We start from the raw sequence: 57,671 nt of genomic DNA, 5'->3' as shown, positions 1-57,671 counted from the left end.
CGTACAGACTTCTTCACGTACCGAAAGCTCTGCGAGGTGGGGGCGGCCCTCAACTCGCCGGGGCTTTGCATCAACAAGCTTGATTTTACCCTCCAGAGCCGCGAACTGGCCTCACAGTTTACCATGCACCTGACCAGTTCGTTCGTGATTGGCTTGCTGCTGGGTTTCCCGTACCTATTCTGGGAAATCTGGCGGTTCATCAAACCAGGGCTGTACCCCAATGAGCGGGAAAACTCGCGGGGGGCGGTGTTCTTCGTTTCAATGCTGTTCTTGCTGGGAGCCCTGTTTGGGTACTTTATTGTATCGCCGCTCTCCATCAACTTTCTAGCCTCTTACCAGGTAGACCCCAGCATTGCCAATGAGTTTGACCTGTCGTCGTACATCTCCACGCTGGTAACGCTGGTCTTGTCCTGCGGGCTTATGTTTGAGTTGCCCATGATTGTGTTCTTCCTGTCAAGGGCAGGCATTGTGTCGCCTGAGCTCATGCGCATTTACCGGAAGCACGCCATTGTGGTGATTGCCTTTGTGGCGGCGGTGCTGTCTCCGCCGGATGTGCTGAGCATGACCCTGATGGGCATTCCGCTGCTGCTCCTGTACGAGGTGAGCATCAACATCTCCTGGTGGGTACGCCGCCGCGACCTGGCCAAACTAAATGAACAAGCTACTTCTTAACCTTACTGTACCATGAAAATAGCACTAGGCGGCGACCACGCCGGTTACCAATACAAGGGAATTGTGAAAGAGCAGCTGGAGGCGCTGGGCCATGAGGTAAAGGACTTCGGGCCGTTTTCAGAGGCTTCGGTGGATTACCCAGACTACGTGCACCCGCTTTCCAGCGCAGTAGAGACCCAGGAATACGAGATGGGCATCTTGCTTTGCGGCAGCGGCAACGGCGTGGCCATTACCGCCAACAAGCACGCGGGCATCAGGGCCGCGCTGTGCTGGCAGAGAGAACTGGCCGAGCTGGCCCGCTCGCACAACAACGCCAACGTGCTCTGCATCCCGGCACGCTTCGTGAGCCAGGACGTGGCCCGCGAAATGGTAGAGGCGTTTCTAACCACCCCGTTTGAAGGCGGCCGCCACCAGACTAGGGTAAACAAGATTGCCTGCGCTTAGAGAGCGTTTTAGACCTATATGAAAAAGGTGTTTCGGGGTTACTTTTGGGAAAGTAGCCCCGAAACACCTTTTGTCTTTTTGTACCAATGTTTGTGGCCCGTGCTTTTGACGCACCAGCAGGCGCGTTTCTTGAAAGCTTATAAAATTTGGTTTCCTGCCTGGCGGGTTCCTGGCAGAGACACTCGCAGGCCCTGCGGACCCTACGAGGTCTTTTGAGAAACGCCTTTGCAGTTTGCTACCTCTCCGCACTGCCCCTGTTGGTGGTCTCCTGCGCCATTCGCTTCCGTTGCCAGCGTAATTCACCGCTCACTGCGCCGCCGTTGTTGGTGTTCTCACCAACAACCAGAACTACGCTTCCCCTTCGCAAAGTCCCCCTCTAAAGGAACAAGGGAAATGTTTACACCGGCAGAACACTTCCCACCATAAGCCGCCACTTCTAAACTCCTGACTCAGAACTCAGGACTCAGAACTCTGGACTCGTCCATCAGCGCCCGTTTTCAGGAAAACAAGCCGAAAACGAAGAAGCGGCCTGTACTCACCGAACCAGTTTGTAGAAGGGCCCGGTACCTACTCTATCGTAGCGCTGAAACACCAGTGGCAGTTTGTACTGTAGTTGGGGCATGAGGTTCTGCTGATCCACGATGTAGGAGGGAGGATCTTTGCGGAGGTCCTGCAGGATAGTGAAGAGCGCGTCATAGTGGTTCAGGCGCCCGAAGTTAGGTTGGGCCAAGTCCCACCGCAGGTACGGGGAGCCCAGGCTGTTTTGCTGGTAGTAGTTCACGTCGGGGCCCAGGACCAGTAGCCGTTCGCCGGACACTTGCCGGTACTCAGGGGCATCGCGCACCTGCACCAGCTCGGGCTGAATGCCCAAGTGTTCGTACACCAACCCCAATGGATTGTACCTGACGGCGATAACCCCGGCCACCACCACCAGAAAGAGGATCTCGGCAATCCAGATGCGGTTATCCCATAGGCTGAACAGGAAAATACCGAAGTAGGCCAGCAGGGGCAGCAGCAAGATGAGGCCTTTGGCCGAACCGTCGTGCCCGCTGAAGAGCACCAGCACCACCACAATCAACCAGATCAGCATGAACTGCAGGAAACGCGCCTGGTAGTTAGGCCCTAATGAGATCAGCGGCAGGCTCAGGAAAGACAAGGCCAGCACACCCAGCGGAATGGCCGCCACCAGCAGCACCTGCTGCATGGGCAAACCCACCGTAAACGTAAACTGCCAAGACCACGCCAGGCCCTGCTCCAGAAAAGGCACCAGCGCATTCTGGTACAGGAAATACGTGAGCACCACCGTGAACGGAAACACAAAGCCCGTGAGCATCAACAAAGTGCTCCTAAAGGCCGCCGAGGCAAAGTAAATAATGGCAAAGAAGCCCAGCACCAGAAACCACACCAGCGGCAGGTAAAACAGGGCAGCCACCCCCAGCATAAAGCCCGCCTTGAACAAGCGCCCGGCGTTGGCGGCTTCCTTGGAGATGGCGGTAAGGCTGTACACTGCCAGAATCACAAACGAGTGCCCCAGCAAGAGTGGCGAGAGCACGTCCAGCTCAAAGAAGATACTGCCAAACAGCAGGTACAGCAAGGCCGGCACGTATGACTTAGCCGGGTGCACCTGGTTGCGGTTAAAGATTAAGTTCAGCAGAAACGCCTGCTGCAGGAGCAGGGCCGTAGCCAGCAGGCGGTGCACCAGGTAAGAGCGCGGAGCCACCCAGTCCAGGAACCAGTACACGGCGGCCGCGAGCGGGCCGGTGGTGTCGTAGAGGTCCTGGTACAGCATGAAGCCATTGCCCAGGCGCTCGCCCACCAGCACGTGGTGCAGCTCAGAGAGCGTGGCCGGAAGCCCAAAGAAGAGCAAGGGAAGCCTTATAAGGAGAAACAGCAGCACCAACACCACCCACCTGGACGGAAACAAACTGCGGAAGAATCGTATCAAGCGTATGCACGGCTTAGCCTCCGCTAGGGCCCGCAGGCAAAGAGGAGGACGGATTGTGGGGTAAAAATGTGAAATTAATACGATATTTGTCGAACCATGGAAAGTAAACGCCAACAAAAATTCGCCCGTTTGATTCAAAAAGAGATTGCTGAGATTTTTCAGCGCGATGTCTCGCATTTGTTTCACGGGGCCTATATATCCGTCAGCGGGGTGAAAGTGTCGCCAGATCTGGGCGTGGCCAAGATTCACCTGAGCCTGCTGCTCAACCCCAACGGCCGCGACCTGCTCAATGAGATCAGGGTCAACAGCAAAACCATTCGGCATGAACTGGCCAAGCGCATCAAGAACCAGGTGCGCGTGATCCCGGAGCTGATCTTCTACCTGGACGATACCGCCGAGTACGCCGCCAAGATGGACAAGCTCATCTCTGAGCTAGACATTCCGGCCGAATCGAAGGAAGACCCCACCAACCCGTTCAGCCGCGAAGACGATGATTATTTCTACGACGAGGACATTGACGAAGACGACGAAGATACCGACGGGCGTTAATGCCGCCCCACCCGTTCTCCAAGCGCAAGCCAGCTACTAAACCCACCCATGCAGTACGATCCAATTAAACGCGTTCTGGGCGAGGCGTTCAACAAGACGCCCTTCCTGCGCAAGCTTTTTTATAACCTCCTAGACCTGCTGCTGCTGCGCACGTGGCACATCCACAAAGAGCTGCGGGCCTGGGCCAGAAACAAACGGCAGCAGCCCGTGCAGATTCTGGATGCGGGCTCGGGCTTCGGGCAGTACTCGTATTACATGTCGGGCATCAGCCCCAAGTGGCGCATCCTGGCCGTGGACGTGAAAGACGAGCAGATCACCGACTGCAGCAACTTCTTCCAGAAGATTAAGCGGCACAACGTGATGTTCCGGAAGGAGGACCTGGTCACGTTCCGTGATCCGGAGGCCTTTGACCTGGTGCTGAGCGTGGACGTGATGGAGCACATTCTGGAAGATGTGGAGGTGTTCCGGAACTTCCATGCCTCCATGCGCCCGGGCGGCATGCTGCTCATCTCCACGCCCTCTGACCAGGGCGGCTCAGACGTGCACGGCGATGACGAGAGCTCGTTCATTGAAGAGCACGTGCGCGATGGTTATAACATCCAGGAGATTCAGCAGAAACTCAAGAGCGCCGGGTTCAGCCGCACCGAGGCCCACTACTCGTACGGCACTCCCGGCAAGATCTCCTGGCGCCTGAGCATGAAGTACCCCATCTTAATGTTGGGGGCCAGCAAGCTGTTTTTTGTGGTGTTGCCATTCTACTACCTGGTGGTGTACCCCTTCTGCCTCCTCCTGAACTGGCTGGACGTGAACGGTAAACACGCCACCGGCACCGGCCTCATTGTGAAAGCCTGGAAGTAGGCGGTACAGGGCACGGGCGGCAAGGCAAGTTCTCAGGATAGCACTTAAGCGGGCTCCTGTTTTGGGCAACATTCTGAGAAAAGAGGGCAAAACCAGAACTTCCTCCTTGATTTGGACAATTTCAGGAGAACACTTACCTTCACCCTCCAACACCTGTACCACGTAACTCCAAGGTATAATGCTAGAGGTAGTCAGAACAGATTCAGGCAGCCAGGATTTTGCCGAGCTTGTGTTTCTCCTGGACGCCGACCTTCATGTAAGGGACGGGGACGACCATTCCTTTTTTGCGCAGTTCAACAAGATTGACAGCCTGAAGCACGTGGTAGTGGCCTACCAGGGCATGGTACCGGTAGGGTGCGGCGCCATAAAGGCCTACAGCCCAGACACGGCAGAGGTGAAAAGAATGTTTGTGCTGCCTGAGTTCAGGGGGCAGGGAATAGCCGGCCTGGTCTTGCAGGAACTGGAACGCTGGGCCTCGGAACTGGGCTACTGCCAGCTTATCCTGGAAACGGGCAAGGCCCAGCCAGAGGCCATCAGGCTCTACACCAAGAGCGGCTACACGGTTATCCCCAACTATGGCCAGTACGCCAACATTGAGACAAGCGTGTGCATGACCAAGAAGGTATCGGACGGCAAGCTGCACAAAGAATAGCGGCCCTCCGGAAAGCGTGGGGCCCACTACTATTCCAAAGAAAACAGAACCCTTTTGCCCTAAAACAGTAAAGGTGACCTGGGTAACGGAGAGAGCTCCTGCCCGTCATTCTTTCATTCAACCACTTATTTACCTATTTCCCAAAGATGAACGTTGCCCTCTTTATCGCCCGGCGGTACTTTTTCTCCAAGAAGAAGCGCAACATCATCAACATCATCTCCATTATTGCCATGATTGGCGTGGGGGTGGGCACCATGGCCTTGATTGTGGTGCTGTCGGTGTTCAACGGCCTGGAGGACCTGATCAGGTCTTTGTACGGCAAGTTTGACCCCGAGATAAAGATCACCCCTGCCGAAGGCAAGTCCTTTGAGACCGAGGCCCAGCTGCTGGAAAGGATCAGGAAAACCCCGGGCGTGGCTCTCATTACCGAGGTGATTGAAGACAACGCCCTGCTGCGCTACAACGACCGCCAGATGGTGGTGAAGGTAAAGGGTGTCACCAATAACTTCTTCCAGCAGAACCAGATAGACTCGGCCATTGTAGACGGCGACCACCACCTGGTGCGCGACGGCAAGCAGTTTGCCCTCATAGGCCGGGGTGTGCAGTACCAGCTTTCCATCAGGCCAGAGAACCCGTTTACGCCCCTGCAGTTCCTGTACCCCAAGGCGGGCAAGAAAACCATCATCAACCCAGAGAACGCCTTCCGGCAGTTAGGCATCCAGGCGGGGGGCATTTTCGCCATTGAGCGCCAGTACGACGACCAGTATGTGTTTGTGCCACTCACCTTCGCCGAGGAACTGCTGGGCTACGGCAACAAGCGCACCTCCCTGGAGGTAAAGACCCAGGACTCCAAGGAAATTGACCAGGTAAAGGCCCGGCTGCAGCAACTGCTGGGCCCGGGTTTTAAGGTGCAGAACAGCGAGGAACAGCACGTAAGCCTGCTCAGGGCCGTCAAGATTGAGAAGCTGTTTGTGTTTGTCACCTTCACCTTTGTCCTGCTAATTGCCTCTATCAACATCTTCTTCTCGCTCTCCATGCTGGTGCTGGACAAGCAGAAAGACATTGCCATTCTGGCCTCGCTGGGAACAGACCCCGGCACCATCCGGCGCATTTTCCTTACCGAAGGAGCCATTGTGGCTTTCTCCGGGGCGTTTATTGGCCTGGTGCTGGGCGGCACCGTGTGCTGGATTCAGCAAACGTACGGCCTGGTTTCCATGGGCATGAGCACCTCGGTGGTAGAGGCGTACCCGGTGCTCATGCGTCCCACCGACTTCCTGCTCACGGCGGTGGCCATTATCCTCATCACGCTGCTGGTCTCCATCAGGCCGGCCCGCAAGGCCGCCGCGCTTTCCATCCGGGAAAACATCTGACCTGTTTTGGGGCAGTTTCTCTGAAAAGGGGCCCCAAACAGAATAAGTCAATTCTAAACGCCTCTCATAAACAAAGCTCCGTTTCTATCACTTTTTCTATAAAATAGTCTAAAAACATGGATAAAGGCGCGCCTAAAAAGGGCGGAGTGCTAACTTTTTTGTCTTTTACCTCGGGAAAGAAGAGAATTTGTTGTACTTTCAAGATTGGGAAAGCGAGCCTCTGCCATGAAAGTATTCACCACACAGCCTTTTCAAGCAACTTATTCTCTCTTTGAGCATGAATATCTGGGCTTTCTGTTTGAGTCTTACGTGGTGCAGGTCAACTCCAAGAAACAGCTCACGCTCCAGCACCAGAACATCTCCAGTAAGAACGCCGACGAGTTCGCGGCCCGCCTGGACGAGCGTGACTTTGAGCTCATTGAGCTCACCGACCAGATCCAGCAGGATGCCGTGTTCAAGAAATTCGCGGTAAAGAAAACCACCCTTGCCGATTTCTTCTTCAAGACCTATGACCCCGCCAAAGGCGACAAGCTGTTGCAGGAGAACATTGAGCACTACATCCAGAGCCGCATGGCCCGCATCCTGGACCTGCTGGACGACAAGATGGTGTTTGTGATGGGCAAAGACGGCGAGCCCACCTGGAAGCGCCTGAGCATGGCCACCGAGAAGGCCACCGTGCTGTTCCACTTCCGCCGCAACGACGACAACACACATTACTTCCCCACCATCAAGTACAAAGGCGAGAAGCTGGACTTCCAGTACAAAGACGCCGTGCTGGTCTGCAAAGAGCCCGCCTGGCTGCTCCTGAACGACTGCCTCTACAGCTTTGAGAAACAGGTAGACGGCAAGAAGCTGCAACCTTTCCTCAACAAAAAGTTCATTGTGGTGCCCCGCAACGTGGAGGAAAGCTATTACCGCAAGTTTGTGGCCCCCTTGGTAGAGCAGTTTGATGTGTATGCCAAAGGCTTTGACATTAAGTCTGAGCGCTACCGGCCAGAGCCGCAGCTTCAGTTCTCTGAGCTCGCGGTGGCTGAGCCTTCGCCCGCCTTGTTTGCTACCGCCGGCGAGGACGAGGAGGAAGAGGAGATCAGGAACCCCTCTGAGGGCGACCGGATCATGTTTCAGCTCAGCTTCCGGTACGGCAGCTACACGGTTGGCACCCAGGAGCCCAAGAAAATCAGCGTAAGCGTGGAGAAAACCCCAGAGTCTTATGTGTTCCACCGCCTGCACCGCGACCTGGACCTGGAACTGTTCTTCCAGCGCGAGCTGGCCAGCCGGGGCCTGGAGATCAGGAACGGCAAGGCGGTGATGGACAAGCCCAGGGCCTTTAGCTGGCTCAACACCTACGCCAAAACCCTGGAAGAACTAGGCTTTACCCTGAAACAGAGCCAGTCTGAGAAGAACTATTTCATCGGGGAGACCTCGGTGAGCGTGGGCATCACTGAGACCAACGACTGGTTTGACATTTACGGCACGGTGCGGTTTGGGCCTTACGAGATCCCGTTCATCAAGCTTCGCAACCATATCTTAACCAAGCGCCGCGAGTACCGGCTGCCCAACGGCCAGATTGCCATCATTCCGGAGGAATGGTTTACGCAGTACCTGGAGCTGTTTGCCTTCTCTGAGGGCGAGGACGAGCTGAAGCTGCACAAACACCACCTTTCTTTGGTAAGCGACCTACAGAACGGCAACCTGGCCCACGTGACCATGAGCCACAAGCTGGAGAAGCTGCGCGCGTTTGAGGCCGTGGAAGACCGGCCCCTGCCCGCCGGCTTCAAGGGTGAGCTGCGCCCTTACCAGAAGGCGGGCTACAACTGGCTCCACTTTGTGCAGGACTACCATTTTGGGGGCTGCCTGGCCGATGACATGGGTCTGGGGAAAACCGTGCAGACCCTGGCTTTGTTGCAGCACCGCAAGGAGAACGGAGCGCAAAGCGCCTCCCTGCTGGTAATGCCCACCTCGCTCATCTACAACTGGCTGGCCGAGGCCCAGAAGTTCACGCCCCAGCTGCGCATTCTTACCTACACCGGCACGTACCGCAACAAGAGCATCGCGCAGTTTAAGCATTATGACCTTATTCTCACGAGTTACGGCATTGTGCGCCTAGACCACGAGATCCTGAAGAAGTACCTGTTTGACTACGTGATTCTGGATGAGAGCCAGGCCATCAAGAACCCTAACTCCAACACCTCGGTCAGCATTCGCGAGCTCAAGTCTAAGCACCGGCTCATCTTAACAGGCACGCCCGTAGAGAACAGCACGCTGGACCTTTGGAGCCAGATGTCGTTCATTAACCCGGGCCTGCTGGGCACCCAGAATTTCTTCAAAAAGGAGTTCCTGCGCCCCATTGAGAAGCTGAAGGACGAGCATAAGATCCGGCGCCTGCATGCGCTTATAAAACCGTTTATCCTGCGCCGCCATAAGAGCCAGGTGGCCAAAGAACTGCCTGAGAAGATTGAGCACGTCACCTACTGCAAGATGACCGAAGAGCAGGAGCATGCCTACGAAGAAACCAAGTCGTATTACCGCAACAAGATCCTGAAGAACATTGAGGAGCAGGGCACCGCTAAGTCGCAGTTCATGCTCTTGCAGGGCCTGATGAAGCTCAGGCAGATTGCCAACCACCCGCGCATGGCTGACCCGGCCTCCGAGGCAGAGTCGGGCAAGTTGGGCGAGGTGCTGCGCCTTACCAAAAATGTGGTGAGCGAGGGTCATAAGGTGCTTATTTTCAGCCAGTTCGTAAAGCACCTGGACATTGTGCGCGAGGCGCTGGACGAACGCAAGATCAAGTACGCCTACCTGGACGGCTCCACCAAAGACCGCCAGGCCCAGGTGGCCAATTTCCAGAACGACCCTAAATTACCGGTCTTCCTTATCTCCCTGAAAGCCGGGGGCGTGGGCCTTAACCTCACCGCCGCCGACTACGTGTTCATTCTGGACCCCTGGTGGAACCCCGCCGTAGAGGCCCAGGCCGTAGACCGTGCCCACCGCATTGGCCAGCAGAACACCGTATTCACCTACAAGTTCATCACCAAGAACAGCGTGGAAGAGAAAATCCTGGCCCTGCAGGACAAGAAACTGCAAATGGTCTCTGACCTCATCTCCACCGACGAGGCCGTTATCAAGCGCCTTACCAGGGAAGACATTGAGAACCTGCTGAGCTAAGCAGATTTCGGCGTGTTTTCCCGGAAACCGGCTAAAAACGCCTGGAAAGATTGTGCGCCAGATACAAGGCAGGTAAACCGAGTGGTGGAGACTTGGGAGGAGTTCTGTTTGTTTTGCGGCTGGGTTTAATAGGAAACATAAATGAAAAAGCTATTCTACATTCTTTTCATCTTCTTGTTCTCATGCAGCCAGAAAAGCGACTCACAAAGGAATGAAATAGCTGAACCATCTAATTCCGCTGAAATAAATGCAGTAGTAACACCTGTTAAGCCTATCCAGACTAGAGCTGAGGAGCCTCTATATGACACATGGACCTTTGATAAGGTTGACGGCACAAAACTGGTGTTCAAGGAAGGGCCTATCTTTGACACGGAACTCGTCAACCTGGAATACATCGGACAGATAGACATAGACCAAGAAGCTCCGTTCTTCATCTACTCAGGCCGGAATTGCGATGAATGCGACGCAAACACAGCCATCTATTTTCACTCTCCAAGGCACGGACAACTCAACGTTGGGAACGGGGAAAACAGGTATGGCTACCCTGGCAGGGAAAGAGACTATCAATCGGACTCACTCCTCTATCAAGCCAGAGCTTTTTACGGGGAGGCGCTGAAAGGTGTAAAGGGAATAGTGTGGTACCAGAAAACGCTCATGGAGGACAACTCTTTCCAGAATTCAGTCTTCATAGCCAGAATTGACGGTGAAAGCATTAAAGGGGAAGAGGTAAAAGGCTACGACAGACACCTACAGGAGACCCTTTCCTTGAATATGTCAGGCAAGAACAGGGAGATTAAGGGAAGAGACTACACGAGCGAACCATAAAAGCTACTAAACCCAAGATTGTGCATAATGTCATGTTCCAACCAGAGGCCTTGCACGCTTCATGTACTATACCGCTGGGTGATATTTGTAATACAACATGTTAAGATTATTTCCGCTATTTCTTATTGAATTGCTTTTTTACTCATGCAGCAGTGAGAAAGAGAAATTTGAATACTACAGGTTTGGGAAACAGGTTACCCCTAGTGGCAAATATGTTATATACGATTACGCCAGATTCGGTCCCATGGCTTTCAGTTCAGACATTTCAGCGACAGAAGTATTTAGCATCAGCGAAACCTTTGAAGAAGGCAAAGGGACACGCGTAGATGGAGCAATTGCCGAATGGCTTTCAGACGACACACTTCTCGTATTTAATTTCAGGTCAGAGTTACAGCAGCCTAAAGACACACTACCTATTAAGACAGAACATTATAGAGTCGGGGATTTCATCGTAAAAAGTATCAACTACAAATCTAATTCTGGAGGCCGCGTGATTTCTGATTTTGATTCAGTTTCTATCACCCAGGACTCAATCTGGATTAGACTGGTCTCAGAAGCAAAGGGAAGAAGGATAATCTCTTTCCCATTAGGAGGAACATATATCAAAGTAAAATCTGATACAATAAATCATATTGAGGTTTCAACAAGACTGCATAAGAGCATGGACTTTGTTTATAAAAATCCAGATGGAACGTTTACATCGGACTTACCACATGTTGGCACAACTAGGTACGACTTGACTCCTGTAAAGAAAATTTCGCCATTGTCGCTTCAGGAGAAGAAGGTGTTTTGGGAGAAATAAAAACAGTAACTAACCACGTGTAAACATCATGCCACGGCCGGCGACCTCGCATGTCGCTTACGCAAGTCCGTTGACGCAATCAAATGAACTACATAAAGCAGTTTTTTAAAGACTTCATAGACTTACCAAACCTCCATTTCTTTCGGAAGTACTTTCTTCTTCCGGTTACCCTTCTATTTGCCTGGATAACAATAGGCAACATCATTGAAATGAACTATAGAGTGACCGACCTCAATGAGATTACGGGAAAGGTAGAATACAATGAAGTGGTAACTACCAGGACAATTAATAAGCCCTTCTATAAGGGAAGAGAACAAGAGTTACATTTAAAACTCCACAACTCCCCTGAACACTTTAGGCTCACAGATAACTTCTTTATTGGAGAGGTAGCCGGAAAATTAACAGTCGGCGACTCTGTAACCGTCTACTACAGAAACTGGCTACAAACCCTTCTGGGTTTTGGAAGGCAATCTGATATCTATCAGGTAGAATATCATGGCAAAACATTGTTTGAACTGAGCTCCAGACAGAGGAATGCAGAAGGATTAGCACTAATCGGGGCTTTAGCGACCATATTGTTTTTCCCTATGTATTTACACCAAAGAAGAAATAAATAGCATTTACTAAAATATGTACTGTAAGCCTTGCAAAGACAACGAACGGCCAAGTTTGTAACCAGTGTATCCGGTTGTGCCATCGGGCTCTAATCCGTTCTCCTTGAATGATACCAGTCGCTTGCACCTTTCCCGCTAACCTGTAACCCATATGATTCAGCTTGAAAAGCCTACCCCATTCTCCAGCGATCTCCCCGATTACGTGAAGATACACACGCTCATTGAGGAAAAGAGCAGTTCTCACCATCTGGATGGTAGCCGTAGCTGGACGGGTGCTTGACAGAAGCTGGAACAAGAGCAACAAGACTGGTTTACCGCCTTTTTAGAACAGGGTAGGGGCGAACTGAAGTTCGGTGAGAAGATAGTCTCAGTCACCAGCAAACCGTTGCAAGACACCCCCATGAACTACAGGGTAGACCAGGCATACAGAGAGAAGTCCACGCAGCCGCATAACCTTTCATAGGTGCAGGGCATTACCCAGTCCGAGTACCACCCGTACACCAAGGAGTTTTTCTTTCAAGCAGAAGTAAGTTAACCCATTAGCAGTTGAAGGGATTCTGCCGCAAAACAGAACGGAGTACTACTTTGTCGGTAGTACTCCGTTCTGTTCTACAAGCCAGGTAGGGCTTTCTCAAGCTGGCCTACCGCTTAGCCTTACTAGTGCTTAGGAGTTCAATTTCGCGTACGGGAATTTCTTAGAGGCTTTGCGCATGATGGTAGTGATGATGGTGTTGGTATCACTGCCTAAGCCCCTTGACAAGCTTTTCTCATATTTCCAGAGCAACTCACCGGAAGTACCGTCATAAATATTGATGGCCGTTTTACCGGAATTGGTAGCGCCGTAGAAACCTACCACTAAGCCCAAGGCCAGAGAGGCTCCGTCTGACATGGGTTTATCGGTGCTGAAGGTGCCGGTGATGATACCGTCTACTCCCAACACCTTGGCCAGCTCGGCAGGGGTAAAGCCTTTGATGTTCTCTGAGTTGATGTTATTCTTCAGCAGCAAAGCGTTGGTGGTGGCCGCATCCTGGAAAGAAACGGTGTAGTCATCTTTGCTGCTCACCTTCAGGAAGTAGGTTTGCAGGGCGCTCTGCACCGCCAGGCCCTCGTTTTTCTCCATTTCCTTGATCCGCTCGGGGGTCAAGTTCTTCGCCTGGTTAGGTCTTAGCCCAATGGTGGCGTCAAAAGGCAGGATGGCAATGGTCTTGTGCTGCTTGGCCAGCGTGGCAAAGGCAGGGTTGGTGTAAATTTCCCGGGTCTGGGCAAAGGCTCCAACGCTCAGGAACAGCGCAAACAGCGCGAATACTATTGAAGTACGTTTCATAGAAGAGGTTATTTTGAAGGGTGAACAATAAGATAGCACAAACCAAGAAGGCTGTATAAGTTATAAAATTTATTAGTGTAATTCAATCAAGTCCTCATCTATTACAACCTGGCTCAAATAAAGTCTAGCCAATCTTGCCCTACTTGGCAGGTTTAGGGTCACAGAGCAGTCCTCCACGTCAGACTTCAACCGGCAGAATGATAAACCACCAACCGCCAGTTCTAAGCCGTTGGGGTCAGATGCTTTGCGGGGCGTCTGCCACTTTCAGCTTAGCGTAAGGAAGCTTTTTGGTGGCTTTGCGGGTAATGGCTTTCACAATATGGTGGGTATCGCTGCCCAGCCCCCTGGAAAGTCCTTTTTCGTAGCTCCACAGCAACTCCCCCGAGGCGCCGTCATAGAGCTTGATCATGGCGTTGCCCGAGTTGGTGGGTCCGCCGCCGCCCAGGTACGGCGTGTACAGGAAGTTATACACCAGCAGGGCCGCAGCCACGGCGTTGGACAGAGGTTTGTGCGTGGAGAGCGAACCCACCAGCACGGCGTCTACGCCCAGCATCTGCGCCAGCTCGGCGGGCGGAATCGCCTGCAATTCCTCGGGCTGCAGGTCTTTCTCCTTCAGGATGGCGTTGGTCACGTTCACATCCTGCACGGCTACTTTCTCGCGGTCGCGGTTAACTTTGTTCAGGAAATGGATCTGAAACGCGCTCTGCACCGCCCGCCCGTGCTTGAGCTCCAGGTCATACAGCTGCTCGGGCGATAAACGGCTCATCTGGTTAGGGCGTAGCCCCACCTGCACATCAAAGGGCAGAATGGCAATGGTTTTATGGTGTTTGGCCGCCGCCGGAAACGCCCGGCTGGTGTAAATATTCCTTGATTGGTTACAGCTGCCCAACCCCAACAGTGCCGTAGCTACTAACAGCAGGAACGCTCGCTTCATTTTAAGGCTAAATTCTAGATTTTACTGCAAAACCCTGGCGGGAAGGACATCTGGCGGATAACTTTTCAGCGAAGAAGAGGGTACTACCTTTAGCCCTTCTGCCTGCATGAAACTCCACCTCAAGACCTCCGTGGCCCAGCCGTATAAGGCCGTCTTAGACGGTTTTACAGTAGACCTGTTCAAGGCCCTTTCACCCCCATTCCCCCGGCTAAAAATTTTACGTTTCGATGGCAGCTCCCCCGGCGACAGGGTAGAGGTGGAACTGCAGGCTGGCTTTATCAGGCGGCGGTGGACCAGTCTGATCACCGAGCGGCAGGTTACCCCCCAAGAGGCCTGGTTCGTGGACGAAGGGCAGGAGCTGCCGGCCCCGCTTACCTTCTGGCGGCACAAACACCTCATCACCCATGAGGGCACGCACAGCACCATCCATGAACTGATTGAGTACCGCACCGGCTCCCTGCTGCTGGACTGGTTGCTGTATCCTATCTTCTGGGCCCAGTTTTGGGCCAGGGGACCGGTGTACCGCCAGATCTTCGGGCGGGTGAAATAGCGTTTTAGGCCCATTTTCCCGAAAACCGGCTTGAAACAGGAGCTTTGAGTCTACCCTTCGGTAAACCTTTACCCGTGGAACAAGTTATCTCCAGAAAAAGCAGGAAACTGCGTAGATTGGCACTATGGCAAAAGCAGTAGTAATCGGTTCGGGCATTGGCGGCATAGCGGCGGCCATCAGGTTGGCCGTGAAAGGCTATAAGGTGACGGTTCTGGAGGCCAATGCCTCCTTTGGCGGCAAGATGACGCAGTTCACGCTGCCCGGCGGCTACCGCTTTGATGCCGGGCCCTCGCTGTTCACGCTGCCCCACCTGGTAGACGAGCTCTTTTCCCTGGCCGGGCGTACCCCGCAGGACCACTTCCGGTACCAGCGCCTGCCCATTGTCACGCAGTATTTCTGGCCAGACGGCACCCGCCTCACCGCCCACGCCTCGGCCCAGGAGTTCGCCCAGGAGGTGGAGCGCAAACTGGGCGTCCCGCAACAGCAATTGCAGCAGCACCTGCAGAAAGTAGCCCGTCTGTACCACGCCACGGCCCATACTTTCCTGCACAAGTCGCTGCACAAACTGGATACCTACCTCAGCGCCGATGTGCTGAAAACCCTGCCAGCCCTGCCCGAGCTGGGCCTTACCACCACCATGCACGCGGCCAATGCCCGGGCGTTCACAGACCCCAGGCTGGTGCAGTTACTGGACCGCTATGCCACCTACAACGGCTCAGACCCCTACCAGGCCCCCGGCACGCTCAACCTTATCCCGCACCTGGAGTTCAACATTGGCGCCTTTTACCCCGAGGGGGGCATCTACGCCATTGCCGAAAGCCTGGTGAAGCTGGGCGAGGAGTTGGGGGTGACCTTTAGGTACCGGGAACCGGTGCAGGAAATCCTTACCCAGGGGAGCCGCGCCACCGGGGTACGCACCGCACAGGGCGTGTACGAGGCAGAAACCGTGGTGAGCAACATGGATGTGGTGCCTACCTACCGCAAACTCCTGCCCCACCAACCCGCCCCCGAGACCACCTTGCGGCAGCCGCGCAGCAGTTCGGCCCTCATTTACTATTGGGGCATGGCGCGCCAGTTCCCCGAGCTGGACCTGCATAACATTTTCTTCAGCCAGGACTATAAACGGGAATTTGAGCACATCTTCCGGAAGGAGACCGTTGCCGATGATCCCACGGTGTACGTGAACATTACCTCTAAATACACGCCCTCTGACGCGCCGGATGGGCATGAAAACTGGTTTGTGATGGTGAACGTGCCCCATAACTCCGGCCAGGACTGGGAGGCGCTTATCCAGAAAACCCGGGAAAGCGTGCTCCGCAAGGTGAGCCAGGCCCTGGGGGTAGACCTAGCGCCGCTCATCACCGCCGAACGGGTCTGGGACCCCAAAGGCATTGAGGCCGACACGTCTTCCTTTGCCGGGGCCCTGTACGGCAGTTCCTCCAACAACCGCATGGCGGCTTTCCTGCGGCACCCTAACTTCTCCGGCAAGCTAAAGGGCCTGTACTTTGTGGGCGGCAGCGTGCACCCGGGCGGCGGAATTCCATTGTGCCTGCTTTCGGCCAAGATTGCCACTGATCTGGTGCCCGCTGCCTCCGCTACCGTTACCGCATGATTGCAGCGCTTCCTGCCAGGGCATCAGTTTTCTCCTGCCCAAAAGTCATTGCTGCACGCTTGTTTCCTGATTGACGCGGTCTGTGGAGGATAAGCCTCCGTGCGCAGCAGATCATCCTGTACCCACCCAATTTTGCCTGCAGTAGCCTTGGCCTATGTACTTCCAAAACGCTGAACTTGGCTAACGCTCTTTCTTTTCTTGTGGCCTGACAAGCTTTTTTGGGCACCCGTGTCTGCTGGTGCTACGTTTTGGGGCCATTTTTCAGAAAACAGGCCAGATACAGAAGGTCTCCTAATTGAAAAAGCCCTGGCAGATGCTGGCGGCAGAGCCCAAGGAGTCACTTCACAGCATTACTTTCTGGCTAAAAGATAAGCCCAGGGCACGGTGGGTTTTTCTGGTGCAAATGCTGTTCTTTGCAGGGGTGGTTTTGGCGCAATATGCTTTTAACCTTCTTTTCTCCCGTAATAGAACCCTTAGAATGCCCTACGCTTCCATCCGTCAAGCCTTGCCCGTGGTGGCGCCTTTTATGGTGCTGCTGGCCGTGCTGACGTGGTACGTGCGGGACAACGGCTTTTTTTGGGACAGCATCCTGCTGGCTTCCAAATACGGCCAATGGTACTACCAGACCCGCTTTTCTACCCTGTTCGTGCCCGAGGCCCTGGCTGGTTACCCGCCCTTGTTTGGCATGTACCTGGCCGCCGGGTGGCTCCTGCTGGGGAAAACCGTGCCGGTAAGCCATTTTCTCATGCTCCCTTTCCTGGTGGGCATTGTCTGGCAGGTGTATCTGCTGGCCAAACGCTACTTACCGTCAAACTGGGTAGTATTAGGCATGCTGCTGGTTTTCCTGGACCCTACCTTGCTGGCCCAGAGCGCGCAGGTGGCCCCAGACCTTGTGCTGCTGTTTCTGTACCTGCTCTGCCTCAATGCCCTGCTACAGCAGCGGCCGGTACTGCTCAGCGTGGCCCTGGTGTTCATGGCCCTGCATACGCCCAGAAGCCAGATCTTGCTGGTGGCGGTGTTCTGCACGCAGGCCTTGCTAGTATGGCGCTCCCCCCACCGGTTTAGCTGGCCGCAAATTGGAAAGATGGTGGGCCCGTACCTGCCAGCTGGGCTGGTGCTCTTGGGCTGGCTGTTGCTGCATTACCAGCATTTTGGGTGGGTAGGATACTCCCGCAGTTCGGACTGGGGCGCGTATGCCGGCCTGGTCTCGCCCACAGGATTCTTACGCAATCTGGGCCTGATAGCTTGGCGCCTCCTGGACTACGGGCGCGTAGCCCTTTGGCTCACCGCGGGCTGGCTGGTGTGGCAGGGCAGGAGAGGCCTTTCCCCGGCCACCAGGGAACTGCTGCTGCTCCTGCTGGTGCCTTTGCTCACCCTGGGTGCAGTCTTGGTATGGTTTGCCAACCCCATCGGGCACCGGTACTGGCTGGTGGTGTACGTGCTGCTGGGCTTGCTGACGGCCCATCTACTGCTGCACGTGGGCAGCCAGCCGTTGCGCCTAACGGTTTACGCATTCCTGCTGACTAGTCTGGTGAGCGGGCATTTCTGGCTGTACCCGCAGAAAGTGGCCAAAGGCTGGGATGCCACGCTGGCCCACCTGCCGTACTTCAGCCTGCGGCACCAGATGATGGATTACCTGGACCACCGGCAAATTCCGTGGCAGCAGGTAGGCAGTGATTTCCCTAATCTAGCCGCTCCCGCTGACACCGACCTGACCCAGGACCGCCGCCAGTTCGCGCCCAAAGACCTAGCGGCCCAGTCGTACATCTTCTACTCCAACGTGTTCAACGGCTTCACCGACCAAGAACTGGAGGCGCTGGAAAAAGACTGGGTGGTGCTGCACGAGCTTAAACAAGGCCAGGTGGTGATACGCCTGTACCAGAAAAAACTGCAGCCGCCGCTTCAAGAAAAACGATAGCGCTTTGTTTTAGGGCCGTTTTCCTGAAACCAGCGCAGAAAGGGACAATTACTGAAAGGTACAACCCCGGTACGTCTTTCTTTTCCTCAGCCTTGAAGCAGGTGGCAAGCTCTGCCGGGGTTCCGCACCGTTCCTGCCCTGTGCCGCTCGTTTCTCTAGATGTATATAAAAAAGTTACTATATTTACTTGCATCCTTCGTACTACCGCCTGCTGAGGCACAGCGTAGTTGAACTTTTTCGGGCAGCTTTACGTCCTTGTACAGGTTTTTAGAGGAGGCTTTCCCTTGAACGGGAGAACCGGGGCCCGAAAATTACGGCCAACCTCTTTCTTGTTGCCAACATTCTTGAATTCCTGCCCGAAGTACGTATGGCTTGTAGCTGCCAATCTAGTAGCTTTGTAAACGGCAGAGACTTTTTTGCCCCAACCGGTTTCCAATCTGAATCCCTAAACATCCATGACCTTTAAGCAAACCGTATTGCAGGAGTTGCTCACCCTTATCAGGCAAGAGGGCCTGTCGCATCTAAGTGAACAGGAAGTCATTAACCGCGTTGACATCTCCTCGGCCACGTTCAGGGAGTTCTTCAACGGCATGGATGACCTGGTCACCCAAGTGGTGGAGTATGACCTGGAGATGCGGCAACAGGAGCACCAGCGGCTGTTTGCCCAGGAGCCCAGCCCGCTGCGCCGGTTGCTGCTGATCATTCAGCTTGGTTTAGAGACCTTGCGTACCTCACAGCCGGCCGTCTTGCAGGAACTCCAGGAGAACTACCCGGCTGCCTGGCGCCTGTACTGGAACCATTCCAATGAGTACACTACTTACCTGCTGCACGAGCTCCTCAACGAAGGCGTGCTGCAGCATGAGCTCCGGCGCGACATCAACATCCAGCTGGTCACCAAGATCATGATAGAGCAGCTTTCCATCATTGTGAACCCCGCTATCTTCCCGCCGGAGCGCTTCCACATTGCCGAGGTATTCAGAAGCATTTTCCTGTACTACGTGCGCGGCATCTGCACCGAGGCCGGCATGAAGAAAGCCGAGGATTTTTTTGCCGCCATGAAGTAAAACACCCCTAGAACAGAAAGAGCGGCTGCCCTACATGAGGGCAGCCGCTCTTTGCTTTTGTGGGCGTGGGGCTTAGCTAATAGAAACCCGCACCTTTTGGGTGAACTCGCGCAGGGCGGTTTTAAAGTCTGAGCCGTGGTCCTGCATGTGGTTGAGGATCCAGATGGCGCCAAACACGTGGGTCAGCTTCTCGCCTTCGTCTTCGCCGTCAATCTCAAAGGCGGGCGTTTCTTCGTTGATCAGTTGCTCCTCGGCTTCACGCAGGCGCTCAATGGTCTGCGTCTCCACCAGTTTCTTAATGGCAGGTATCTTCATCTCTTGTTATGCTTGAATTTTCTGAACCATGCCCACTACAAAGTCTTCTTTGCTGGTGGCGGCGCCTTCTACCAGCTCGCCGTTCTTGAACACGGCAAAGTAAGGCAGGTTGGTGACCCCGGCCAGTTTACGCGCCTCGGGGCTGGTTTCAGCGTTCACATCCACGAAGGCCACGTTGGCGAACTCCTCGTTGGCGGCCATGCGCTTGAACTTAGGGGAAAACAGGCGGCAGTTTCCGCACCAGTCGGCGTAGTATTTCACCACCACGCGCTCATTGTTTTGGAGCACTTCCTGGAAATCTGTATCAGTAGCTTGAATGATAGCCATAGTATTTAAATTAAATGTAGGTACACAAAATTATGGGTTCTTACGCAAAGTAAGCGGTTTTGGAGGCATTTTTCAGAAACCATGCCTAAAACAGCCCGGTTATGGTTTTTGTTCCTGGGCCAGGGAGTCGGGCTTACGCCCGAAGAGACCGCCCCGCCCGCGCCGCGAGGGCTTGGTCTTGAGCGTGATCTGCTCAATGACTTTGGCCCGGGGGAAGGAGAGGAGCCATACGCCGCGTACTTGTCCTTCTTCAAATCCATCGGGCTTGCCCAGGGCAGAAGGGACTCTCAGCTGCTCCAGCGAGCGGGCGCTGAAGTCCAGCAGGCTGGGTTCATCGCAGCTGGCGCAGTTGCGGCGTCTTATCAAAAGGGGTCTTTGGTACTCAATGACCTGCCGGGCCACGTTGAGCACTGCCTGCGCCTTGGGAGTTTTGGAGTCTACCGCCGCCATCTCTGAGTCAAAATACTGCTGCGCTTCTGCGGGCGAGGCGAAGGCTTTGCGCTCCAGGGTGGCGTTGTAGCGCTGCAGAATACTGCTCACGGTTGGGAGTTTGTCTGGCTCAGCCACAAACAGGGCCTGCGCCTGGGGCTGGCTCTCGGCCAGTTGCAGGAAAGCGCCTTCCACCAGCCCAACAACGGTGTCGCCGGCCAGCAGGGCTTGTTTCTCCATGTCTTCCTGGGTAATGCGCTTAACTTTGTGGCGTTCGGCCTCCACGGCCATCTCTTTTCCGCGCTCTAGTTTCTCCGGCTCACAGGCGGCACTCAACAGGCCCAACAGGAGCAGGAGCAAGGGTATCTTCTTTTTTATCATGGGGTTAAATCCTGACCAACGGCCGTTAAACCTTTGGTGCAGCAAAGATGGGGCATGCGTTGGTTATACACAACGCAAACGCCAGGGTTGCCGGTTTATTCTGGTAGACTACCTTTCTGCCAGGCTTGCGTTTTAGGGCTTTTTTACGGGAAACGGCCCCAAAACAAGGGCCAAAAGAAAAGCCCGCCGCCAAAGGCAACGGGCTTTCAATAAAAGAACTGATGGAAAATGGAAAACTATTTCTGCTGCAGCACCACCGGCTCGCCTAAGCCCAGGTCTTTCAGGCCGGCCAGCTGGGTTTTGGCGTCGCCCACCACCACGTAGACCATTTTGTTGGGGTCAATGTAGTTGCTGATGAGGTTTTTGGCCTGGGCATAGTTCAGGGCCTGAATGGCTTGCTCTTCCTGCTTCAGGTAATTGGTGGGCAGGTTGTAGGTGTTGATGGTCTCCAGCAGGCCTACCAGGCTGCCCAGGGTCTCATAACCAAGGGCCGTCTGGCGCAACAGGGCCCCTTTGGAGGTAGCCAGGTCCTGCTCGGTGTAGCTGGTACCGTAAGTCTTCAGGATCTCGTCAATGGTCTGCAGCGACTCCTTGGTCACGTTGGTACGCACGCTGGAAGAGGCCACAAATGCGCCCGGGGCCGTGGGCCGGCGCGAGAAGTTGGAGTACGCGCCATAAGTATAGCCTTTCTGCAGACGCAGCACGCTGAACAGGGTAGAGGCCGAGCCCGCGCCCAGCTTGTGGTTGATGGCCTGCATCACCGGATACTCGGTGGCACCCACCGGCACCGCCAGGTAGCCCGCGTAGATCACTGATTGCTTGGCGTCTGGCTGGTCAATGAAGTACAGACGCGCCGCCGGCTTGGTGATGGCGGTTACCGGTGCGGGCAAGGTCACGTTCTTAGGCGCCCATCTCTGCTCCAGCCCGGCCAGCACCTTGGCTACCTCGGCTTGCTTCACGTTACCGGCCACCTGGAATGAGGCCACGCTGGGCGAGAAGTTCTTCTGGTAGTAGTCTTTGAGGTCTTGCAGCGTAATGCTCTCTACGGTTTGCAGCGTGCCGGCGGTGGGGTAGGCAAAGCGGCTGTTCTCACCGTAGAGTACCTTGTTGAAGGCAAATGACGCTATGGCCGATGGGTTGGCCTGCATCTGCTTGATTTGGTTGAGGGCCGCCTGCTTGGCTTTGGCAAACTCGGCTTCATCCCAGCGCGGCTCCAGCACCATTTCCTCCACCAGTTTCATCACCTGCGGGAAGTTGCGGGCCAGCGTGTTGCCGGAGATGGTGATGTTCTCGGGAGAGGAGCTCACGCTCACGAACGCGCCCAACTGCCCAATGGCTTCCTCCAGTTGCTGTGGGGTTTTGTTCTTGGTGCCTTCCATCAGCATGGCGTCTACCAACGAGGCCGTTCCAATCTTAGAGGGCTCATCTAACTGCATGCCGCCTTTGATCTGCAGACTGAACTGCACCAGCGGCAACTCATTCTGCTCAATCCCCGACACCTTGATGCCGTTCTTCAACTGCGTGGTCCAGATGGCGGGGGCAGTGAACTGGAAGTTGTTGCTCAGCTCGGGCATCTTGCTGCGGTCAATCTTAGACGGCGTTTTGGGGAAGGAGGTAGGCTCTTGCCCGGTGTTATTCTCGGCCCCGGCCACAATCTTCTCTTCCACCACATCGGCCTTCACGGCGCCTTTTACGGCCAGTTCTTCCTGTCCTTTGGGCACGAAGCTGGTCATCACATACGGTTTGCCTTTGATGTACTTGCGGTACACGTTCATGATGTCCTGCGCGGTCACGGCCTGGGTCATGGCAATGTCTTTCTTGGCAAAGCCCGGGTCACCGGCAAACTCATTGTACTGGGCCAGCTGGAAAGCCTTGTTCAGGAGGCTGGAAATACCGTTGTACAGGGTGGTCTCTTGCTTGATCTTGATGCGCTCCAGTTCCTTGGGATTCACGCCTTCTTTCTCAAACTTGTCAAAGGCGGCAAAGACGGCGGCCTGCACATCGTCCAGGTCTTTTTTGTCGAAGGCGCGCACGCGTATCCTGAACGTACCGGCAATCTCGCTGGAACGGTTACCGGCCGAGGCACCCGGCGCCAGTTTGCGCTCTTCCACAATGATCTTCTCAAACGGCGAGTTCTTGCCGTCTGAGAGCAAACTGCCCAGCATGTCCAGCGCGTACGCGTCTTTGTGGTACTGCTCTACCGTGGGGAAAACCATGGTCAGCTCGGGCAGGTTGGCAAAGTTATCCACGTGGAAAAGTGACTTGGTGGCCGCCAGTTTAGCGGGCATTTTAGGGAGCGGCTTGGGCTCAGGCTTGGCTTTCAGCTCGCCAAAATACTTGGCAATCAGCTTCTTGGCATCGGCGGTTTCAAAGTCGCCGGTTAACACCAGCGTGGCGTTGCTCACCCCGTACCACTGGTCATAGAATTCCTTTACATCGGCTAAGGTGGCGTTCTGCAGGTCTTCCAGAGAACCAATCACGTCCCAGCTGTAGGGGTGCCCGGCGGGGTAGAGGTTCTTCAGGATCACGTAATCGGTGTGGCCGTAGGGCTGGTTATCCACACGCTGGCGCTTCTCGTTTTTCACCACCTGTTTCTCGTTCTCCAGGCCCCACTCGCTCACGGTGTTGATGAAGAAGCCCATGCGGTCAGACTCCAGCCAGAGCACGCGCTCCAGGGCGTCTTTGGGCACCACCTCATAGTACACGGTTCCGTCTTCAAACGTACCGCCGTTGAACGAGCCGCCCACCTGGTTGATGGCCTTGATGAAGTTGCCCTTGCCCACGTTCTCTGAGTTCTGGAACAGCATGTGCTCAAAGAAGTGCGCAAACCCGGTACGGCCCGGCTTCTCGCGGTTAGAGCCCACGTGGTACATAATGGCCACGGCCACCTTAGGGTCTGATTTGTCCTGGTGCAGCACTACGTCCAGCCCGTTGGGCAGCTTGTATTTCTCAAACGGCAGGTTGAACTGCGTCGCCGCCGAGGCTGGTTTGGCAGCCGTTTTCTTGCTGCCCTGCGCCCACCCGGGTTGGGCCGAGCTTAGCACCATGCCGCTCAGCAACACAGAGAGGCAAGCAGTTTTAAGGGTCTTGTTCATGGGAAAAAAGGGTTTAGTCTGAGGTTTGGTCCCGCTTTTAGGGCAGTCTGGGTAATTAGTCCCAAATATGGGGTTTTTCTTACACCCAAGGGCTGCTTTTTCTGGGCAGACCTACAGCGTTTCCGGCGTGTTTTTAGAAATTAAGGCTTAAAACGGCCCGCAGTTGTTTGCTTCCCGCGTGTAGGGGAACAGGACAGCAGCGGCCTGCAGGAAACCAGCCCCGGTGCGGCGGTGAAAGTATTTGTGGGGGAACTACTGGTTTTAGGGCCAAATTTCATAAAATGCCACCGAAAACGAGTTTTTTCCAGAAAATTGTTGTTGGGGCCATGAGAAAGCAGAATCTTTCTGAGCCGTTGAACGCTCTTGCCTTTACGTAACACCTGCATGAAGAATAGAAAGCTGATCTTATTCCTTTTCTGTTTAGGAACCCTCTTAGCCTGGACCGCCCTTTGCCTCACCTACTTCACCACTGGCCGCATTGAATGGCTGCGGCTCATCACCTTCCTGGCCTCCGGTATCTTGGCGTACGTAGTGTACAGACGAAAATGAGAAAACCTACCACCTTCCTGTTGCTCCTGTGGCTGGTGGCCGCAGCACAAGCCTGGGCCCAAAGCGCGGCCCCTGTGTCCATCCCCAAAAACCGGTACGGCTTGCCGGTGGTGGGCAGCGTGGCCTTGTACCAGCAACTGGTGGCAAAGCACCCAGACCAGGAATTGGTAGAACTGGCCACCCACATCCCGGGCCTGGTGCTGGACATCAGGTACGCCACGGCAGACAACCTGGTGGGCGAGCCGGTGTACAAAGTTGCCACCGCCTACGCCCGCAAGCCCGTGGCCGAGGCCCTGAGGAAGATTCAGGAAGAGCTGAAGCCGCAGGGCCTGGGCCTCAAGATTTATGACGGGTACCGGCCGTACCGCGTCACGGAGCATTTCTTTAGAAAGGTGAAGGAGAAAGACTACGTGGCCCATCCTAAAGACGGCTCCCGCCACAACCGCGGCTGCGCCGTAGACCTGACCCTTGTCCGGCTGAAGGACGGCCAGGAGCTGGAGATGCCCACGGCTTATGATGCCATGGTGCAACAGGCCCATCCAGACTACCCGCACGTGTCTGCCCAGGTGAAGAAAAACCGCGCCCTGCTCATCAACACCATGCAACGCCACGGCTTTACCGTTTTCAAGAATGAATGGTGGCACTTTGACTTCAACAACTGGCCCCAGTACCATTTGATGGATATCAGGTTTGAAGACCTGAAAGCCCTTAAAAAGTAAGCCTTTGGCGCTGTTTGGTAGGCTTTTTCCTGAAAACAGGTCAAAAACCAGCTTCCGCCCTTAAAATAGTTGCAGGAAATAGGCGAAAGGAGGTTATTTGCTCTTTCAGACCTACTAACCCTTTCCTCCAACCATGAGAAAACCTCTCCTCTTCAGGCAGTCCGCCTTGCTGGCGGTATTGCTGTCCCTCTTTATTGTTTCTGCCCAGGCCCAGCCTGCCCCCAAGCGGGAGTTCCGCGGCGTCTGGATTGCCTCCGTGGCCAACATTGACTGGCCCAGCCAGAAAGGACTCTCGCCGGCCACCCAAATGGAAGAGTTCCGCTACATTCTGGACGAGCACCAGAAAACCGGCATCAACGCCGTAGTAGTGCAGGTGCGCCCCACTACCGATGCCCTGTACCGCAGCAGCAAAGAACTGTGGTCGCATTGGCTTACCGGCAAGCAGGGGCAGGCCCCCAATCCGCCGTATGATCCGCTGGCGTTCCAGATTGAGGAATCGCACAAGCGCGGCATGGAGTTCCACGCCTGGTTTAACCCCTACCGCGCCACGCATGACACCATCAGCGCCAACATCGCCAAAGACCACATCACCAGAACCCGGCCCGAGTGGTTTGTGCAGTACGGCGGCAAATACTACTTTAAGCCCGGCCTGCCCGAGGTACAGGCCTACATCATTGACGTGATCATGGACGTGGTGCGCAACTATGACATAGACGCCGTGCACTTTGACGATTACTTCTACCCATACCCCACCAAAGACCCATACCCAGACGACGAGGATTTCGCCAAGTACGGAGCCGGGTTCGCCACCAAGGCCGACTGGCGCCGCCACAACGTAGACGAGGTGATCAGGGTGCTGGGCGAGCGCATCAAGCAGGAGAAGCCCTACGTGAAGTTCGGCATCAGCCCGTTTGGCATCTGGCGCAACCTCTCGCAGGACCCGCGCGGCTCAGACACCAAGGGCGGCATCAACAACTATGACGATCTGTACTCTGATGTGCGCGGCTGGCTGGAAAAAGGCTGGATTGACTACAACGTGCCCCAAATCTACTTCCACATTGGCTACCCCATCGCCGATTACGCCAAGATCCTGGACTGGTGGACCAAGAACAGCTTCGGGAAGCACACCTACATTGGCCTGGGTACTTACAAGGTAAACGCCGAGCCCCGCTTCAAGGAGTGGTCAGACCCGGCAGAAACCGGCCGTCAGCTGCGCCTGAGCCGGGCCACCCCCAATTCGCACGGCCAGGTGTACTTCAGCTCCAAATCAGTAATGGCCAACCCGTTGGGCGTGCAAGACAGCCTGCGCCAGCATTACTACGCCAACCCGGCCCTGCTGCCCACCATGCCCTGGCTAGACAGCATTCCGCCGCTGGCTCCTACCCACCTCAAGGTACAGAACTCTACGGAAGGCGTGGCCCTGCGCTGGCAAGCCCCGGCGGCCGCCCAAGACGGCAACCTGGCCCGCTATTACGTGGTGTACCGCGTTGCTAGTGGCCAGACCATAAACCCAGAGAACCCGGCGCACATCCTGGCCGTGCACCACGGCGAACCCGCTTTTACAGACAAAACCGCCAAAGCGGGCGAGCGCTACACTTACGCCGTAACCGCCGTAGACCGCCTGCACAATGAAAGCGGGCTGTCTGGCAAAGTAGCCGGCAAACGCAAGAAGTAACCGCGTGCCCATGAGACAATGTGCTAAAACGCTGTTTTCAGGCATAGGAAGCGGGCAATCACATCACGCCACTTAACTCCCCTCCTAGGAGGGGCAAGGGGTGGGTTCACGCCCTGCAGCCACCCGTCTGTTTCAGCAGTCTTTTCCTGAAATAAACCCAAAAACGGGCGGCGTGATCGTCGCCCGTTTTTTATGAATAATTGCGTAGTTTTGAGCATCTAATGTATTAACCATATTCTAACAGACATGAGCGTACGCATAGAGAAAGACACCATGGGCCCGGTAGAGGTGCCCGCCGATAAATACTGGGGTGCCCAGACCCAACGTTCCAAAGAAAACTTCACCATTGGGGGCCAGCTGATGCCCCGCGAAATCATTGAGGCGTTCGCCATCCTGAAGAAAGCCGCCGCGTACACCAACGCCGAGCTGGGCGTGTTGGCGCAGGAGAAAGCAGAAATCATTGGCCGCGTGTGCGACGAGATCCTGGCCGGTGAACTGGCCGACCAGTTCCCGCTGGTGGTATGGCAGACCGGCTCGGGTACCCAGAGCAACATGAACGTGAACGAGGTGGTAGCCAACCGCGCGCACGTGTTGCTGGGCGGCGACCTGATGGACGAGAAAAAGAAGATCCACCCCAACGATGACGTGAACAAGTCGCAGTCCTCTAACGACACGTTCCCCACCGCCATGCACATTGCCGGTTACAAGGTAGTGGCCGAGCACACCTTGCCCATGGTACAGAAACTGCGCGACACGCTGCACGCCAAGGCCCAGGAGTACATGAACGTGGTGAAGATTGGCCGTACGCACCTCATGGACGCCACTCCGTTGACCTTAGGGCAGGAGCTGTCTGGGTACGTGTCTCAGCTGGACCACGGCATGCGCGCCCTTAGAAACACCTTAGACCACCTGAGCGAGCTGGCCCTGGGCGGCTCAGCGGTAGGTACCGGCCTGAACACGCCCCAAGGCTACGCCGAACTGGTGGCCCAGAAGATTGCCGAATTCTCTGGCCTGCCCCTGCGTACCGCCGAGAACAAGTTTGAGTCCCTGGCCGCGCACGATGCCATCGTGGAAACCCACGGGGCTCTGAAGCAACTGGCCGTAAGTTTGATGAAGATTGCCAACGACATTCGTCTGCTGGCATCTGGCCCACGCTCTGGTATTGGCGAGATCATCATTCCTGAGAATGAACCCGGTTCTTCCATCATGCCCGGTAAAGTAAACCCTACCCAGGCCGAGGCCATGACCATGGTGTGCGCCCAGGTAATGGGGAACGATGTAGCCGTGTCGGTGGGTGGTATGAACGGTCACTTTGAGCTGAATGTGTTCAAGCCGGTGATGATTTACAACCTGCTCATGAGCGCCCGCCTGCTAGCCGATGCCTGCGACTCTTTTGACAAGCACTGCGCCGTGGGCATTGAGCCGAACTACGAGGTGATCAAGCAGCAGCTGGAGAACTCCCTCATGCTGGTGACCGCCCTGAACCCGCACGTAGGCTATGACAACGCCGCCAAAATTGCGAAGAAAGCCCACAAGGAAGGCACCACCCTGCGCCAGGCTGCCCTTGACCTGGGCCTTCTCACCGATGAGCAGTTCACCCAGTGGGTTCGTCCGGAAGACATGATCGGCAGCTTGAAAAAATAAAGCGTTTACGGGCCGTTTTCCTTAAAACGGCTCCAAAACAGAAAGGCCCTTCTACCAGGTAGAAGGGCCTTTTTTTGTGTAAGGGCTCTGGGTTGAGCGCTGGTCTGGTGTTACTTGACTCCTTTTAACTGCGCAGCTACGCTGGTACGCGCTAGGCGTTCTTGGGGGAGCCTTTCAGGTTCAGGTCCCGGGTTCTTTTCCTGATGCGTTTCATGAAAGATTCGCCGGGGTCAGTTTTCATGGTGCGGTAGGTAGAATCGGCTTCCTTCCAGAGCGGGTGCCCCACAAAGTCTTTGTACTCGTAGTGGCCTATCACGTACTCAATGTTGTACTTCTTCTTGAGGTACCTGATGATGGCCTCGTTGGCCTTGAGCTGGGCCCTGGTCAGGGGGGCGTTATCACTGCCCACGTTCTCTACGCCCACCGCGCAGTAGTTCAGCCCAATCACGTGGCGGCCAAACGCGGTATCTGGTAACTGCCGGAAAATGGTCCCGTCGCGGTCTACCAGGAACTGGGCGGCCACGTTCAAGGCGCTGGCCCCGGCAATGGCTTGTCTTCGGCCGGGTAACACCGCCGGGTTCATGGTGTTAAAGCCATCTTCCACGGTATGGCTGCCGGTCCAGTGCAGGACCACCATGGTAGGGGTGATGGAGGGCGTTTCTTTGGTGATGCCGTGCCGGGTCTGCAGGTACTCCAGCGAGAGCCTTTTCCGTTCCTCGTCAAAGACCACGGGCTTGTCAAAGGTTCTGAAGGTAGGCGCCGAACAGCTGGCCAGGCCCAGCAAGCCAATCAGGTAAAAAATTGAGCGGGGAAAGGAGGGGATTGCGTGTTTCATCTCAGATTCTGTTTCTGCGGGGTATTATAGAAAAGAGGACCAGCCGGGCCGGTCCTCTCTTTTAGGTTTAATGGTAAGATCATGGCGTGTTCCACCATAGCGGGGTAAGCAGGCGGTAGCGCTCTGAGTTATCGCCAATGTTGGCCCCGTTTCTGTTTTGCTCATTGGTCTCGTACACCATGGCCTGGATCCACTGGTTAGGGTTGTTGGCGTCAAACACCACAGTGTTCAGGTTGGCTGGTCGCTGGAGCGTTGGCCCGTAAATGGCCTGGCTGTAATCCATGCGGCGCATGTCTACCCACGTCTCTGGGTTGAGGGTCTGGGTAATGTATTTCTGCCGCATGATGTGGCTCAGCCCCTGGGTAAGGTTGTTGAAGTGCGCCACCAGGCCATCGGCCAGCTGGGCAGCCCAGTAGGCGTTGATCTCACCCGCGGATACCCCCAGTTTACGCATGTTGGCTTTTACGCCTTCTTCATACGCGGCCAACGCCCCACCTGGGTCATTGGACCGCAGCCTTGCCTCGGCCTCAATCAGTTTCACCTCTGAGTACGTGATGAACGGGAACGGCGAGGTGGCCCTGGTGTAGAAGCCGCTGTTCTTGAACGGACCGTAATCATTCTCTGAGGTAAAGTTGCCGCTTCCGCCCTGGCCACCGGCCAGACCTAACCCGGGTCTAAGCCCACGGTACTGGCCATCTGCGGCCGGAGTCATGATCCTGCTGATGCGGGGATCCTGGTAATCGGTTTCCGTTACCGGGAAGTTCTGGAGCAGGTCAATGAAGAACTGGGTCCAGGTGAAGTAGCGGTCTTGTTTACGGTCTGCGTTGGTAAAACCGCCCCAGCTGTACCAGGGGTTCTCGTCGGTCTGCTGGCCGCCGGTGAGGTAGGCAAATTCCGCGTCCATGCCGTCGGCGTTGAAGCCGTTCTGGGCGGCGGTAATGATGGCCTGCGGGTCGTACAGGTTTCCTTTCTTATGCAGGTGGTTCAGGTACCGGGCTTTCAGAGACCAGGCAAAGCGCTTCCATTTGTCCACGTCGCCCTGGTACATGATGTCCCCGCCGCTGAAGTTCAGCGGCGTTTTGTTGTTGGGGTTGTTGAACGCCTCAATGGCCTCATCCAGTAACCGCTGAATGCGCTGGTACACTTCTTCCTGCGAGTTAAAGGTAGGCGTAAGGTTGATCTGGGACTTCCCGGTGTAGTAGTCATCCACCACAATGGCCCCGTACTGGTCTGTGAGCATGCCGTAGTTCAGGGCCAGCAGGGTCTTGCCGGCCCCTACAAAGTGGGGGTTGCCTTCCTGCTCGCCCAGCACAATGAGGTCCACGCAGTTGGGCATGGTAAACACGTAGGCGTTCTGCCAGAAGAAATAACTGGCCGTGAAGCGCCACTGCTCGGCATTGCGGTTAGTACCCGTGGCTACGTTAGCCGTGGAAGCATACTGGGTCACGGCCGCAATCTCGCGGGCACCGCGCCACATAGAGGCCCCGTTGGTGGTAGTGATGGCCCCCACCAACCGGCTGTGCGCCGGTACAATGGTAGGCAGGTTAGGATCTTTGTTAACGTCAAGGTAGTCTTCACAGGCACTCCCAAACAGCAGGGTGGCCACTAAAAGCGCCTTAATCTGTATATATCTTTTTTTCATGATGCCAGCACACGTTAAAGCGTTAATTTCAAACCAATGTCAAAGCCGCGGGTAGCGGGTACGCCCAGGTTGTCAAACCCGAAGGACCCTGAACCGCCCACTCCGGCGCCACTTCCAGACACCTCCGGATCAACCCCTGAATAGTCGGTGATCAGGATCAGGTTGCGGCCGGTGCCAAACACCTGCAGGTTCTTGATGGGCGTTCTGGTAAACAAGTCCTTGGGAAGGTTGTAGGTAAGGGTCACGTACCGCAGCCTGTACCAGGAGCCATCCTCCACAAAATCATAGCCATGGAACGGATAGATGGTCTGGTAGTAGTTCTGGTCCAGCACCACCGGAATGGTGTTGGGCTGCCCCGTAGACTCAATAATGCCCTCAAACACCCTGGTCTGGCCGCGGTCCAGCGTTTTCATGCTCAGGCCCGAGCGCACCAACACGTTCTCAGTGGCGTTGTAGATATCGCCGCCAATGCGGATGTCCCACATGAAAGAGAGCGAGAGCGTCTTGTAATTGAACGTATTGGTGATACCGCCCGTCCAGTCTGGGTTTCTGTCCCCGATGGACTGCAGCAAGGACTGCACCTGCGGATACCCGTTGTTGCTCAGCAGCAACCGACCCTGCGCGTCACGCTTCCAGACGTTGCCATTGATCCCAAACAGGGAACCGTTCAGGAAGGCCGCGCCCTGCGCCACGTTATTGGCCGCCCAGGCATCTGATAGTTCTACCCTGTCCAGCATGCCGGGCAGGTCTCTCACTGTGGCGGTGTTCTTCGCGAAGTTCAGGTCCAGCGACCAGGAGAAGTTCTCCTTGGTGATGGGTTGGGTGTTGAGCATGATCTCTACGCCCTCGTTGTCAATCTGCCCGCCGTTAAGGTAGGCCAGGAAAGAGCCCGAGGAAGGAGGGGTACGCGTGCCCAGGATCTGCTCATCGGTACTGGTTTTGTAGTAGGTGAAGTCCAGGCCGAAGCGGTTGCGGAAGAACCTTACATCGGCCCCAATCTCCAGGGAGTTGGTGAACTCTGGTCTGAGCGCCGGGTTTCCGTAGTACTCATTGGCGTTGGAGATAAAGCCCCGGGGCGCAATGGTGAACGTGTTGGTGGCGGTAGCCAGGGTAGTGGCCAGCACGTGCGGCGGTGCATCTTTCCCTACCCGGGCCCAGGAGGCCCTGATTTTCCCGAAGGACACAATGCCCTCGCCGGAGGTAACGCCCAGCTCATCCAAAAGGTCGGTGACAATAATGGAGGTACTTACCGCGGGGTAGAAGAAAGACCGGGCGTTTACCGGCAGGGTAGAAGACCAATCATTGCGGCCCCTGAAGTTCAGGAAGGCTATGCCCTTCCAGTCCAGGTTCAGGTCCCCGAACACCCCGATCAACCGGCGTCTGGAAATTCCCTGCGACACGGTACGGTCTGCCTGCACCACGTTGTTGATGCCCGCAAACCCCGGGTCTATGAAGTTTCTACCGTACCAGGTGGTGGTTTGCCGGTAAGAATCTTCCACGTTGTGGCCCAGGGTTAAGCTGGTGTTGAAGTTTTTCCCAAACGACTTTTTACCCGTCACCAACAGGGTAGAGGTAGTGATCTGGCTGTTGGTGGTAGACTGTGAAAGGGCGCCCTTTTCTTCGGTCACAATGGTAGTGCCCGGCATGCGCACGCTCTTGAAGTTATCGGTGTAGTAGTCGGTGCCCAGGCGGTAGGTGATGTTCAGGAACTCAAACGGATCGTACATCACGTGCCCCACGGCCACCACGCGGTCTACCTCACTGGTAATAGGCTTGTTTTTTACGCCCCAGTGCGGGTTATCTATGCCGGGGAAGGTACGCTGGGTGCCATTGGGGTTCAGGTAGTTGCTCATGTCATCGTTCCGGGGCCAGTACACGGCACCCATCACGCCGTTGGCACTTCCCTGCAGCACGTACTCCCGGCCGGTTTTAATGTAGTTGGCGGTACCGCCTATCCTGAATTTCTCGCCCGCTTTGGTTTCGGCGGTCAATCTAAAGGTGTTCCGTTCCAGGCTGGTGTTGTCCACAATACCGCCCTGGTCATAGTGCGAGGCCGAGGCGAAGAACGTGGAACGGTCGCTGCCGCCGCTCACAGACAGGTCATGCTTTTGGGTGAAGGCTGTCTTGAAAATGCTCTTCAGATTGTCGTACACCGGCTCACCGGCCTCAAAGCGGGGCCCCCAGGAATCATTTGAGGTGGCGTCAAAGGCACCCTGCTCGCCTTGCTTGTACTCAGACTGGAGCTCAGGAAGCTTGTTGACGGTATCAAAAGAGAAGCTGTTGGAGTACGTGACCCGGGTGCTGCCGGCGCTGCCCTTCTTGGTAGTGATTACCACCGCTCCAGAGGCGGCCCGTAAGCCGTACAAGGCCGCCGCAGTGGGCCCTTTCAACACGGTGAGGCTTTCAATGTCTTCGGGGTTGATGTCAATGGCCCGGTTAGAGCCCGGTGCAAGCCCAGCCGCAAGCCCTCCCTGGGTGATGGGAGTGGAGTTGTCAATGGGGATGCCGTCTACCACGTACAGGGGCTGGTTGTTGCCGCTCAGCGAGGTTCCGCCCCGGATGAGCATAATGGCCGAGGCCCCCGGCGCGCCGCCCGAGTTGGTGACCTGCACCCCGGCTACCTTGCCTTGCAGGGCGTTCACAATGTTGGGCTGCTGCGTCTCCACAATCTCCCGGGCCTGGACCTCCTGCACCGAGAAACCCAGGGCCCTTTTCTCCTGCTCAATCCCGAAGGCGGTGACCACCACTTCGTTCAGGGCTTTGGCGTCTGACCGCATGACCACATCCAGCGTGGTGCCCGTTCCTACGGTGCGCTCTACGGGCAGCATGCCAATAAAACTAAACACCAGGGTGCTTCCGGGAGCCGCCTGAATGGAGTAACGGCCCTCTGCGTCTGAGGAAGCCCCCACCGTGGTACCTTTCACCACCACGCTCACGCCCGGCATGGGAGCCCCGTCCTCGGCCGACGTGATTCTACCGGTTATGGGACTGTTTTGGGCAAAACTTGCCTGAACCACCAACAGGCTCAAGGCAAAAAGAGTTAAACGTAGAATTACTTTCATAGGAGAGGGTTTAGTGATTCATAGGTGAGCAAACATGATTGCTAGATTAAGGATGAAGAATAGAGAAGAGGAATCCTGTGTAATAAGGTACCTAATGGGAAGTTAAATCGCAATAAAAAAGCTTTTTAAAATGTACATCCCTAATTATGCAATTATCTTAATAACAACTTAGCAGCTTACATCCCGTTTTAGTGCCGTTTTTACAAATTCAATCGATTTACCTTTAGACATTGCGCAATGCCTTGGAAGGGCCATAACAAAAGGGCCATATGCAGCATTTGGTAAGCCTGTTTGGGCGCGCACCTGCTCCCTTAGAAATCCGCCTGCGCATGGGCCTGCAGGCTGTTTTAGGGCTATTTACAGCAAAACAGGGCCAAAACAGAAAGGCCTTGCCGGGGGTTACCGGCAAGGCCTTTCTGTGGGGTGTACCAAAAAAAGAAGGGGCTCCCTTAGGAAGCCCCTTCTGTAAGCAAGGTTTATTTAGCTGTTATTCCCAGCCTGGGTTTTGCGTCAAGGTTACGCCTCTTTCTTTGTAGAGCACTATCTGGTCCAGAGGAAGCGGATTCAGGTAATACTTATCTGGAATGCTGGTTCTCTGCGTAGCGGCAGTCCAGGCTGGGGTGATGTACCCTTCTGTGTCTGCCTGGTCTTTGTCAAGCACTACCGCAGCACTGATCCCCGGATGGTCAGCCTTTCTGATCCAGGCGCCCATGTTGATCTCTGGGTTGGTCACGGTGTTGGTGTACTCCAACTTTTTCCATCTCTTCAGGTCATCTAGTCTGAAGCCTTCAAACACCAGTTCAATTCTGCGCTCACGACGGATTTCCCAGATCATGGCCGGAACAGAAGGATCTCTGTCTGGGTCATCGTACACCTGGCCGTTCACCGCTGGCTCGCCGCTCACCACCTGCAGGTGCGGGATGTTGATGCCTGGTCTGCTTCTCAAGACGTTCACAGAGATATCCAGGTCATTCTGCGTGAGGGCAGGACCACCCACTGTAGCCAGTTCAGCCGCTGCCTCTGCATAGTTGATCAACACCTCGCCGTAACGGATCACCGGCGCATCTGTTGGGTTACCGCTCAAGCTTCCCTCGGGCAGGTCTTTGATAGACTCGTTCAGGAATTTGTGGGTGGCAATACCAGTGGTAGAGTAGTTCCCGGCAATGCCGTTCAGTCTCAGTTGGCTGGTCACAAAGGTCTGCGCAATTCTTGGGTCGCGGTTGGCCATTTGGTTGGCAATGCCCTGGTCACCCTTGTACGCTGGGGAGAGATCAATTGGAAGACCATCGTTTGCCAGGTAAGAGTCAATCAGGTCTTTAGACGGACCGGTCTGCGGCTCTTTGTTGTTGTAGCTGTTGAGGGCGTGCGTGAGGGTACCGGCTACGTATTCTCTGTAAAGAATAACCTCTGGGTTACCCACCAGGCTCAAAGAGTTAAACACCTCTCTGTAGTTGCCCAGGCGGTATCTGCCAGATTTGATCACCTCATTGGCCGCCCACTTGGCAGCTTCTAAGTACTCAGCGGCTTTCGCGCTGTTGTTGTTGTGGTATTTCTGCCAGGTACCCTCAAACAGGAAGATTCTTGACATGTAAGCCAACACCACATCTTTGTTCACGGTAAGGCCTTTGGTACCATTCTCCAGGCGCACATGCTCGGCGGCATATCTGAAGTCGGCCAGGACGCTGTCCATCACCAGGGTGCGCGAGTCGCGTGGCTTGTAGAGTTGCTCTACTTCGGATTCAGTGAGCGAGTTACTGTACCACGGAACATCGCCAAAGTTTTTCACCAGGTCATGGTACTCCATGCCTCTGAAGAAACGGCCAATTCCTCTCCAGTGGTTGATGGCCGCCTGCTCCATAGGCACCTGCTGTACCCGGTTGATGAAGATATTGGCTTTTCTTACCCAGGTAAAGGTCCAGCCTGCGGCCGACGCCGTGGCAGGCACGGCATTGGGCGTGAACTGAGCCGGCGCAGAAGGGGCAAAGTCATCGTTCAGGCCTTGGCCAGAGAAGTACCTTCCCCAAGTGTTACCAGATCCGTAGCCCGTGAAATAAGCCGTGTAGAACCCGTAAGAGAAGGTTCGCACGCTTGCCTCATTGGTCCAGTAGGTTTCATCCGTGAGGGTGTCTGCCGGAGGCGTCTCAAGGAAATCTTCGCAACTAAACAAGCCTAGCGCAAAGAATAAAGCGGTTATTATTCTAGTTTTCATGCTATTTACAATTATAGGGTTACCTGAAGACCAAATGAAAGATTCGTTTGGTAAGGGTAAACACGACCAAAGGTTGCTCCGTCGTTCAATCCGGCGGTAGTGTAGTCTACTTCTGGGTCAATTGGAATGTCGCCCAGTTTGTCAAAGGTTAACAGGTTCTCACCGCTGAAGTAGATTCTTACGCGCTCAATCTTGGCTTTCTGCGTTAAGGTTCTAGGCAGGGTGTAGCCAACAGACAGGTTTTTCACTCTCATGTAAGACAGGTCAAGCAGGTACTTGGTCTGCGGCAGGAAGTTTCTGCCGTTGTTTGACTGGTCTGCGTCTGTCAGGCGAGGGTAGAACGCATTAGGGTTCTCTTCTGTCCAGTAGTCTAGCTGGTGCGCGAAATAAGTAGCTTCAGAGGCTCTGAAACCCGGAATCACGATGGCGCCAGATCCCCAGAAGTCACGCTTGCCAACGCCCTGGAAGAAGACACTCATGTCAAATCCTTTCCATTCTGCCCCTAAGCGTAAGCCGTACTGGTAGCGAGGAGTAGAGTTACCAATCACCTTCATGTCACCTGGATCTGCCACGGTCTGCGAGCCACGGGTGATTTTACCGTCACCGTTCAGGTCTTTGTATTTCACGTCACCTGGGCCGTAGAAGAACCATCCGCTCTCAAACAAGGCCTGGTTTGGAATACCTTCCTTCATAACATACTTGCCGTTCTGCAGGATAAGGTTGCCGTTGGCGTCTTGCTCAAAATCATCTTTGGTGAAGTAACGGTCTGTCTCAAAGCCCCAGATGTCTCCCAATCTTCTACCTGGGCGGTCTGCGTTGATGCCGGTGTTGTTGGCATACTCAGTCACCACCTCTTTGAAGTCTGTTAAGGTAGCAGTAGCGTTAATCTTGAAATCATTTTTGAAGGTGTGGGTAAAGTCAACGGCTACTTCCCAGCCAGTGGTGGTTAGCTCACCAAAGTTTCTTCTTGGAACGGCGGCACCCAAGGTAACGGGCAGTACCAGGCCAGGGCTGTGCATGTCTGTGGTCTTTCTTTGATACCAGTCAAACGTCACGCCAAATTTGTCTCTGAAGAATCTTGAATCTAAACCGAAGTCAAGCGTTGAAACGGTTTCCCAGGTAAGGGCCGCCACGTACGCGGGCGTTCCTACCTGCAGGGTGTTCACTCCGTTCATTACCCAGCCAGAGTTGCCGGAGACCATGGTAGAGTAGATGTTGTTGATGTTGGCATTCTGGTTACCAATGGCACCCCAGGAAGCTCTCAGTTTTAAGAAAGAAAGCGTTGGGTTGGCAAACTGCATGAAAGGCTCTTCACTGATCACGTAACCGGCAGACATAGACGGGAAGAAGCCCCATTTCTGTTCTTTAGACAATCTGGAGGAACCGTCATATCTTCCGTTTACTTCCAGCAGGTATTTGCCCTTGTAAGAGTAGTTCACACGGCCAAAGGCACCAATGGTAGACCACTTGTCACGGTCACCAAACACCAGCTGGTCACCGGTAGCCAACGGAAGCTCTCCCTGGTCTGCGTTGAGGAGACCTCTTCTTTCAGAAGCGTGCCACCAGTACTCCATCTGCTCAATGTCACCACCGGCAATTACCTTAATAGAGTGGTCACTGATGTTCTTGGTGTAGGTAGCGAAGGCTTTTCCTGTCAGCTGCTCTCTGCGGCTGGTCTCATAGCGCACCTTGTCATAGGCAGCGGTAGTGTAAGGACCGTACGGCCAGGTACCTCCACCTGTCCAGTAGTTGTAGGCGCTTACAGACCCACCAGTCTGGTGTACTTGGCCGGCAGTGTTGTTGTAAGTAAAGTCACCGTCAATGGTTAAACCGGCGAATGGCTTAAGGGTACCACCCACGGCAATTCTTGACAGGGAAGTTCTGTTGTCATTCATCTTGGCTTGCTCCACCTCAGTGATGGCGCTTCTGAAAGGCTTGCCTTCATACGTACCATAAGGGAAGTTTACCGGCCATCTGTACAGGTAGTACCATGGGTCATAGGTAGCAGAGCCAAAGTTGAAAGGTTCTGTGGTAAGCGTGTTGGCGTACAATACTCTGGCTCTGGTATCCAGCCAGTCGGTCACGCTGGTGCTTACGTTCAGGTTAAGGGTGTATCTGTTGAACTCATCTGGGTTTACTTTCAATACTCCAGACTGGCCCAGGAATCCAGCCCCAATGTGGTAGGTAGTTTTCTCGCTGCCGCCAGACACAGAAAGGTCATGCTTCTGCATGGGAGTCCATTCACGCATATACATTTCGGCAGGGTCCCATGATCTGTAGAAGAACAGACGGCCGTTTCTTACTTCAAAGTCACGACCCATCACCATTTCAGGACCCAGGTCCTGTCCGCCGTACAGCTGCTCCCACTCGCGCATCTTCTGGATGGCCACGTCATCAAAGTACACCCCTACAATCCCCATCTCAGTGAGGTTAGGGTTTCTTCTTCTGGCTGAAGCAAGGGCCATGGCACCGGCATCTGCGGCAGAGGCCATTTCTGGTGTCTGGGTTGGTTTGTTCCAGGAGAAGTTGTTAGAGTAGTTCACGCGGGTAGGGGAGCCCTTCTTACCGGTTTTGGTAGTGATCAGGATTACCCCCCAGGCCGCTCTGGCACCATAGATAGAGGCAGAAGCCGCATCTTTCAGCACAGAGATAGACTCAATGTCTTCTGGGTTCACCAACTGCAAGCTGGGTACCTCTACGTTGTCTACCAGGATCAGGGGCTGAGCGCCACCGCCCCCTGGGCTTAAGGTACCCGTGGTACCGCGCAGTTTAATAGAAGGGTTCTGCCCAATTTGTCCAGAAGGGCTGGTGATGGTCAAACCTGGCGTGGTACCCTGTAAGGCACGTCCAACGTCAGTGATTGGTCTTGACTCCAGCACTTTGGTGTCTACGGTAGAAACGGCGCTGGTCACGTCGCTTCTCTTCTGGGTACCGTATCCTACCACCACCACTTCATCAAGAGCCTTGGCATCTGAGCCTAGTCTCACGTTCATGGTTGAAGCGTCGCCCACGGTCAGCTCCTGCGGCAGCGCGCCAATAAAGCTGAACACCAACACACTGCCCTGCGGGGCCTGGATAGAGTAATTTCCATCGGCATCAGTGGAAGTACCGTTGGTGGTTCCTTTTACCACCACGCTCACGCCTGGCATGGCGGAACCGTCTTCCGCGGAGGTTACCCTCCCGGTAATTGTTTTGCTTTGGGCAAAACCTGCCTGAGCAATACATATGCTCAAGGCGAACAGCATAAGCCGTAACATTATTTTCATAAGAAAGGATTTAGGAGAACTGATTGTTTTTTTGTAGTTGATCTGCAATCATTTAGAATTGACTAGGGGGATCATTTTATAGACTCATCGGCAGTTAAATTTGAAAGTGAAACAAGGCAATAGCTGGGTAGATAAATCTAGGTGCAATATTATGGATTTCTTAAAAAATTTGCCCTTTTGCATACTTGTTTTATGTTTTTAAATAAAAAGCAAGCTACTATTAAGTTAATTCTGTAAGAATTTGCTAAAAAGGGCTGCTGAAGAGCCAGGATCAGGGAGTTGGCACGCAAGGAGATAGGCCTGTATATTGGCAGAAAATATAGAGAAGCTTTTTTTCATGACCAAGCATTATTAAATATTTTTAATTTAATATGGTATAAAAATCAATTAAATTAAAAAATAAGTTAACGTACGCTGCCTAAACAGTCCTTTCCTCTGGCTGGTAGCTTGTTTTGCGGAAAATCCCGGCAGCCTGCTGCCACCCCAGCACGTTGCGCCGCTTACCAAAAAGCGGCTTATGGTTTTCCTAGAAACTGATATCTTGCCGGCTCTTCCTCTACCAACCGCTGCCCTTAAACATTAAAAAGCCCATTGTCCTACATCCCTAACCTAATCATCACGTGAACATTGTCTCTTCATCACCTGCCCCCAACCCAGAAGCAAACCTCAAAGATACTGAGGCGAAGCGCATACTACCAAGACTGAAGTCACTGGATGTGTTCAGAGGCATCACCGTGCTGGCCATGATCCTGGTGAACAACCCGGGCAACTGGGGCAAGATCTACGCCCCCCTCAGGCATGCCGCCTGGCACGGGTGCACCCCCACCGACCTGGTGTTTCCCTTCTTTTTGTTTATAGTGGGGGTGTCCATCGCGTACGCGCTCTCCGGGGCCAGACAGCTCCCAGAAACCCATTCGGCCACCATTCTGCGGGTAGTCAGGCGCGGGCTCACCCTGTTTGCGTTGGGTCTGTTTTTGGCCCTTTTTCCCAAATTTGACTTTGAAACGGTAAGAATCCCCGGCGTGCTGCAGCGCATTGGTGTGGTGTTCATCATTGCCGGCATCATCTTCCTGAAAACCGAACGGCGCACCCAGCTGGCGATTATTGCCACGCTGCTGATAGGGTACTGGGCCTTGATGATGTTTGCCCCCGTTCCGGGGATAGGAGGGGCCAATCTGCAGCCCACCACCAATCTGGCCGCCTGGCTAGACAACACCCTCTTGCCCGGTCACCTCTGGAAGTCTACCAAGGTGTGGGACCCTGAGGGAATCCTGAGTACGCTGCCCGCAGTGGCTACCGCGCTCCTGGGCGTGTTGGTGGGGCAGTGGCTTAAGAAGAAAGACGAGCCCGGTAACAAAATTGCCTGGCTGATGGTGTGGGGCGTGATCTGCACCTGCCTGGGTATGGTCTGGGACCTGCACTTCCCCATCAACAAAAGCCTGTGGACCAGCTCCTATGTGTTGTACACCGGTGGGCTGGCCATGCTGGGCCTGGGCTTGTGCTACTGGCTCATTGACGTAAAAGGCTATCAGAGATTCACCACGCCGTTTCTGGTGTATGGGGTAAATGCCATCACGGTCTTCTTCCTGTCGGGCATTATCCCCAGAATCATGGCGCTCATTAGGGTAAACACGTCTGCCGGCGAGGTAGACAGCAAGACCTTCCTGTATGAGACGTTCTATACCGCTCACCTGAGCCCGTACAACGCTTCCCTGGCCTGGGCCCTTACCTGGATTTTCTTCTGGATGGCCGTACTTTATATGATGTACCGCAAGAACATCATCATTAAAGTATAATGCCAGCGCGTAGCTTTACCCAAGAAAGGCCACTCCCGGAGTGGCCTTCTTTATAGATATCCGTAAAAAACTGCGGTAAGCCCAAGGGCACCTTGCCCTTAGCCCTTCCGTAGAAAGCAACCATGGAAAGACGCCCGCCCACGTTCATCAGAAGACGCCTCAACAGCTTTGGGTACGCCCTCAAGGGGATTGCCGCCGCCTTCCGGTCAGAGATCAACTTACGCTGGCATGTGCTGTCGGCGGGCGGGGTGGTGGCCCTGGGCTTCTATGTGGGGCTTACCCCGCTGGAATGGGTGGTGATTACCTTGTCCATCGGGTTGGTCTGGATGGCCGAACTGTTCAACACGGCGCTGGAGGTGGTGGTGAACCTGGTTTCGCCGGGCAGGCATCCGCTGGCCGGAAAAGCGAAGGACATCGCCGCGGGCGCCGTACTGGTGGCAGCGGTCACGGCGGCGGTTGCCGGTATGCTGGTGTTTTTTCCGTACGGGGTGGCTTTGCTGCAAAAGTGAAATAAACATTCATTCTCAACCCCACGTTTACTACTTTTGCCCGATTCTGAAAGGCAGAAGCCTTTTGTGTACCAATTTACCTTACCCATGACTTCAAACGATGTACTAAAGAACCTGGCCGAATACAACGTATGGGCAAACTGGCGCATACTCAAAAGCCTGGACCGCCTTGAGGGCGACCTGCCTGACTATGCGCAACTCATGTTCAGCCACGTCTTAAACGCCCAGGCCATCTGGATTGCCCGTATTACCGGCACCAAGAGCCCGGTTACCGTGCTGCAGCGACACACCCTGGAAGAACTGCACCGCCTGCATGAGCAGACCTCGCCTAAACTGCTGGAACTGTACACCGCCGCCGATGAGGCAGAACTGGACCGCACCATTGAGTACACCAACACCCAGGGCAAAGCCTACTCTACCAAGGTGCGCGATATCCTCACCCACGCCATTAACCACGCCACGTACCACCGCGGGCAGGTTTCCCGCGAGCTGCGCCTGGCGGGCCATGAGCCCATCAACTCAGATTACGTGACCTACGTGCGGGTGCAGTACGGCCAGGATCTGGAGATTTGACTTGACTCTGTTTTGGGGCCGATTTCCTGAAAACGGTGCCTAAACGAACATTGACCATAAAGAAAAGGGGAGGCTGAAACAGCTTCCCCCTTTTCTTTTCTCTATCAGGCAGAACCTAATCCAGATCCACAGTTGGTACTTGCGTGATCTGGTCATTGGTAACCACAATGTTGGTAAGCTCTTTGTTCTGGTAAGGAGCCACAGTGCTGAACTGCACTTTGTAGGTGCCGGCCGGTACACCCTTGATCAGGTAATTTCCGGCTTCGTCGGCGAAACCCCCAATGGTGTCGTTCGCGGCGGAGATCACCAGAATGCCTGGTTTGGCCGTTGCGGGCGTTACAGTTCCTCTAATGCCACCCGCCACTGCCTGGGTAAGGGTCCTGATTACCGGCTTTAGGTTGTACTGCCCGCTGTTGCCACGTGGAACAATTGACTTGGCGGCATCAAAGTCCAGAAGCAGGACATAGGTCACATCGGCCTCCAGATTGGTGTTGATCTGCAACTTCAAGCCAGAGGTTTGGCCGCTGGGGGTAGTCAAAGGTAGAGGGCTTGCCACACCTTTCAATTTAAGGGAGTTGTTGTCTCCCAGCACTAATCTGATCTGCGAGATACGGCCAGCCGGCAGGGTAGAAGAGGCCAGTAAAGTGTCGCGGCCGTTGGTAAAATCCAATAAGTTGTACACCCCGGGAGAGATGTGGTCCAGCGTCATCCAGTCGGTGCCATCATCGGCGGCTTCGCGTAGGATCTGCACAGACCGGATGTCAACGTTTACTTCCTCGTAATCGCCGGGAGCATCGGTCAGGCGAACTTCCAGGTGCGCTGACCCAACCGGATCACTTTCATCTGAACAAGCGGCAAACCCAAGGGCTGCCGTCCACAACAGGGCAAAAAAGAATCTCTTTCTCATGTAAAAAGGTAAGGTGGGAAATAGCTATTTCTGTAGCAGGCCTTTGTACGGGCACCAATGAAAAAGTAGAACCACCTAAAACAAAAAGTTTGTTTTAGGCCTGCTTTCAGATAAACAGCCCTAAAACAAACTTTATGCCACTGGAACAGCTATTGTTTCGTGGAAGTATCGGCGGGTGCCGTAGCGGCCGGCTTTCTGGGGCTTAACAGCTTGTTCAGTCGTGACTTAGCTTCTTCCCTTAATTTTTGCTCCGCCTCCTGGCGTTTCTTCTCCAGTTCCTGGCGGGCCTTCAGCTCGGCCTCCTGCTGCTTACGAGCCAGTTCGGCCCTGAGGCTGTCTTTGTTGGTAGGCACGTTCACGTTCAGCTTTTCCTTCACGTTCTCCAGCTTGCTGGTTACCACCTGTTTTACCAGGGTAGAGGCCTCTGCTTTCAGGCTGCTGCCCTTCAGGGCTACGGCGGGGTCATTGTAATTACCGGTAACGCCCAGCTGCAGGGTAACCCGCTCCAGGCTGTTGAGGTTCTGCACCCCGGTAAGGCTGGTGATTTTCCCCGCCAGGGCATTCCCTACCTTGCCCGAAGGCACGTCCATGGCCACCACGTAGTCTACTTTGCCGCTGAGGTTGTTGGTGCCGCCTACGGTCATCTTAATATCGCCCACCGAGAAATCGAAGGGTTTCACCACCAGGTTTCCGCCCACGATCTCGGCGGCGAAGCCCCGGTTCTTGAGGGTGAAGCTCTGCAGCTCATTCAGGTTGGTCAGCTGGCTGATCTTGCCCAGGGCCTTGATATTGGCCACTACGGCTTCCACCACTTCCACCATTCCTTTGCCGGTAAGGCTGCTCAACACCGGCATCATGTCGCTGCCCAGCTCCCCGTTAAGGGTGAACTTGGTGGTGAACTCTCCCTTCAGCAACTTGGTGATGGGGGCCAGGTGCTGGATGGTGTTGAAGGCATTGAACGCCTGTTGAAAATCAAGGCTCTTGATGTCTAACCCAAACGAAAACTTAGGGTGGATAAGGTCTCTGGAGTCATACGACCCGGTGGTGGAAAACTGGCCGCCCAGCGTGTTGAAAGAAACGTCCTCTAACCTGGCTATCTGGTCTTTAAGCGCAATTTTCCCTTTGAGGTTCTGCAGCTTCAGGTTGTCATAGATCACCGTGCCGGCCTGGGTTGTCAACACCATGTCCAGGTTGGCGGGTACCTGCACCACGCCCTGCGCCTCCTGTGTAGAGGCCGGAACTGCCTGGCCGGTGTGCTCGTCTACCATCCACTCGTTCACGTTGAAATTGGTTGACTTCAGGGTGAAGCTCCCGCGCAGGGGCTGGTTCTCAGAGAACAAGTAGCCCATGTAGTTAGACACGGTGCCATCCATCTGCACGTCGCTCTTGCCCAGGTAGCCGTTCAGCTGCTGCAGCGCCACCTGCTCATTGTTGAACGTGGCCCTGGCCGAGTTGATGCGCATGCCTTGGGGCAGATCGGTGCTCTTATAGTTAAGCTGCGCGATCTGCACCGTTCCGCTGGCCTGCACGTTGCCGTAGCGGCCGGCATCCACGTCAGTCATCTTGCCTTTGGCCTGGATGTTGCCGTTGAGGCGGCCGCTGAGGGTGGTGCCTTCAATGGGGAAGATCTTGGTGAGTTTGGTCAAATCCAGCACGCCCTTGATATCGGCATCAAATTGGGGTTGGGCCAGGTTCTTCACAAACACGCGGCCTTCCAGGGGCTCTTTGTCCAGCAGCATCCGGAAGCGGGAAATCTGAATGTCAGTGTCGGCGGCGTTGCCGGTGCGGTTGGTCACGGTAGAGGCAACGGTCACCTGCTCCAGCGGCGCGGGGAAGTCGGCCGATTTCACGTAGCCGTTGGTGAGGTTGAGCACGGCGGTGACCACGGGCATGTGCTCTTCAAAGTACACGCCTTTGGCCTGGGCGTTCACGTCCAGCAGGCCGCGCAGGGTGGTGCCCTCCACCGGAAATACTTTGGTGACCTCGGCCAGGTCTAACCGGGCTTTCAGGTTGCCGTCTACCTTCATAGGCTCCAGCCCGTCTATGAGCACCCGGCCATCTACGGGGTTCTTGCCTAAGTCAAGGTGCAGCTTGCGCACGTCTACCACGGTATGGTCCAGGTTGCCGTCGGCGTTCTTCACGCTCATGTCAATGTTGATGTTTTTGGCGGCCTGCGGCAGGTCCGGGTACTGGAAGGTACCGTTGTTCACCTGCAGGTCCACGCCGAAGCCCGGCAGGGAGGTCTCGTTGAACACCCCTTTCACGAAGCCGTTGAAGGCGATCTTGCCATCGGTCTGTACGTCTTTGAACTGCTGGGTGTACACCCCGGGCACCAGGGAGAAGAGCGTTTTAAAGTCGGTCTCCAGGGCTTTGAAGGTAAGGTCCAGGTTGATGTCCTCGGTGGGCATGGCAATGGAGCCAGCCATGCCCAGGGCAAAATCATTCAGCTTGAAATGGTTGTCTTTGAAGGTGTACTTGCCATTGGCCAGGTCCATGGCCAGGGTCACGTCGGCGTCCAACTTTTTGTTCTCAATGTAGTTCACACCGCCGTAGGTCATGGTGAAGCGCTCGGCCTGCGTTTGGGTCTCCATGTCAAAGACGTCTTTGGCCAGGTCTCCGCTGCCAGTGTGCTGCACGTTGTAGGCGGTCAACCCAAACGGAATGCTCAGGTCTTGGTACACCAGCTGGCCGTTGTTGATCTTCCACTGGTCAATGCCCATCTTGAAATCGGTGGTGTCCTGCGCTTCCGGGGCAGCGGCGGTGTCGGGGAGGAAGATGTCCCAGTTGGCTTTTCCGCTTTTGAGCACGAGTAACTTAATGCGGGGTTCCTGCAGCTGCACCGAGGTGATCTCCATCTGGTCGCCGGACATAACGCTCATCAGATCCAGGCCCAGACTGAAATCGGGCAGGTAGGCCAGGGTGTCGCGCTGGAAGGAGTCTTTGCCCACTATGGTAAGTTCTTTCACGCTCAGCCCCAGGTCTGGAAATGTGCGAAACAGGGACAGACTTACGTTATCTGTTTCGTATATAACGCGGGCGTTGATACTTTTGGCGATTTCTTTATCCAGCCGCTCCTTAATCTTATCTTTGAATAAAACAGGTAGTAAGGCAGCGGCGGCCAGCACCACTACCAGAAATACGGCCAGCCCTATAACTACTTTCTTCATGTCAATGCTTGTGTGTTTTCAACCTGTAAGTTTAGGTATTTTCAAATGAATATTCTCACCCGCCGGGTCATGCAATTTCTGTGTCTCTTGCCCTCTCCGCAGCTGGTGACCAAGCAATGGTACCTGCTGGCCGGGGTGCTGCTGCTGGCGCCCTGCGCTCAAGGGCTGGCCCAGGAAAATACAAGTACCCTGCCGTATGCGCACCGTCTTTTCCTTAACCCCGCTTTTACCGGTTTATTGTCTGACTACAGCATCACGGCCGGGCACCGCGCGCAATGGGTGGGCGTGCAGAACGGGTTCAGCACCCAATGGGCCAGCGGGGAATACCGGTTTGAGAACAACCGCAACGCCATAGGCGCCACCTTCATGACCGACAAGGCCCCGGCCGGTGGGTACCAGAAAATACAACTGGGCGCGCTGTATGCCTACCACACCAAACTAAGAGAAAAGCTAGACCTGAGCGCCGGTTTGCAGGTGGGGTACGGGGCCCAGAAGCCCTCGGCCAGCAGCCTGGTCTTTGAAGACCAACTGGGCGGTAACGGCACTGTCCTGAACCCCACCGCTGAAACATTTGGCCTGGACAGAACCTCTTACCTGACGGTTTCTGGGGGGCTTTTGCTCTACACCCGCCAATTCTGGGTGGGCGTATCGGGGCATCATGTCAATAGTCCTACCGTGGGGGAAGCCACTGGTGCCACCATGGCCCCAACCTTTCAGGTGCAGACCGGGTACAAGTTCTACGCCAGAAGCTATTTTGATAAAAATCACTTTGAAGAAATCAGCTTTACGCCCACACTTTCGTATACGCAACAACGTACCTTTACTCGCTTAGACGCAACCATTTACGCAAACATAACGCCTGTTACCATGGGGTTGGGAATGACACTGTTACCGGGGACAAAAAATACTTCGCTGGCCAGTACTATACAAGGGATAGTTGGCGTTACGCATAAAGGATTTAAGGTAGGATATGGTTATCGGCATCCGCTGGCTTCCAGTCCAATTGCCGTGGGTCCCTCGCACGAACTGGTTCTTTCCTTTGAGAAAGTGGATTACTTGAAGATTTTCAAACGGTTAGGGTACGACAAAAAATACAATCGTATTGCTTGCCCAGCATTCTAATTTTCTATATCATTGCGTGTTAAAAGCCACATTTGACCAAAAGAATACAATTTTACCTGGTATTTACCGATTTTATGAAACTGTCTAAACATTTACTGTACGTGCTGGCCGCAGGAGCTATGGTTTTCTCCTCCTGCTCCAAGAACAAACTTCCCACCAGCCAAAACCCCGGGAAGAATAGTACAGCCACCGGAATCGCCTACGATGATGAAGAAGGCGGCTTTGCGGTAGCAGACTATTCTGACGTACCCGAAGGACCAGGCTTGGTATTTATTGAAGGAGGTAGAACCACCCTGGGCTCTTCTGAGGAAGATGTGGCCATGACCCGTGACAACATTGAGCGTACCGTTACAGTGGCCTCTTTCTACATGGATGAGGCAGAGGTAGCCAACATTCACTGGCTGGAGTACCTGCACTACATCAGAAAAGACTCTTCAGAAGAAATCTATACCAAAGCCCTGCCCGACACTACCGTGTGGGAGCGTGAGTTGTCTTTCAACGACCCTTACGTGAGCTATTACCTGCGTTACCCAGGTTTCCGGTACTATCCAGTGGTAGGGGTGAGCTGGTTGCAGGCCCAGGACTACTGTACCTGGAGAACTGCTATGGTGAACAAAAACCTGGCGGCTGAGTATGACGGTGAACTGGCCGAAGGCAGCACGCCTCCTATTGAGTCTGGCGCGGTATTGCCTAACTACCGTCTCCCCACAGAAGCCGAGTGGGAGTACGCGGCGCAAGCCCTGATTGGCACCCAGCTGGACGAGGAAGAAAACCAAAGCAACAAGCGTATCTACCCCTGGGATGGCCACCAGGTGCGTAACCCTTACGGCAAGAACCAAGGCCAGTTCCTGGCTAACTTTAAGCGTGGCCGCGGTGACTACGCCGGTATTGCCGGTTCTTTGAACGACGGCGCCATGATCACCGAGTACGTGTACGCTTATCCGCCGAACGATTTTGGTCTGTACAACATGGCCGGTAACGTGAACGAGTGGGTGCAAGACGTGTACCGTCCGCTTTCGTTCCAGGATGTGGAAGACCTGAACCCAGTGCGTCGCAACGGGGTAATGGACGACACTACCAACTATGACGTAGCCGGCTTCCAGTCCTTGATCACCAACACCGTGCGCGTGTACAAAGGTGGTTCCTGGAAAGACGTGGCGTACTGGTTATCACCAGGAACTCGTAGGTTCATGGACCAGGATTCTGCTACTTCTACCATTGGTTTCCGTTGCGCCATGATCAACACTGGCTCCAACAGATAATAAGATCAGTTTCTATAAAACAAAGAAGGCCGGTGAAAACCGGCCTTCTTTGTTTTATAGCCCCTTTTATAAAGTGTAGGCAATGGATGCCACACTCACGGCCCGAGCCCCATGTTTGAGTAGCAGATCAGCGCATGCCTCCAGAGTAGCACCGGTGGTAATCACATCATCTACCAGCAACACGTGCTTGCCCGTTATTTCCTCTGCCTGCCCAATCGCATACAGTTGCTTCATGGCCTCCCAGCGGGCTTGTCGGTTCTTGGTGGTTTGAGTGCCCTGGCTTTTGTTCTTCCGCAAGGCTTCAGTAGACAAAGGAACAGTTAACGCCTCGGCAATGGCTCGGGCAAATCCTTCCACCTGGTTGTAGCCTCTTTGCCTGCGTTTACTTCGGTGTAAGGGAACGGGCACTACCACTTCTACTTCCTGAAAAGCTTCCTGACTTTTGAGAGCGTCCCCAAACCATCGGCCTAAGGTTTCACCCACCTCTTCCTGTCCTTTGTATTTGAGTTGGTGCAGGAGCCGCTGCACGCGTCCTTTCTCTTGGAACTTGAGGTACGCCACCGCCAGTTGTACCGGAACCCGACCCCAGAAAACCCGGTGCAAAGGGTTGTCAGTAGGGGAGAGGTGGTAATTGGTGTAGGGTAGTTTGATGCGGCAATGACTGCAGATGACCTCTTCGCCTAGGACTAGTTCGCCGGCACAGGCCCGACATTCCTCCGGAAATAACAAGGCCAGGAGGTCATGGTAGAGCGTCCGGAACTCGGTCTGCAGCTGCAACATAAATACTTGCCGTTTATTTGATGTAACTTTGCATACGGGCTAACATCATCCCATTATTAATTCAGCACAACAATGAGCTTAATAAAAGAATTCAACGACTACCGCACCCGCATGAACGAGAAGATCATGGAGGCGGACAATAAAGTGATTAAACGCTTTTTCAACCTTGACACCAATGCTTACGCCGAAGGTGCCCTGGATGTGAAGACCAAAGAGATGCTGGGCCTGGCATGCTCCATGGTGCTTCGCTGCGATGACTGCATCAAATACCACCTGGGCAAATGCTTTGAGTGCGGCCTCTCAGATGAGGAGGTATACGAGGTTTTCGCCATCGCGAATTTGATTGGTGGTTCCATCGTGATTCCGCACTTCCGCAGAGCGGTGGAATACTGGGAAGAACTGAAAACCGAGCAACAAGCGCAACAATAAGGCGTTCTGTTTTGGCCCTGTTTTCCGGTAAACGCTCCTAAAACAAGTTTGCTTTTCCTGTGGATTTCTCAATTAATCGCCTTCAGAAACTAGAAAGTGCCTTTATGCGAAATCTTACTTTAAAGCTTCGTTTTAAGGCTTTTTATAGAGAAACAGGCCAAAAACACTTTTCAAAGTCAGTGGAAAAAGTAGAGTAATCCACTTCTGTTAAGCTGCACTTATCAACACCTACTTAAATGGAGAACGAAGAAGATTTTGATGTACGGTGGGCCGAACTCCGGCAGAACATCAAAAAGATGTTTGGGAAAAAGCCCGATTTGAACGCCATTCTTTTTTTGATTGGTGTGCAGGAACTAGGGCAGGGAGTTAGGGAGTTCACCAAAGAAGAAAAGCAGGACCTCATGCACATTGCCACCTGCAAGCTGCTGAGCTTATCAGGGTACTATGAGTTGGAGGGTCTGGATCAGGAGGGCTGGCCACACTGGAAATCGGTGAAGCCGCTGCCGGCATGCAATCTTAAGGAACAGGAACGCATGCTCAAGTGGCACGCACTGGAGTATTTTGACCAAATGAACAGATGAAAATCATTAGCTATAACGTAAACGGAATCCGATCTGCCATCTCCAAAGGCTTTCTGGATTGGGTAAAAGCCGCCAACCCCGATGTGCTTTGCCTGCAGGAAATCAAAGCCGACGAAACCAAGTTTGACAAAGCCTGCTTTGAGGAACTGGGTTACCACGTGTACATCCATCCGGCTGTGAAGAAGGGCTACAGCGGAGTGGCTATCCTTTCCAAAAAGGAGCCTAAAAACGTGTGCATCGGCTGCGGCATAGAGCAGTATGACCAGGAGGGACGCGTGATTCGGGCCGATTATGACGGCTACTCCGTGTTAAATGTGTACATGCCATCGGGCTCCAGCGGGGAACATCGGCAGTCCTTTAAGATGGAATGGCTCCGCGATTTTCAACAGTACATTCAAGGTTTAAAGGCTACAGTGCCCGGTTTGGTCATTTGCGGCGACTACAACATCTGCCACCAGGCCATTGATATCCACAACCCCAAATCGAACGCGAACAGCTCAGGTTTCCTTCCGGAAGAGCGCAACTGGTTCAGCAGTTTTCTGCAGGACGGCTACATAGACTCGTTCCGTCACTTCAACCCCGAGCCACACCAGTATACCTGGTGGAGCTACCGCGCCAATGTGCGGGCCAAGAACCTGGGCTGGCGTATTGATTACCTGCTGGTGTCTGAGCACCTGAAGCCCTACATGAAACGGGCAGCTATCCTCTCCGAGGCCAAGCACTCAGACCACTGCCCGGTGCTGCTGGAGATGCACCCGGTAGAAGCAGAGGCATAGATTACCCTCATTTTACAAGATTGCGTTTTGGGACTGTTTTGAAGAAAGCAGCCTCAAAACGCATTTCTGTTTTAGTGTTATCAGGTTCCTGCTAAGCTTCTATCAAGGTCTATTCATAGGAAATGAACCCAGCCCGTGGTCTGCATTGGACAATCCCAACGGCAGGCTCTTCCATTTTGAGCCAGATTTCCGGAAAACTTACCAAAAACCGCACTGGTAGGTTCCAAATCAAAGAATTAACAATAAATTAGTAAGGAAAAGAGTTAATACTCTACTGATCAATTACGTATGTAATCAAAGGAAACGGCTGGGAATTCTTCTCCCTTTTGCCTCGTTTCTGGGCTACCTTTCTAATTCTACGTTTTACTATGCGGGCTGCCGGTTCTTTAGACTCAGTTTTGCAGCAGCTTCAGGCGTTTAAGCGCAAATTTTACCTGAACCTGTTGGTCAAAGGCGCATTACTTTCCCTGGGGTTGGTACTGTCTTCTTTCCTGCTCATCACCATTCTGGAGTACTTCTTTTACTTTCAGCCAGAGGTAAGGGCGTTTCTGCTGTTCTCGTTTTTAGCCATCAGTGCGTTTGCCGTGGCTCGTTGGCTCTGGACGCCGCTCATGGCGTTGACCAACCTCAAGAAGCTCCTGTCAGATGAACAGGCGGCCGTACAGGTGTCGCATTATTTCCCCGAGATCCAGGACCGATTGCTGAATTTGCTGCAGTTGAAAAATGTGGCGATGAACAATGATCTGGTGGCCGCCAGTGTGGAACAGCGCTCCGAGGAACTAGCTGGTTACCACTTCCCGGAGCGGATTAAGCTCACCCAGAACCGATCTTACTTCAAATATGTGCTGCTGCCCTTAGCGCTGGTACTGGTGTTGGCGTTCATTTACCCCACGCTTTTTGTGCAGGGTACCGAGCGGATCATCCACTTCAAGCGGCATTACGCGCCCAAAGCGCCGTTCCAGTTTGTAATACAGAACCCGTCTCTGCAGGCATTCAAAGGTGAGGATTTCCAGCTGAAGGTGAACATTGAAGGCAGCTCCGTGCCTGAGGAAGTGTCTCTGGTGATTGATGGTCGGGTTATTCCTTTGAAAAAGCTGGACGAGCAGACCTACGTCTACGATTTCCAGCAGGTGCAGGAATCCGTGGATTTCCAGCTCACCGGCGCAGGCTTTTTCTCGGAGGAAAACCATTTATCGGTGGTGGCCCGGCCTATGCTTCGGCAGTTAAGAGCTGAGCTGAAATACCCCGCTTATACTAAAAAGCCCGCCGAAACGCTGGACAACACCGGTGATCTCACCATTCCGGAAGGCACCCAGGTTACCTGGCGCCTGGCTGCGGACAACGCAGATTCGCTCTGGCTCCGTTTCAACGCTCCTGTGCAGACGGTAAAAGCCCAGTCAGAAGATGAAGAGTACGTAGTGCGTAAAACGTTTCTGCAGAGCCAAGGCTATAGCATGCACCTAAAGAACCGCTACTCAGAAAATAAAGAACAGATCTCGCATCAGATTACCGTTATTCCAGACCGTGCTCCAGAGATTACCCTAGAGCAGTTCCGTGACTCGGTGCTGTACTCGTACTTGGTGGTGGGAGGAACCATCTCAGATGACTATGGCTTCAGCCGTCTAGCGCTGCATTACCGTGTACTTAAAGGCAACAAACCCACCAGCGGGTACAAGGCCGTGGCTATTCCGTTCAGCGGCAACCTGGCTACACAATCGTATTTCCGGCAGCTCAACCTGAAACCGTTCAACCTACAGCCCGGCGATAAGCTGGAGTACTACGTGCAGGTCACCGATAATGACCAGGTGCCCCAGCCGAAGAGCGCCCGTACCTCCACCTTCATCTTCAAGTATCCAGATCCGGCGGAATTGCAGAAATCCATTGAGGAAACGTCTAAGCAGGTGCAGTCTCAGATGAAGTCTTCGCTCACCAAAGCCGAGGAATTGCAGAAATCACTGGAGCAGAACGAAGAGAAGACCAAGCTGAAGAAAGAACTGTCTTACCAGGATAAAAAAGCGCTGCAGGAGCTGGCCGAGAAGAAAAAAGCCCTTCAGGAAGAACTAGCCGAGCTGCAGAAAATGAATGATCAGCTGAACCAACAGCAGGAGCGTTTTTCGCCCGAAAACGAGAAACTAGCCGAAAAACGCGATCAGTTGAAGAAGATGATGGACCAACTGCTGGACGAGGAAACCAAGAAGCTGTACGAGCAACTGGAGAAACTCTTGGAGCAAAAGCAGCCTCGGCCTGAGCAGATTCAGCCGCTACTAGACAAACTGAACAACAAAGAAGAGAACCTGCAGAAAGAATTAGACCGCCTGCTGGAGATGTTCAAGCAACTGCAGGTGGAGCAGAAACTGGAAGACGCCAAGCAAAAACTGGATGAACTAGCCAAGAAACAGGAAGACCTGGCCAACAAAACCGACGAGCAGAACAACAAGCCAGATCAAAGCCTGCAGCAGGAGCAAAAGAACCTTCAGGAAGAATTCAAGCAGATGCAGGAAGACCTGAAGGAAACCGAGAAGATGAACGAGCAACTGGAGAACCCAGAGGACATGCCTGACACTGAGAAACTGGAAGAGCAGATAGAGCAGGAGCAGGAGAATGCCCAGGAGTCTATGCAGAAAGGCCAGAACAAGAAAGCCAGCCAACAGCAAAAATCGGCGGCTCAGAAAATGCAGCAGATGTCTCAGCAGATGGAAAGCCAGGAAATGGAAGGTGACATGCAACAGGCCCAGCAAAACCTGGATCACCTGCGCGACATTCTGGAGAACCTGGTAACGCTGTCCTTTGACCAGGAGAAGCTCATGAAAGACTTCCGGAATGTGCAGCAGAGCGACCCTCGCTTCATTGGCCTGGCCCAGCAGCAGGTGAAACTTTCAGATGACGCCAAGATCATTGAAGACAGCCTGCTCTCGCTGGCCAAACGCGTGCCGCAGATTCAGTCGTTCGTGACCCGGGAGGTAGGCACCATGGAAGAGGAGATGAACAAAAGCTCTGAGTCCATCAAAGACCGCAACCTGTCTAAAACCGGCACGCACCAGCAAATGGCCATGACTTCCATGAACAACCTGGCCCTGATGTTGAGCGATGTGCAGCAGCAGATGCAGCAGGCCATGATGGCTATGCAGCAGAGCGGCCCGGGTAAGAAGAAAGGCAAAGGCAAGAACGGTAAAAACCAACCGGGTGCCTTGGGCCAGATGCAACAGCAACTGAACGAACAAATCCAGCAGCTCCAGAAAAGCGGCCAGAGCGGCAAAGAACTCTCTGAGTCGTTAGCCCGTTTAGCCGCTCAGCAGGAAATGCTCCGGAACGCCATGAAAGAACTGGCACCTTCGCCTACCCAACCCGGCGGGAAAGAAGGAGGGGAGAAACTCAGTAATTTGAGCAAACTGATGGAACAAACCGAAACTGATCTCGTTAATAAACGTCTTACGGAGCAGACCATGATGCGCCAGAAAGAGATTCTGACGCGTCTGCTGCAGGCAGAAAAGGCCGCCAATGAACGTGATCTGGACGAGAAAAGAGAGGCAAATACCGCCAGGGAATTGCCCGCCCGCATCCCGCCATCGCTTCAGAAGTACCAGGAACGCCAGAAACAGCAGACCGAAACGCTTCGTCAGAACCTACCTGCTTTAACACCTTATTATAAAAAGCAAGTAGATGCTTATTTTAAGCGATTAGGTTATTAGATTTGCAGACATTTCAGATATAGTAAACATATTATGAATCAAGTAAAAATTCAGATTCCTTCTATCATTGAGAATATCAGAATCGTGGAGAGCTTCATTGACAACTCCCGTGAGAAATTCCAGATTGAAGATGACATCTATGGTAATATCATGGTTGCCGTGACGGAATCTGTGAACAACGCCATCAGACACGGCAACAAGTTTGATAAGGATAAGAATGTTTATCTTTCTCTTTTTGTAGAACCCAACAAGCTCCGGTTTGAAGTGCAGGATGAAGGCAACGGTTTTGACCCAGAATCTTTGACAGACCCAACCGCTCCTGAGAACCTGGAGAACCCCGGCGGCCGCGGCATCTTCTTAATGCGCAACTTGTGCGACGACGTTACCTTCAGCAATGATGGCCGTACCGTCTCTTTAACCTTTAATATAGAGAATGCAGGAACTACCCATTGAGTTCTTTACCGAGGAGGTAGACTTTGAGGTAAAGAACGAAGCGAAAGTCAAAGCGTGGCTTTCACAAATAATTTCGAATTATGACTTCGAATTAGAATCTTTAAACTACATTTTTTGTTCCGATGAATATCTTCATCAGATGAATGTAGAATACCTGGAGCATGATACGCTCACTGATGTCATCACCTTTGATAATTCCGACTTTGAAGGAGTTATTGAAGGTGATGTTTTTATTAGTATTGACCGGATCGTGGATAACGCGGCAACTTTCAACATTACCCCCGAAGAGGAGCTTCACAGGGTCATGGCGCACGGGTTGCTCCATTTGCTTGGTTTTGAAGACAAAACACCTGAAAAACAAGCTTTGATGCGTTCCAAAGAAAATGAGTGTCTAAAACTCCTGCAGTTGTAAACACTAGTTTCTGTAGTTTTACCTCACTTATCAACAATGTTTCACGTGAAACACCACATTAATCCACACTATGTTCACAAGTTATGATGTAATAGTAGTAGGGGCGGGCCATGCCGGATGTGAAGCAGCACATGCGGCCGCCACCATGGGATCGAAGGTATTGCTCGTAACCATGAACATGAACACCATTGCCCAGATGTCCTGCAACCCAGCCATGGGCGGAGTGGCCAAAGGGCAGATCGTAAGAGAAGTTGATGCCCTGGGTGGCATGAGCGGTATCATTACGGACAAAACCATGATCCAGTTCCGGATGCTGAACATGTCCAAAGGTCCGGCCATGTGGAGCCCCCGTGCCCAGAGTGACCGTATGCGTTTCGCTGAGGAATGGAGAATGGCCCTGGAGCAAACACCCAACATAGATTTCTGGCAGGAGATGGTGTCTGAGATCTTAGTAGAAGACGGTAGAGCAGTAGGCGTGAAGACCAGCCTGGGCATTGAGATCAGAGCCAAAGCCGTAGTCTTGACGAACGGTACCTTCCTGAACGGCATCATCCATATTGGCGAGAAAAAATTGGGCGGCGGCAGAGCCGCCGAAAAATCTGCGAAAGGCATTACGGAACAATTGGTGCAGTTAGGCTTTGAAGCCGGCCGTATGAAAACCGGAACGCCGCCGCGTGTAGACGGCCGCAGCCTGAACTATGAAGCCATGGAAGAGCAGAAGGGCGATGAGAACCCGTCCAAGTTCTCCTACACCGATACGCCGGCGCTTACCAAACAACGGAGCTGCTACATCACCTATACCAACTCCAAAGTTCACGAGATCCTGAAAACCGGGTTTGAGAAATCGCCCATGTTCCAGGGAAGAATCCAGGGCTTGGGTCCGCGTTACTGCCCGTCCATTGAAGACAAGATCAATCGTTTCGCGGAGCGCGACCGTCACCAGATCTTCGTGGAACCGGAAGGATGGAGCACCGTGGAAGTGTACGTGAATGGGTTCTCCAGCTCGTTGCCCGAGGATGTACAGTTCAAAGCGCTGCGGGAAATCCCCGGATTTGAGAACGCGAAGATGTTCCGCCCCGGTTACGCCATTGAATACGATTTCTTCCCACCCACCCAATTGAACCTGACGCTGGAGACGAAGTTGGTGGAAAACCTCTATTTTGCAGGGCAGATCAACGGGACCACCGGATACGAAGAAGCCGCTTGTCAAGGCCTTATGGCAGGAATTAACGCCCATAATAAGGTGCATAACTCAGAACCGTTTGTCTTGAAAAGATCAGAGGCATACATAGGCGTTTTAATTGATGACCTGGTGAATAAAGGGACCAACGAGCCTTACCGCATGTTTACTTCCCGTGCCGAACACCGCATTTTGTTGCGCCAGGACAACGCCGATCTTCGTCTTACTGAGAAAGGCTACCAATTGGGTCTGGCTTCTGAGGAACGTCTGCAGAAAGTGAACCGCAAGAAACAGGAAACGCAGGAAGTCTTGACGTACCTGCAGCAGAAAGGGATTGAGCCGGAAGAAGTGAACGCCACGTTGCTTTCTTTAGACTCAGCGCCTATCAGCGAGCGGGCTAAAGCCGGCAATCTTTTGAAGCGCCCCAACGTGGAACTGGAGCACTTGCTGGAATCATCAGAAAGTCTGAAGCTGTACCTGAGCAAATATTTGCCGGAGAGTTTAGAGCAAGCGGTTATCTTGCTGAAGTACGCCAGCTATATTGAGAAAGAACACCAGATGGCCTCTAAAATGGAGGAGCTGGAAAATT

At 54.0% G+C, this 57,671-nt stretch carries 45 protein-coding genes (2 of these 45 only partly in view); 30 read left to right on the top strand and 15 right to left on the bottom strand.

Annotated features, from left to right (window positions below; genetic code table 11):
- Both tatC and rpiB read left to right on the top strand, forming a co-directional pair.
- On the top strand, positions 1-672 hold the 3' portion of the coding sequence (gene tatC / locus JT718_RS06290) for a twin-arginine translocase subunit TatC (RefSeq protein WP_240336964.1). 183 nt of this gene lie to the left of the window's left edge; only the last 672 of its 855 coding nucleotides appear in the window; its start codon lies beyond the left edge, outside the window; its stop codon occupies positions 670-672.
- A 12-nt stretch (positions 673-684) separates the two neighbouring features.
- Positions 685-1,116: a ribose 5-phosphate isomerase B gene (rpiB, locus tag JT718_RS06285; protein WP_205501277.1), complete on the top strand. Its 432-nt coding sequence runs from the start codon at positions 685-687 to the stop codon at positions 1,114-1,116.
- 535 nt (positions 1,117-1,651) lie between these two features.
- On the opposite strand, the gene JT718_RS06280 is transcribed toward rpiB, so the two are convergent.
- Complete coding sequence (locus tag JT718_RS06280) at positions 1,652-3,061, bottom strand: hypothetical protein (RefSeq protein ID WP_205501275.1); 1,410 nt, start codon at positions 3,059-3,061, stop codon at positions 1,652-1,654.
- 96 nt (positions 3,062-3,157) lie between these two features.
- Between JT718_RS06280 and rbfA the strand changes: the two genes are divergently transcribed.
- The 8 genes from rbfA to JT718_RS06240 all read left to right on the top strand — a co-directional run bounded on the left by rbfA (position 3,158) and on the right by JT718_RS06240 (position 11,899).
- Positions 3,158-3,610 carry a 30S ribosome-binding factor RbfA gene (gene rbfA, locus JT718_RS06275; protein ID WP_205501273.1) on the top strand — a complete coding sequence of 151 codons (453 nt, stop codon included), beginning with the start codon at positions 3,158-3,160 and terminating at the stop codon, positions 3,608-3,610.
- Positions 3,611-3,658: 48 nt separating this feature from the next.
- A complete protein-coding gene (locus JT718_RS06270; protein WP_205501271.1) occupies positions 3,659-4,468 on the top strand; it encodes a class I SAM-dependent methyltransferase in 810 nt (269 codons plus the stop codon).
- 178 nt (positions 4,469-4,646) lie between these two features.
- The gene (locus JT718_RS06265) at positions 4,647-5,120 is read left to right on the top strand and encodes a GNAT family N-acetyltransferase (RefSeq protein WP_205501269.1); all 474 of its coding nucleotides are present in this window, start codon (positions 4,647-4,649) and stop codon (positions 5,118-5,120) included.
- Between the two features lie 146 nt (positions 5,121-5,266).
- Positions 5,267-6,490, top strand: a complete 1,224-nt coding sequence (locus JT718_RS06260; protein WP_205501267.1) for an ABC transporter permease — start codon at positions 5,267-5,269, stop codon at positions 6,488-6,490.
- A gap of 225 nt (positions 6,491-6,715) precedes the next feature.
- Positions 6,716-9,655: a DEAD/DEAH box helicase gene (locus JT718_RS06255; protein WP_205501265.1), complete on the top strand. Its 2,940-nt coding sequence runs from the start codon at positions 6,716-6,718 to the stop codon at positions 9,653-9,655.
- A gap of 141 nt (positions 9,656-9,796) precedes the next feature.
- The gene (locus JT718_RS06250) at positions 9,797-10,480 is read left to right on the top strand and encodes a hypothetical protein (protein WP_205501263.1); all 684 of its coding nucleotides are present in this window, start codon (positions 9,797-9,799) and stop codon (positions 10,478-10,480) included.
- A gap of 97 nt (positions 10,481-10,577) precedes the next feature.
- The gene (locus JT718_RS06245; RefSeq protein ID WP_205501254.1) at positions 10,578-11,282 is read left to right on the top strand and encodes a hypothetical protein; all 705 of its coding nucleotides are present in this window, start codon (positions 10,578-10,580) and stop codon (positions 11,280-11,282) included.
- An 83-nt stretch (positions 11,283-11,365) separates the two neighbouring features.
- Positions 11,366-11,899, top strand: a complete 534-nt coding sequence (locus tag JT718_RS06240; protein ID WP_205501252.1) for a hypothetical protein — start codon at positions 11,366-11,368, stop codon at positions 11,897-11,899.
- 661 nt (positions 11,900-12,560) lie between these two features.
- On the opposite strand, the gene JT718_RS06235 is transcribed toward JT718_RS06240, so the two are convergent.
- Both JT718_RS06235 and JT718_RS06230 read right to left on the bottom strand, forming a co-directional pair.
- Entirely contained in the window at positions 12,561-13,220 is a 660-nt protein-coding gene (locus JT718_RS06235; RefSeq protein WP_205501250.1) for a hypothetical protein, read from the bottom strand.
- A gap of 235 nt (positions 13,221-13,455) precedes the next feature.
- Positions 13,456-14,154: a hypothetical protein gene (locus JT718_RS06230; RefSeq protein ID WP_205501248.1), complete on the bottom strand. Its 699-nt coding sequence runs from the start codon at positions 14,152-14,154 to the stop codon at positions 13,456-13,458.
- 106 nt (positions 14,155-14,260) lie between these two features.
- Here JT718_RS06230 and JT718_RS06225 point away from each other — a divergent pair, with 106 nt between their 5' ends.
- From JT718_RS06225 to JT718_RS06210, 4 genes are all read left to right on the top strand, one after another.
- On the top strand, positions 14,261-14,704 hold the full coding sequence (locus JT718_RS06225) for an SRPBCC family protein (protein ID WP_205501246.1): 444 nt from the start codon (positions 14,261-14,263) through the stop codon (positions 14,702-14,704).
- A gap of 124 nt (positions 14,705-14,828) precedes the next feature.
- Positions 14,829-16,316 (top strand): 1-hydroxycarotenoid 3,4-desaturase CrtD, encoded by a 1,488-nt coding sequence (gene crtD, locus JT718_RS06220; protein ID WP_205501244.1) that lies wholly within the window; start codon positions 14,829-14,831, stop codon positions 16,314-16,316.
- 478 nt (positions 16,317-16,794) lie between these two features.
- On the top strand, positions 16,795-18,234 hold the full coding sequence (locus JT718_RS06215; RefSeq protein WP_205501242.1) for a hypothetical protein: 1,440 nt from the start codon (positions 16,795-16,797) through the stop codon (positions 18,232-18,234).
- Positions 18,235-18,689: 455 nt separating this feature from the next.
- Entirely contained in the window at positions 18,690-19,298 is a 609-nt protein-coding gene (locus JT718_RS06210) for a TetR/AcrR family transcriptional regulator (protein ID WP_205501240.1), read from the top strand.
- Positions 19,299-19,370: 72 nt separating this feature from the next.
- Here JT718_RS06210 and JT718_RS06205 read toward each other — a convergent pair whose 3' ends face one another.
- From JT718_RS06205 to JT718_RS06190, 4 genes are all read right to left on the bottom strand, one after another.
- Complete coding sequence (locus tag JT718_RS06205) at positions 19,371-19,613, bottom strand: DUF6952 family protein (RefSeq protein ID WP_205501238.1); 243 nt, start codon at positions 19,611-19,613, stop codon at positions 19,371-19,373.
- A gap of 6 nt (positions 19,614-19,619) precedes the next feature.
- Positions 19,620-19,940, bottom strand: coding sequence for a thioredoxin family protein (locus tag JT718_RS06200; RefSeq protein WP_205501236.1), 321 nt, complete (start codon positions 19,938-19,940; stop codon positions 19,620-19,622).
- A gap of 99 nt (positions 19,941-20,039) precedes the next feature.
- Entirely contained in the window at positions 20,040-20,750 is a 711-nt protein-coding gene (locus tag JT718_RS06195; protein WP_205501234.1) for a hypothetical protein, read from the bottom strand.
- Between the two features lie 236 nt (positions 20,751-20,986).
- Positions 20,987-23,845: a M16 family metallopeptidase gene (locus JT718_RS06190; RefSeq protein WP_205501232.1), complete on the bottom strand. Its 2,859-nt coding sequence runs from the start codon at positions 23,843-23,845 to the stop codon at positions 20,987-20,989.
- A 384-nt stretch (positions 23,846-24,229) separates the two neighbouring features.
- Here JT718_RS06190 and JT718_RS06185 point away from each other — a divergent pair, with 384 nt between their 5' ends.
- The 4 genes from JT718_RS06185 to fumC all read left to right on the top strand — a co-directional run bounded on the left by JT718_RS06185 (position 24,230) and on the right by fumC (position 28,432).
- Positions 24,230-24,394, top strand: a complete 165-nt coding sequence (locus tag JT718_RS06185; protein ID WP_205501230.1) for a hypothetical protein — start codon at positions 24,230-24,232, stop codon at positions 24,392-24,394.
- Positions 24,391-25,113, top strand: coding sequence for a M15 family metallopeptidase (locus tag JT718_RS06180; RefSeq protein WP_205501227.1), 723 nt, complete (start codon positions 24,391-24,393; stop codon positions 25,111-25,113). Before JT718_RS06185 ends, JT718_RS06180 begins: the two co-directional genes overlap by 4 nt.
- 133 nt (positions 25,114-25,246) lie before the next feature.
- Entirely contained in the window at positions 25,247-26,788 is a 1,542-nt protein-coding gene (locus JT718_RS06175) for a glycoside hydrolase family 10-like protein (RefSeq protein WP_205501225.1), read from the top strand.
- A 246-nt stretch (positions 26,789-27,034) separates the two neighbouring features.
- The gene (fumC, locus tag JT718_RS06170; RefSeq protein ID WP_205501215.1) at positions 27,035-28,432 is read left to right on the top strand and encodes a class II fumarate hydratase; all 1,398 of its coding nucleotides are present in this window, start codon (positions 27,035-27,037) and stop codon (positions 28,430-28,432) included.
- Between the two features lie 151 nt (positions 28,433-28,583).
- Here fumC and JT718_RS06165 read toward each other — a convergent pair whose 3' ends face one another.
- From JT718_RS06165 to JT718_RS06145, 5 genes are all read right to left on the bottom strand, one after another.
- On the bottom strand, positions 28,584-29,267 hold the full coding sequence (locus JT718_RS06165; RefSeq protein ID WP_205501213.1) for a peptidoglycan recognition protein family protein: 684 nt from the start codon (positions 29,265-29,267) through the stop codon (positions 28,584-28,586).
- A 79-nt stretch (positions 29,268-29,346) separates the two neighbouring features.
- A complete protein-coding gene (locus JT718_RS06160; RefSeq protein ID WP_205501211.1) occupies positions 29,347-30,909 on the bottom strand; it encodes a SusD/RagB family nutrient-binding outer membrane lipoprotein in 1,563 nt (520 codons plus the stop codon).
- A gap of 14 nt (positions 30,910-30,923) precedes the next feature.
- Positions 30,924-33,971, bottom strand: a complete 3,048-nt coding sequence (locus JT718_RS06155; protein WP_205501202.1) for a SusC/RagA family TonB-linked outer membrane protein — start codon at positions 33,969-33,971, stop codon at positions 30,924-30,926.
- Between the two features lie 487 nt (positions 33,972-34,458).
- Positions 34,459-36,180 carry a RagB/SusD family nutrient uptake outer membrane protein gene (locus JT718_RS06150; protein WP_205501192.1) on the bottom strand — a complete coding sequence of 574 codons (1,722 nt, stop codon included), beginning with the start codon at positions 36,178-36,180 and terminating at the stop codon, positions 34,459-34,461.
- A gap of 11 nt (positions 36,181-36,191) precedes the next feature.
- Positions 36,192-39,446 carry a SusC/RagA family TonB-linked outer membrane protein gene (locus tag JT718_RS06145; RefSeq protein ID WP_205501190.1) on the bottom strand — a complete coding sequence of 1,085 codons (3,255 nt, stop codon included), beginning with the start codon at positions 39,444-39,446 and terminating at the stop codon, positions 36,192-36,194.
- Positions 39,447-40,066: 620 nt separating this feature from the next.
- Here JT718_RS06145 and JT718_RS06140 point away from each other — a divergent pair.
- The 3 genes from JT718_RS06140 (at position 40,067) to JT718_RS06130 (ending at position 42,324) form a co-directional block, all read left to right on the top strand.
- On the top strand, positions 40,067-41,242 hold the full coding sequence (locus JT718_RS06140) for an acyltransferase family protein (RefSeq protein WP_317195488.1): 1,176 nt from the start codon (positions 40,067-40,069) through the stop codon (positions 41,240-41,242).
- 122 nt (positions 41,243-41,364) lie between these two features.
- On the top strand, positions 41,365-41,751 hold the full coding sequence (locus tag JT718_RS06135; protein ID WP_205501188.1) for a diacylglycerol kinase: 387 nt from the start codon (positions 41,365-41,367) through the stop codon (positions 41,749-41,751).
- An 87-nt stretch (positions 41,752-41,838) separates the two neighbouring features.
- Positions 41,839-42,324 (top strand): DinB family protein, encoded by a 486-nt coding sequence (locus JT718_RS06130; RefSeq protein ID WP_205501186.1) that lies wholly within the window; start codon positions 41,839-41,841, stop codon positions 42,322-42,324.
- A gap of 115 nt (positions 42,325-42,439) precedes the next feature.
- Here the strand turns inward: JT718_RS06130 and JT718_RS06125 are convergent, their stop codons facing one another.
- Both JT718_RS06125 and JT718_RS06120 read right to left on the bottom strand, forming a co-directional pair.
- Positions 42,440-43,231 carry a DUF4382 domain-containing protein gene (locus tag JT718_RS06125; protein WP_205501180.1) on the bottom strand — a complete coding sequence of 264 codons (792 nt, stop codon included), beginning with the start codon at positions 43,229-43,231 and terminating at the stop codon, positions 42,440-42,442.
- Positions 43,232-43,380: 149 nt separating this feature from the next.
- Complete coding sequence (locus JT718_RS06120; RefSeq protein WP_205501178.1) at positions 43,381-46,398, bottom strand: AsmA family protein; 3,018 nt, start codon at positions 46,396-46,398, stop codon at positions 43,381-43,383.
- A 45-nt stretch (positions 46,399-46,443) separates the two neighbouring features.
- On the opposite strand from JT718_RS06120, the gene JT718_RS06115 reads away from it, so the two are divergent.
- Both JT718_RS06115 and gldJ read left to right on the top strand, forming a co-directional pair.
- The gene (locus JT718_RS06115; RefSeq protein WP_205501167.1) at positions 46,444-47,520 is read left to right on the top strand and encodes a PorP/SprF family type IX secretion system membrane protein; all 1,077 of its coding nucleotides are present in this window, start codon (positions 46,444-46,446) and stop codon (positions 47,518-47,520) included.
- A gap of 74 nt (positions 47,521-47,594) precedes the next feature.
- Positions 47,595-48,782 (top strand): gliding motility lipoprotein GldJ, encoded by a 1,188-nt coding sequence (gldJ, locus tag JT718_RS06110; RefSeq protein WP_205501151.1) that lies wholly within the window; start codon positions 47,595-47,597, stop codon positions 48,780-48,782.
- A 66-nt stretch (positions 48,783-48,848) separates the two neighbouring features.
- On the opposite strand, the gene JT718_RS06105 is transcribed toward gldJ, so the two are convergent.
- Positions 48,849-49,562, bottom strand: a complete 714-nt coding sequence (locus JT718_RS06105; protein WP_205501149.1) for a ComF family protein — start codon at positions 49,560-49,562, stop codon at positions 48,849-48,851.
- 72 nt (positions 49,563-49,634) lie between these two features.
- Here JT718_RS06105 and JT718_RS06100 point away from each other — a divergent pair, with 72 nt between their 5' ends.
- The 7 genes from JT718_RS06100 to mnmG all read left to right on the top strand — a co-directional run.
- Positions 49,635-49,991, top strand: coding sequence for a carboxymuconolactone decarboxylase family protein (locus JT718_RS06100; RefSeq protein WP_205501147.1), 357 nt, complete (start codon positions 49,635-49,637; stop codon positions 49,989-49,991).
- A gap of 236 nt (positions 49,992-50,227) precedes the next feature.
- The gene (locus JT718_RS06095) at positions 50,228-50,572 is read left to right on the top strand and encodes a hypothetical protein (RefSeq protein WP_205501145.1); all 345 of its coding nucleotides are present in this window, start codon (positions 50,228-50,230) and stop codon (positions 50,570-50,572) included.
- Entirely contained in the window at positions 50,569-51,348 is a 780-nt protein-coding gene (locus JT718_RS06090) for an exodeoxyribonuclease III (protein WP_205501143.1), read from the top strand. The genes JT718_RS06095 and JT718_RS06090 overlap by 4 nt, the downstream gene beginning before the upstream one ends.
- A 398-nt stretch (positions 51,349-51,746) precedes the next feature.
- Positions 51,747-55,037, top strand: coding sequence for a DUF4175 family protein (locus JT718_RS06085; protein WP_240336963.1), 3,291 nt, complete (start codon positions 51,747-51,749; stop codon positions 55,035-55,037).
- Between the two features lie 33 nt (positions 55,038-55,070).
- A complete protein-coding gene (locus tag JT718_RS06080) occupies positions 55,071-55,490 on the top strand; it encodes an ATP-binding protein (protein ID WP_205501138.1) in 420 nt (139 codons plus the stop codon).
- A complete protein-coding gene (ybeY, locus tag JT718_RS06075; RefSeq protein ID WP_205501136.1) occupies positions 55,471-55,902 on the top strand; it encodes an rRNA maturation RNase YbeY in 432 nt (143 codons plus the stop codon). Before JT718_RS06080 ends, ybeY begins: the two co-directional genes overlap by 20 nt.
- A gap of 70 nt (positions 55,903-55,972) precedes the next feature.
- Positions 55,973-57,671, top strand: partial view of a tRNA uridine-5-carboxymethylaminomethyl(34) synthesis enzyme MnmG gene (gene mnmG / locus JT718_RS06070; RefSeq protein WP_205501128.1) — the 5' portion only. 164 nt of this gene lie beyond the right edge of the window; the window shows 1,699 of its 1,863 coding nt (coding positions 1-1,699); the start codon lies at positions 55,973-55,975; its stop codon lies beyond the right edge, outside the window.

This window comes from Rufibacter psychrotolerans, assembly GCF_016924645.1.
GTDB classification, from domain to species: domain Bacteria; phylum Bacteroidota; class Bacteroidia; order Cytophagales; family Hymenobacteraceae; genus Nibribacter; species Nibribacter psychrotolerans.
The sequence above is the reverse complement of the archived record's forward strand: the minus strand, read 5'-3'. Positions and strand labels throughout refer to the sequence as shown.

What these genes read in the sequence shown, in the direction of transcription:
- rpiB (WP_205501277.1), top strand. Translation starts at nt 685, where the DNA reads ATGAAAATAGCACTAGGCGGCGACCACGCCGGTTACCAATACAAGGGA.
- rbfA (WP_205501273.1), top strand. Translation starts at nt 3,158, where the DNA reads ATGGAAAGTAAACGCCAACAAAAATTCGCCCGTTTGATTCAAAAAGAG.
- JT718_RS06270 (WP_205501271.1), top strand. Translation starts at nt 3,659, where the DNA reads ATGCAGTACGATCCAATTAAACGCGTTCTGGGCGAGGCGTTCAACAAG.
- JT718_RS06265 (WP_205501269.1), top strand. Translation starts at nt 4,647, where the DNA reads ATGCTAGAGGTAGTCAGAACAGATTCAGGCAGCCAGGATTTTGCCGAG.
- JT718_RS06260 (WP_205501267.1), top strand. Translation starts at nt 5,267, where the DNA reads ATGAACGTTGCCCTCTTTATCGCCCGGCGGTACTTTTTCTCCAAGAAG.
- JT718_RS06255 (WP_205501265.1), top strand. Translation starts at nt 6,716, where the DNA reads ATGAAAGTATTCACCACACAGCCTTTTCAAGCAACTTATTCTCTCTTT.
- JT718_RS06250 (WP_205501263.1), top strand. Translation starts at nt 9,797, where the DNA reads ATGAAAAAGCTATTCTACATTCTTTTCATCTTCTTGTTCTCATGCAGC.
- JT718_RS06245 (WP_205501254.1), top strand. Translation starts at nt 10,578, where the DNA reads ATGTTAAGATTATTTCCGCTATTTCTTATTGAATTGCTTTTTTACTCA.
- JT718_RS06240 (WP_205501252.1), top strand. Translation starts at nt 11,366, where the DNA reads ATGAACTACATAAAGCAGTTTTTTAAAGACTTCATAGACTTACCAAAC.
- JT718_RS06235 (WP_205501250.1), bottom strand. Translation starts at nt 13,220, where the DNA reads ATGAAACGTACTTCAATAGTATTCGCGCTGTTTGCGCTGTTCCTGAGC.
- JT718_RS06230 (WP_205501248.1), bottom strand. Translation starts at nt 14,154, where the DNA reads ATGAAGCGAGCGTTCCTGCTGTTAGTAGCTACGGCACTGTTGGGGTTG.
- JT718_RS06225 (WP_205501246.1), top strand. Translation starts at nt 14,261, where the DNA reads ATGAAACTCCACCTCAAGACCTCCGTGGCCCAGCCGTATAAGGCCGTC.
- crtD (WP_205501244.1), top strand. Translation starts at nt 14,829, where the DNA reads ATGGCAAAAGCAGTAGTAATCGGTTCGGGCATTGGCGGCATAGCGGCG.
- JT718_RS06215 (WP_205501242.1), top strand. Translation starts at nt 16,795, where the DNA reads ATGCCCTACGCTTCCATCCGTCAAGCCTTGCCCGTGGTGGCGCCTTTT.
- JT718_RS06210 (WP_205501240.1), top strand. Translation starts at nt 18,690, where the DNA reads ATGACCTTTAAGCAAACCGTATTGCAGGAGTTGCTCACCCTTATCAGG.
- JT718_RS06205 (WP_205501238.1), bottom strand. Translation starts at nt 19,613, where the DNA reads ATGAAGATACCTGCCATTAAGAAACTGGTGGAGACGCAGACCATTGAG.
- JT718_RS06200 (WP_205501236.1), bottom strand. Translation starts at nt 19,940, where the DNA reads ATGGCTATCATTCAAGCTACTGATACAGATTTCCAGGAAGTGCTCCAA.
- JT718_RS06195 (WP_205501234.1), bottom strand. Translation starts at nt 20,750, where the DNA reads ATGATAAAAAAGAAGATACCCTTGCTCCTGCTCCTGTTGGGCCTGTTG.
- JT718_RS06190 (WP_205501232.1), bottom strand. Translation starts at nt 23,845, where the DNA reads ATGAACAAGACCCTTAAAACTGCTTGCCTCTCTGTGTTGCTGAGCGGC.
- JT718_RS06185 (WP_205501230.1), top strand. Translation starts at nt 24,230, where the DNA reads ATGAAGAATAGAAAGCTGATCTTATTCCTTTTCTGTTTAGGAACCCTC.
- JT718_RS06180 (WP_205501227.1), top strand. Translation starts at nt 24,391, where the DNA reads ATGAGAAAACCTACCACCTTCCTGTTGCTCCTGTGGCTGGTGGCCGCA.
- JT718_RS06175 (WP_205501225.1), top strand. Translation starts at nt 25,247, where the DNA reads ATGAGAAAACCTCTCCTCTTCAGGCAGTCCGCCTTGCTGGCGGTATTG.
- fumC (WP_205501215.1), top strand. Translation starts at nt 27,035, where the DNA reads ATGAGCGTACGCATAGAGAAAGACACCATGGGCCCGGTAGAGGTGCCC.
- JT718_RS06165 (WP_205501213.1), bottom strand. Translation starts at nt 29,267, where the DNA reads ATGAAACACGCAATCCCCTCCTTTCCCCGCTCAATTTTTTACCTGATT.
- JT718_RS06160 (WP_205501211.1), bottom strand. Translation starts at nt 30,909, where the DNA reads ATGAAAAAAAGATATATACAGATTAAGGCGCTTTTAGTGGCCACCCTG.
- JT718_RS06155 (WP_205501202.1), bottom strand. Translation starts at nt 33,971, where the DNA reads ATGAAAGTAATTCTACGTTTAACTCTTTTTGCCTTGAGCCTGTTGGTG.
- JT718_RS06150 (WP_205501192.1), bottom strand. Translation starts at nt 36,180, where the DNA reads ATGAAAACTAGAATAATAACCGCTTTATTCTTTGCGCTAGGCTTGTTT.
- JT718_RS06145 (WP_205501190.1), bottom strand. Translation starts at nt 39,446, where the DNA reads ATGAAAATAATGTTACGGCTTATGCTGTTCGCCTTGAGCATATGTATT.
- JT718_RS06135 (WP_205501188.1), top strand. Translation starts at nt 41,365, where the DNA reads ATGGAAAGACGCCCGCCCACGTTCATCAGAAGACGCCTCAACAGCTTT.
- JT718_RS06130 (WP_205501186.1), top strand. Translation starts at nt 41,839, where the DNA reads ATGACTTCAAACGATGTACTAAAGAACCTGGCCGAATACAACGTATGG.
- JT718_RS06125 (WP_205501180.1), bottom strand. Translation starts at nt 43,231, where the DNA reads ATGAGAAAGAGATTCTTTTTTGCCCTGTTGTGGACGGCAGCCCTTGGG.
- JT718_RS06120 (WP_205501178.1), bottom strand. Translation starts at nt 46,398, where the DNA reads ATGAAGAAAGTAGTTATAGGGCTGGCCGTATTTCTGGTAGTGGTGCTG.
- JT718_RS06115 (WP_205501167.1), top strand. Translation starts at nt 46,444, where the DNA reads ATGAATATTCTCACCCGCCGGGTCATGCAATTTCTGTGTCTCTTGCCC.
- gldJ (WP_205501151.1), top strand. Translation starts at nt 47,595, where the DNA reads ATGAAACTGTCTAAACATTTACTGTACGTGCTGGCCGCAGGAGCTATG.
- JT718_RS06105 (WP_205501149.1), bottom strand. Translation starts at nt 49,562, where the DNA reads ATGTTGCAGCTGCAGACCGAGTTCCGGACGCTCTACCATGACCTCCTG.
- JT718_RS06100 (WP_205501147.1), top strand. Translation starts at nt 49,635, where the DNA reads ATGAGCTTAATAAAAGAATTCAACGACTACCGCACCCGCATGAACGAG.
- JT718_RS06095 (WP_205501145.1), top strand. Translation starts at nt 50,228, where the DNA reads ATGGAGAACGAAGAAGATTTTGATGTACGGTGGGCCGAACTCCGGCAG.
- JT718_RS06090 (WP_205501143.1), top strand. Translation starts at nt 50,569, where the DNA reads ATGAAAATCATTAGCTATAACGTAAACGGAATCCGATCTGCCATCTCC.
- JT718_RS06080 (WP_205501138.1), top strand. Translation starts at nt 55,071, where the DNA reads ATGAATCAAGTAAAAATTCAGATTCCTTCTATCATTGAGAATATCAGA.
- ybeY (WP_205501136.1), top strand. Translation starts at nt 55,471, where the DNA reads ATGCAGGAACTACCCATTGAGTTCTTTACCGAGGAGGTAGACTTTGAG.